This is a genomic window from Pseudomonas sp. NFACC46-3, from assembly GCF_900114515.1.
In the GTDB taxonomy this organism is placed as follows: Bacteria; Pseudomonadota; Gammaproteobacteria; order Pseudomonadales; family Pseudomonadaceae; genus Aquipseudomonas; species Aquipseudomonas fluorescens_Q.
The window spans coordinates 1-46203 of the sequence record NZ_FOTH01000039.1 but is presented as its reverse complement, the minus strand read 5'-3'; the positions used below and the strand labels follow the sequence as shown (position 1 = coordinate 46203).

At 59.9% G+C, this 46203-nt stretch carries 40 protein-coding genes; 25 read left to right on the top strand and 15 right to left on the bottom strand.

Features of this window, described 5'->3' with window-relative positions:
* Positions 1-432: 432 nt before the first annotated feature.
* Complete coding sequence (gene yjiA / locus BM300_RS26375) at positions 433-1401, top strand: GTPase (RefSeq protein ID WP_092150641.1); 969 nt, start codon at positions 433-435, stop codon at positions 1399-1401.
* 140 nt (positions 1402-1541) lie between these two features.
* On the opposite strand, the gene BM300_RS26370 is transcribed toward yjiA, so the two are convergent.
* The 3 genes from BM300_RS26370 to BM300_RS26360 form a co-directional block, all read right to left on the bottom strand.
* Complete coding sequence (locus tag BM300_RS26370) at positions 1542-2072, bottom strand: hypothetical protein (protein ID WP_092150638.1); 531 nt, start codon at positions 2070-2072, stop codon at positions 1542-1544.
* 229 nt (positions 2073-2301) lie between these two features.
* A complete protein-coding gene (gene glyA, locus BM300_RS26365) occupies positions 2302-3555 on the bottom strand; it encodes a serine hydroxymethyltransferase (RefSeq protein WP_072347783.1) in 1254 nt (417 codons plus the stop codon).
* 195 nt (positions 3556-3750) lie between these two features.
* Positions 3751-7599 carry a sensor domain-containing protein gene (locus BM300_RS26360; RefSeq protein WP_092464416.1) on the bottom strand — a complete coding sequence of 1283 codons (3849 nt, stop codon included), beginning with the start codon at positions 7597-7599 and terminating at the stop codon, positions 3751-3753.
* A gap of 271 nt (positions 7600-7870) precedes the next feature.
* Between BM300_RS26360 and ettA the strand changes: the two genes are divergently transcribed.
* On the top strand, positions 7871-9535 hold the full coding sequence (gene ettA / locus BM300_RS26355) for an energy-dependent translational throttle protein EttA (RefSeq protein ID WP_030140297.1): 1665 nt from the start codon (positions 7871-7873) through the stop codon (positions 9533-9535).
* Between the two features lie 56 nt (positions 9536-9591).
* Here ettA and BM300_RS26350 read toward each other — a convergent pair whose 3' ends face one another.
* The 7 genes from BM300_RS26350 to BM300_RS26330 all read right to left on the bottom strand — a co-directional run bounded on the left by BM300_RS26350 (position 9592) and on the right by BM300_RS26330 (position 16908).
* The gene (locus BM300_RS26350) at positions 9592-12675 is read right to left on the bottom strand and encodes a type 2 lanthipeptide synthetase LanM family protein (protein WP_092464413.1); all 3084 of its coding nucleotides are present in this window, start codon (positions 12673-12675) and stop codon (positions 9592-9594) included.
* Between the two features lie 84 nt (positions 12676-12759).
* Positions 12760-12921 carry a hypothetical protein gene (locus BM300_RS31115; protein WP_170862107.1) on the bottom strand — a complete coding sequence of 54 codons (162 nt, stop codon included), beginning with the start codon at positions 12919-12921 and terminating at the stop codon, positions 12760-12762.
* Positions 12922-13079: 158 nt separating this feature from the next.
* Complete coding sequence (locus tag BM300_RS31110; protein ID WP_170845994.1) at positions 13080-13220, bottom strand: hypothetical protein; 141 nt, start codon at positions 13218-13220, stop codon at positions 13080-13082.
* Between the two features lie 233 nt (positions 13221-13453).
* Positions 13454-13945, bottom strand: coding sequence for a GreA/GreB family elongation factor (locus tag BM300_RS26345; protein WP_092150626.1), 492 nt, complete (start codon positions 13943-13945; stop codon positions 13454-13456).
* Positions 13946-14015: 70 nt separating this feature from the next.
* Positions 14016-14372: a hypothetical protein gene (locus BM300_RS26340; RefSeq protein WP_092150623.1), complete on the bottom strand. Its 357-nt coding sequence runs from the start codon at positions 14370-14372 to the stop codon at positions 14016-14018.
* Between the two features lie 104 nt (positions 14373-14476).
* On the bottom strand, positions 14477-16330 hold the full coding sequence (locus BM300_RS26335) for an Lnb N-terminal periplasmic domain-containing protein (protein WP_092150620.1): 1854 nt from the start codon (positions 16328-16330) through the stop codon (positions 14477-14479).
* An 89-nt stretch (positions 16331-16419) separates the two neighbouring features.
* Positions 16420-16908: a DUF3015 domain-containing protein gene (locus BM300_RS26330; protein ID WP_003185616.1), complete on the bottom strand. Its 489-nt coding sequence runs from the start codon at positions 16906-16908 to the stop codon at positions 16420-16422.
* Between the two features lie 274 nt (positions 16909-17182).
* Between BM300_RS26330 and BM300_RS26325 the strand changes: the two genes are divergently transcribed.
* From BM300_RS26325 to BM300_RS26310, 4 genes are all read left to right on the top strand, one after another.
* Positions 17183-19621: a Lon protease family protein gene (locus BM300_RS26325; RefSeq protein WP_063324297.1), complete on the top strand. Its 2439-nt coding sequence runs from the start codon at positions 17183-17185 to the stop codon at positions 19619-19621.
* Between the two features lie 318 nt (positions 19622-19939).
* Entirely contained in the window at positions 19940-20281 is a 342-nt protein-coding gene (locus BM300_RS26320) for a PA4575 family protein (protein WP_013694243.1), read from the top strand.
* Positions 20282-20413: 132 nt separating this feature from the next.
* Entirely contained in the window at positions 20414-20902 is a 489-nt protein-coding gene (locus BM300_RS26315) for a TIGR00645 family protein (RefSeq protein ID WP_003205748.1), read from the top strand.
* Between the two features lie 204 nt (positions 20903-21106).
* Complete coding sequence (locus tag BM300_RS26310) at positions 21107-21724, top strand: BamJ family beta-barrel-assembly machinery protein (protein ID WP_003205746.1); 618 nt, start codon at positions 21107-21109, stop codon at positions 21722-21724.
* Between the two features lie 132 nt (positions 21725-21856).
* Here the strand turns inward: BM300_RS26310 and BM300_RS26305 are convergent, their stop codons facing one another.
* From BM300_RS26305 to BM300_RS26295, 3 genes are all read right to left on the bottom strand, one after another.
* On the bottom strand, positions 21857-22114 hold the full coding sequence (locus tag BM300_RS26305) for a PA4570 family protein (protein ID WP_003205743.1): 258 nt from the start codon (positions 22112-22114) through the stop codon (positions 21857-21859).
* Between the two features lie 206 nt (positions 22115-22320).
* Positions 22321-22662, bottom strand: coding sequence for a zinc ribbon domain-containing protein YjdM (locus BM300_RS26300; RefSeq protein WP_072346141.1), 342 nt, complete (start codon positions 22660-22662; stop codon positions 22321-22323).
* Between the two features lie 191 nt (positions 22663-22853).
* Positions 22854-23822 carry a polyprenyl synthetase family protein gene (locus BM300_RS26295; protein ID WP_072346139.1) on the bottom strand — a complete coding sequence of 323 codons (969 nt, stop codon included), beginning with the start codon at positions 23820-23822 and terminating at the stop codon, positions 22854-22856.
* 239 nt (positions 23823-24061) lie between these two features.
* Between BM300_RS26295 and rplU the strand changes: the two genes are divergently transcribed.
* The 6 genes from rplU to BM300_RS26265 all read left to right on the top strand — a co-directional run bounded on the left by rplU (position 24062) and on the right by BM300_RS26265 (position 30052).
* Positions 24062-24376 (top strand): 50S ribosomal protein L21, encoded by a 315-nt coding sequence (gene rplU, locus BM300_RS26290; protein ID WP_003176051.1) that lies wholly within the window; start codon positions 24062-24064, stop codon positions 24374-24376.
* Between the two features lie 35 nt (positions 24377-24411).
* Positions 24412-24669 carry a 50S ribosomal protein L27 gene (rpmA, locus tag BM300_RS26285; protein ID WP_003205738.1) on the top strand — a complete coding sequence of 86 codons (258 nt, stop codon included), beginning with the start codon at positions 24412-24414 and terminating at the stop codon, positions 24667-24669.
* 190 nt (positions 24670-24859) lie between these two features.
* Positions 24860-26083, top strand: coding sequence for an Obg family GTPase CgtA (gene cgtA / locus BM300_RS26280; protein ID WP_060740551.1), 1224 nt, complete (start codon positions 24860-24862; stop codon positions 26081-26083).
* 268 nt (positions 26084-26351) lie between these two features.
* The gene (proB, locus tag BM300_RS26275) at positions 26352-27470 is read left to right on the top strand and encodes a glutamate 5-kinase (protein WP_018600988.1); all 1119 of its coding nucleotides are present in this window, start codon (positions 26352-26354) and stop codon (positions 27468-27470) included.
* A 9-nt stretch (positions 27471-27479) separates the two neighbouring features.
* Positions 27480-27935 (top strand): CreA family protein, encoded by a 456-nt coding sequence (locus BM300_RS26270; RefSeq protein WP_003205733.1) that lies wholly within the window; start codon positions 27480-27482, stop codon positions 27933-27935.
* Positions 27936-28015: 80 nt separating this feature from the next.
* Positions 28016-30052 carry a toxin-antitoxin system YwqK family antitoxin gene (locus BM300_RS26265; RefSeq protein WP_092464411.1) on the top strand — a complete coding sequence of 679 codons (2037 nt, stop codon included), beginning with the start codon at positions 28016-28018 and terminating at the stop codon, positions 30050-30052.
* Positions 30053-30222: 170 nt separating this feature from the next.
* Here the strand turns inward: BM300_RS26265 and rpsT are convergent, their stop codons facing one another.
* Positions 30223-30501: a 30S ribosomal protein S20 gene (rpsT, locus tag BM300_RS26260; RefSeq protein WP_003185593.1), complete on the bottom strand. Its 279-nt coding sequence runs from the start codon at positions 30499-30501 to the stop codon at positions 30223-30225.
* A gap of 254 nt (positions 30502-30755) precedes the next feature.
* Between rpsT and murJ the strand changes: the two genes are divergently transcribed.
* The 6 genes from murJ to ispH all read left to right on the top strand — a co-directional run bounded on the left by murJ (position 30756) and on the right by ispH (position 38198).
* The gene (murJ, locus tag BM300_RS26255) at positions 30756-32294 is read left to right on the top strand and encodes a murein biosynthesis integral membrane protein MurJ (RefSeq protein ID WP_092150614.1); all 1539 of its coding nucleotides are present in this window, start codon (positions 30756-30758) and stop codon (positions 32292-32294) included.
* A gap of 129 nt (positions 32295-32423) precedes the next feature.
* Positions 32424-33362: a bifunctional riboflavin kinase/FAD synthetase gene (ribF, locus tag BM300_RS26250; RefSeq protein ID WP_063324303.1), complete on the top strand. Its 939-nt coding sequence runs from the start codon at positions 32424-32426 to the stop codon at positions 33360-33362.
* Between the two features lie 13 nt (positions 33363-33375).
* On the top strand, positions 33376-36207 hold the full coding sequence (gene ileS / locus BM300_RS26245) for an isoleucine--tRNA ligase (protein WP_092348400.1): 2832 nt from the start codon (positions 33376-33378) through the stop codon (positions 36205-36207).
* On the top strand, positions 36200-36712 hold the full coding sequence (gene lspA, locus BM300_RS26240; protein ID WP_063324305.1) for a signal peptidase II: 513 nt from the start codon (positions 36200-36202) through the stop codon (positions 36710-36712). The genes ileS and lspA overlap by 8 nt, the downstream gene beginning before the upstream one ends.
* Positions 36705-37142 carry an FKBP-type peptidyl-prolyl cis-trans isomerase gene (gene fkpB, locus BM300_RS26235; RefSeq protein WP_063324306.1) on the top strand — a complete coding sequence of 146 codons (438 nt, stop codon included), beginning with the start codon at positions 36705-36707 and terminating at the stop codon, positions 37140-37142. The genes lspA and fkpB overlap by 8 nt, the downstream gene beginning before the upstream one ends.
* A gap of 108 nt (positions 37143-37250) precedes the next feature.
* Positions 37251-38198, top strand: coding sequence for a 4-hydroxy-3-methylbut-2-enyl diphosphate reductase (gene ispH / locus BM300_RS26230; protein WP_063324307.1), 948 nt, complete (start codon positions 37251-37253; stop codon positions 38196-38198).
* Here ispH and BM300_RS26225 read toward each other — a convergent pair.
* Positions 38175-38690 carry a GspH/FimT family pseudopilin gene (locus BM300_RS26225; RefSeq protein ID WP_092348404.1) on the bottom strand — a complete coding sequence of 172 codons (516 nt, stop codon included), beginning with the start codon at positions 38688-38690 and terminating at the stop codon, positions 38175-38177. The genes ispH and BM300_RS26225 overlap by 24 nt on opposite strands.
* Positions 38691-38950: 260 nt before the next feature.
* Here BM300_RS26225 and BM300_RS26220 point away from each other — a divergent pair, with 260 nt between their 5' ends.
* The 7 genes from BM300_RS26220 to thiO are packed head-to-tail and all read left to right on the top strand — an operon-like array spanning position 38951 to position 45740.
* Positions 38951-39424 carry a GspH/FimT family pseudopilin gene (locus tag BM300_RS26220; RefSeq protein ID WP_092348406.1) on the top strand — a complete coding sequence of 158 codons (474 nt, stop codon included), beginning with the start codon at positions 38951-38953 and terminating at the stop codon, positions 39422-39424.
* Positions 39421-39882 (top strand): type IV pilus modification protein PilV, encoded by a 462-nt coding sequence (gene pilV, locus BM300_RS26215; protein ID WP_072346127.1) that lies wholly within the window; start codon positions 39421-39423, stop codon positions 39880-39882. The genes BM300_RS26220 and pilV overlap by 4 nt, the downstream gene beginning before the upstream one ends.
* Positions 39879-40595 (top strand): PilW family protein, encoded by a 717-nt coding sequence (locus BM300_RS26210; protein WP_092348410.1) that lies wholly within the window; start codon positions 39879-39881, stop codon positions 40593-40595. Before pilV ends, BM300_RS26210 begins: the two co-directional genes overlap by 4 nt.
* A gap of 20 nt (positions 40596-40615) precedes the next feature.
* On the top strand, positions 40616-41086 hold the full coding sequence (locus BM300_RS26205; RefSeq protein ID WP_371856188.1) for a pilus assembly PilX family protein: 471 nt from the start codon (positions 40616-40618) through the stop codon (positions 41084-41086).
* Positions 41073-44171 carry a pilus assembly protein gene (locus tag BM300_RS26200; protein WP_092225287.1) on the top strand — a complete coding sequence of 1033 codons (3099 nt, stop codon included), beginning with the start codon at positions 41073-41075 and terminating at the stop codon, positions 44169-44171. Before BM300_RS26205 ends, BM300_RS26200 begins: the two co-directional genes overlap by 14 nt.
* 11 nt (positions 44172-44182) lie before the next feature.
* On the top strand, positions 44183-44584 hold the full coding sequence (locus BM300_RS26195) for a type IV pilin protein (RefSeq protein ID WP_092150593.1): 402 nt from the start codon (positions 44183-44185) through the stop codon (positions 44582-44584).
* A gap of 55 nt (positions 44585-44639) precedes the next feature.
* On the top strand, positions 44640-45740 hold the full coding sequence (thiO, locus tag BM300_RS26190; protein WP_092464409.1) for a glycine oxidase ThiO: 1101 nt from the start codon (positions 44640-44642) through the stop codon (positions 45738-45740).
* Positions 45741-46203: the final 463 nt, after the last annotated feature.

Below are 46203 nucleotides of genomic sequence, written 5' to 3'. Positions count from 1 at the left end.
TGGGCCCAAGTGCTGTTGAGTCAAACCCCATGTGGGAGTGAGCTTGCTCCCACAGTTGTTTTTGGGGGGGCTCAGAATTTGTATGCGCCACAAATCCCTTGTGGCGAGGGAGCTTGCTCCCGCTGGCGTGCGAAGCAGGCCCCGGCGGTTCTTCAGGCCGACTGTATCAGCCGGTTTTGCGACTGCTGCGCAGCCGAGCGGGAGCAAGCTCCCTCGCCACAGGGTAGTTGTCTGGCTTGATTGCGCTGTTGGTTACGGTGGCAAGGGTGGGTCCAAGTGCTGTTGAGTTGAGGTAGCCTCAAACCCATGTGGGAGCGGGCTTGCTCGCGATGGCGGTGGGTCAGTAGCATCGATGTCAACTGACCCGACGCCTTCGCGTGCAGGCTCGCTTCCACAAAACCGCTTCCCTTTCAGGCATCAAGGAGATTCAGTTTGTCCTCTCCCATCCCGGTCACCATCCTCAGCGGCTTCCTCGGCGCCGGCAAGACCACGCTGTTGCGCCATCTGCTCAAGGCCGAACACGGCCTGAAAATCGCCGTGATCGAGAACGAATTCAGCGATGCCGGTATCGACACCCAACTGCTGGGCGACGAGCCGGTGCAAGTCATGACCCTGGCCAACGGTTGCGTGTGCTGCACCATCCACACCGACCTGACCAAGGCCCTGTATCTGTTGCTCGAGCGGCTGGACAGCGGCGAGATTGCCTTCGATCGCCTGGTCATCGAGTGCACCGGACTGGCCGACCCAGCGCCGGTGGCCCAGACGTTTTTCATCGATGAGGACCTGCGCGAGCGTTACATCCTCGATGGGATCCTGACCCTGGTGGATGCTGCTCATGCCGATGTCCACCTGACCCAGGCCATCGCCCAGGCCCAGGTTGGATTTGCCGACCGCCTGCTCTTGAGCAAAACCGATCTGGTGGACGCAGCCCAGGTCCAAGCCCTTGGTGAACGCTTGGCGCGCATCAATCGGCGAGCGCCTATCAGGGTGGTGGAACATGGCAAGATCGACCTGGCCGAACTGCTCGATATCCGTGGCTTCAATCTCAATGCGGACCTGGGCGCAGGGTTCAGCTTGCGGCCGGTCGGCAAGGCAACCACGGGCGATCGGATCAGCAGCCTCGTGCTGCGCACTGACAAACCACTGGATATCGAAAAGCTCAGCGAGTTCATGAACCAGTTGCTGGAAGAGCACGGCAAGCAATTGTTGCGCTACAAAGGTGTGCTGAACATCGCCGGCGAACCCCGTCGACTGGTGTTCCAGGGCGTACTGAAACTGTACGGTTTCGATTGGGACACCGAATGGGCTCCGGATGAACCCCGGGAAAGCGTGATCGTATTCATCGCCGACGAACTGCCCGAAGAGAAAATCCGTGCAGGCTTCGATGCCATCCTGCTTTGATGTTCCGCTGCCTGTGGCTTTCAACTTGCCCAAGGTGAGTTGTTGAAGGAGAAGCTGCCCACCGTAGAGCCTTGTGGCGAGGGAATATCCTGCGCCACAAGAGCTATCTGGTTATTTGTCTTTTACGAGATTTACATGCCTTAGTGCAGGCTTAAGATAAAAGTTATCTTTGATTTTTCTTCGGTCTCGGCCAGATAGAGATACGGCGAGCCAGGCACTCTTAATCCCCCGACATATTTATGGGTTGCGGTCATGAGTGAGAGGGGAGTGTGCTGGGTGTTGATGTTTTTCCGAGTGATGATGTTGTGTTGTTGATCGACCAGGATGAAGCGCGTCGGGTTGGCAGTGTTTGGATGTACTGCACCAAGTACTTCAAGCCAACTCTTGCTAATCAGCCTGTTGTAGTATTCCCCGGGGTTTTTCAGGGTCAGGATGTAGCCATTGGGCGTAGGCCGGAAATGCAGCATCAATTGGGTAGAGGCCGTGGCCTGGGCTTCGGCGCGCATGCCGAGCAAATGCGAGTGATCATGGGTTTGCGGTTTGCCGGTAAAGAATCCGCCGCTGAATGAACTGACGGTCGCCATCGCAGGTTTACCATGCAGCGTTTCAAGTAGATTGACGTGGGCATCAAACATGCGAAGTGTTGCATGAAAAGATTTTTCACTGTCCATGTGATAATTGAATCCTGTGTTGAGTTAGTAAGTATGAGATGGAGCGAATGGGATCTTATTAGTTTTGTTGGGGGTGGGTGGTATTATCTGTATTGCAGAAAGTTAAGTGCGATAACAACCAGTGAATGGTGTAAGGATGAGCGGGTAAGTTGGCGTTAGCTTTTTAACAGCCCATAAAAAAGGCCCGCCTCGAAGAGGCGGGCCTTTTGGCTACGGTCTGACGGGCTGATTAAGCGCCGTACACCGGCAGCTTCTTGCAAATAGCCTTGACCTTCTCACGCACGGCGTCGATGACCGCTTCGTTGTTCAGGTCCGCCAGGATGTCGCAGATCCAGCCAGCCAGTTCCTTGCACTCGGCTTCCTTGAAACCGCGAGTGGTCACGGCCGGGGTACCGAAGCGCAGACCCGAGGTGACGAACGGCGAGCGTGGGTCGTTTGGCACCGAGTTCTTGTTGACGGTGATGAACGCCTTGCCCAGCGCCGCGTCGGCGTCTTTGCCGGAGATCTCTTGCTTGATCAGCGAGAGCAGGAACAGGTGGTTTTCAGTACCGCCGGACACCACGTCAAAGCCGCGCTCGATGAACACGCCGGCCATGGCCTTGGCATTCTTCACCACTTGTTGCTGGTAAGCCTTGAACTCAGGTTGCAGGGCTTCCTTGAAACAGATCGCCTTGGCCGCGATCACGTGCTCCAGCGGGCCACCCTGGGCGCCCGGGAAGACGGCGGAGTTCAGCTTCTTCTCGATGTCGGCATTGGCGCGCGCCAGGATCAGGCCGCCACGTGGACCGCGCAGGGTCTTGTGGGTGGTGGTGGTGACCACGTCGGCGAATGGCACCGGGTTCGGGTAGACGCCAGCGGCGACCAGGCCCGCTACGTGAGCCATGTCGACGAACAGGTAGGCACCGACCTTGTCGGCAATCTCGCGGAAACGCGGGAAGTCGAGGACCTGGGAGTAGGCGGAGAAACCGGCCACGATCATTTTCGGCTTGTGCTCGAGGGCCAAGCGCTCGACTTCGTCGTAGTCGATCAGGCCGTTGCCGTCGATGCCGTACTGGACGGCGTTGTACAGCTTGCCGGAGGAGGAAACGCTGGCACCGTGGGTCAGGTGACCGCCGTGGGCCAGGCTCATGCCCAGGATGGTGTCACCGGCCGACAGCAGCGCCAAGTACACGGCGGAGTTGGCTTGGGAGCCTGCGTGCGGCTGGACGTTGGCGTAATCGGCGCCGAACAGTTGCTTGGCGCGGTCGATGGCCAGTTGCTCGACCACGTCGACGTACTCGCAACCACCGTAGTAACGCTTGCCTGGGTAGCCTTCGGCGTACTTGTTGGTCAGTACCGAGCCTTGAGCTTCCATCACCGCGGGGCTGGTGTAGTTTTCCGAAGCGATCAGCTCAATGTGCTCTTCCTGGCGCTGAGCTTCTTGCTCCATGGCGGCAAAGAGATCGGCGTCGTACTTGGCAATAGTCAAATCACGGCTGAACATGGCGGTCCTCAAGGATCGGGGGCAGAAAAGGGGGGCATTCTAACCCAACCGGTTTTGGAAGGCATATGAAAGGAATTCAGCTTCAAGATGCAAGCGACAAGCTGCAAGTTAACGCGGACCGTTTCTGCCTTCAGCTTGCCGCTTGCCGCTTGCCGCTTGCCGCTTGAAGCTTGAAGCTTGAAGCTTGCAACTGCCTCAATCAATCATGAACAACGCATCATTGCTGAACTGCGCTTCGAACCGATTGGCCGGCATCGGCCGGCCGAACAGGTAGCCCTGGACTTCGTCGCAGCCGTGCTCGCGCAGGAAATCCAGCTGCTCGTGGGTCTCGACACCCTCGGCGATCACCGCCAGGTTGAGGCTGTGGGCCATGGCGATGATCGCCCGGGCGATCTGCGCATCCTGCTCGCCGGACGGCAGGCCGTCGACGAAGGTGCGGTCGATCTTCAGCACGTCGATGGGGAATTGCTTGAGGTAGTTGAGCGACGAATAACCGGTGCCGAAGTCATCGACGGCGATGCTCAGGCCCAGGTTTTTCAGCCCGGCCAGGATTTGCATCGCCTCGCTGACTTCGCGCATCAGGATACTTTCCGTCAGTTCCAGCTCCAGGCAGGCCGGCGGCAGGCCGGTGCTGCGCAGGATATTGGCGATGCGCGTGCCCAACTGGCCGTCGGAGAACTGCCGGGCCGAAATGTTGACCGAGACCTTCGGCACCCGGACCTTGGCCTGGTGCCATGTCCTGAGCTGCCGACAGGCCTCGGTGATGACCCAGTCGCCGACGTCCACCACCAAGCCGAGTTCTTCGAGTACCGGGATGAAATCCCCTGGCGGCACCAATCCGCGTCGCGAATGGCGCCAGCGCAGCAGGGCTTCGGCACCGGTCAAACGTTTGCCATCGCCGCTGAACTGCGGCTGGTAATACAGCACGAACTCGTTCTGTTCCAGGGCGTGGCGCAGGTCGCTTTCCAGCTCCAGGCGCTCCAGGGCGCTGGCGTTCATGTCGGCCTGATAGAACTGGAAGTTGTTCTTGCCCCGCTCCTTGGCGTGATACATGGCTGTGTCGGCGTTCTTCATCAATTGGCTCAGTTCGTTGCCGTCCTGGGGGCTCAGGGCGATACCGATACTGGCGGTGACGAAGAACTCCCGGCCTTCGAGCACGAAGGGCCGGACCAGGCTGGCGAGGATCTGCTCGGCTACGTTGATTGCCCGGTTCAGCGCCATTTCGCGGCTGGCGCGCGGTTGCAGCAGCAGGGTGAATTCATCGCCACCCATGCGTGCCACAGTGTCGTCGTCGGCGACGCAGCCGAGCAGGCGCGTGGCCATTTCCTTGAGCATCCGATCGCCGGCGGCATGGCCCAGGGAGTCGTTGATCGGCTTGAAACGGTCCAGGTCGAGGAACATCAGCACGACCCAGGTCTTCTGCCGGTCGGCCGATTGCAGTGCGGTGTGCAGGCGATCCTGGAACAGCGTGCGGTTGGGCAGGTGAGTCAGGGCGTCGTAATAGGCCAGGCGATGAATGCGCTGCTCGCTGGCCTTGCGCTCGCTGATGTCGCTGAAGAAGCACACATAGCTGGCCAGGTCACCTTCGTCATCCAGCACGGCCGTAATGCCGACCCACGCTGGGTAATGCTCGCCATTGCGGCGCTTGAGCCAGACTTCGCCTTCCCAGGTGCTATGCTGTTGCAGCTGCTTGAGCACGTAGCGCAAGTGGGCTTCCTGCTGTTCGTCCACGGTCAGCATGTTGGGCAACTGGTCCAGCACTTGCGACACGGCATAACCGCTGACGCGACTGAAGGCTTCGTTGGCCTGGACAATGTAGCCGGCCGGGTCGGTGATCAGGATCGCCGAGGTCGAGTGTTCGAAGACCGTAGCGGCCATGCGCAGGTCTTTTTCAGCGCGACGCTGCTGGCTGATGTCGCGACCGACGCCGAGCACGCCTTCGAACGCGCCGTGTTCATCCCACACCAGTACCAGCCGCAGCTCGATGGGAATCTTGCGCCCATCGGCACGCAGGCAGTCGAACAGGAACAACTGGGTCTGCATCTGGTTGCGTAGCTCGGCCAGTTGATCGGGCTTGTCGAGGGCCTTGCTGACCCGGTCCATCAGGCTGTAGATGCCGGTCAGTTGTTGCGGATTGGCGATGATCGATTGCCAGCCGTTCTGGAAGATCCAGTCGGCGGTGTAGCCCAGCACCGCTTGCACCGACGGGCTGACGTAGTTGAGCGAAAGCTTGTTGTCGGTGGAGAAAATCACGTCGCTGATGCTTTCGGCGAGCATCCGGTAGCGTTGTTCGCTGTCACGCAGCGATTCACTGGCCTCGATCTGCTCGGTGACGTCCTTGGCCACGCCGATGATTCGTGTCACCTGGTTATCCCGGTCCCGGGCCAGGGCCTGCTCGCGGATGTCGAAGCAGCGCCATTTGCCATTGCGGTGGCGAAAGCGCAGTTGGCATTGCAACAATTGCGTGTACCCGCCCCGCCGCTGTGCCTGGCGCAGGCTGTGGTAGTGATCGGCATCGTCGCTGTGCAGCAGGATTTCCCAGAAGTACTCGCCCATCTGGTGCAGTTCGGTGCGGTCGTACCCCAGGGTCTGGCCCAGGTGGTGGTTGCTGAAGATCATCCGCTGACTGATGACGTCCTGCACATAGAGATGATCCGGCACGGTGCGCACCACGTCGGACCAGAAACCCTCGCGTTCGAGCAGCGAGAGCTCGATCAGCTTGCGGCTGGTGATGTCGCTGATGCTCAGGATGACCGCGTTATGGTCTTGCTGTTTTTCCGGCAGGCGCAGCACCAGCCACAGGTGCTGGTCGCGGCCATGGGCGTCCTGGAGCTTGATTTCCAGCTCCAGTTGCTTGTGTTGATCGAGCAGCGCCTCGAGCAGCTTCGAGCCGACGGGGTTGTTGTCCTGCGTACCCTTGCCGACCAGCAGTTGCCAGGCCTGATCGCAGGAATCGACATTGAGCAGTTTCAATGCCATCTGGTTGACTTCGGTGACGTGAACTTCCTGGCGCAATTGCTCGAGTTGATGGGAGGTTTTTGTCCATGCGCGCAATTGATCGCCCGTGTGCAGGCCGGCCCGCTCAAAAAAAGCCTTGAGCCCCGACAGGTCGAGCACGCACAAGGCCACGCCAGTGCCTTCGAAAATATCCTGGTAGCGCCGCCGACCTTCATGCAACTGCCGCTGACGTCGGCGCATGTTCAAGAGCGCAATCACCGGCAACAACGAAAACGCCAGGCCCAGCAGGCATTTGCCGATGAAGGCCGGCAACAGTTGTTCGATTACCTGGCGACGGTCGAACAGCCCCCGCAGTTGCCAGTCGCTGCTGCTCAAGGGCACGGTCAGTACGGTGTTCTCCAGGTCATCCGGGGACAAATGGGTAGGGCTGCTCGAGGGCAGGCTTTCGTCGCGGCTGATGATCTGCTGGTTGAGACGGTTTTCTACCAGCCACAGCGGGCGCAGCCCCATATCGGCCTGCTTGGTCAGGGTGGAGAAAAAGTTCGGGCTCAGGCGCAGGGCCCAGTAGCCACGGCTGCTACCGCTGGCCTGGTGCAACAATAGGTGCACCACGGAGCCGTCTTCGGCATTGCTGAAATAATGGGCCTGGGCCCGGCTGCGCCGCACCAGTTCGCCCAGGTAGTCGGCGTCGTGGCTGTCGGCGTCGCTGTCACTGAGCACTCGGCCGGAGGGGCTCAGCAGGACCAGGCTGCGCAATTCGGGGAGCGATTGCTGGAGTTTGCGCACCAGGGCCCGCTGTTCGTCGCCCGTTTGGGGTTGTTCGACGATCGGTAGCAGGTTGAGGGCGATTTGCGCGTTCAGGGCCATGTTCAGGCTGACCTGCGCGGCGAGATCGGCGGTGTAGTCGATGGTGTATTGGCGTTGTTGCTGTTGGGTTTCGCGCAGTTGGTCGAGCAATTGCCAGAACAGCAAGCCGAGCAGCAGCAACACCAGCGTGGCCAGTGCGCTCTTCAATGTCCCGCGCAGGGGCGAGCCGGACACGACTGCGGGTGCGCGAGGGGACAGGGGCGGAGTGACGTTGGACAAGCTGTAATCCTGCAGTTTGCTGGACTGGCGCGACGTGCACTATAAGCCGGACGCCCGAAGGGCGGCTAGCATGCCTTGACTTGTGGCAAAGTGCCAGCCCTTGGCGGCTGGACCTTGACCGACGGTTGAGGTAGCTTTGCCGGTCAAACAAGAGCGTTCCAGCTCCAGATTCCCAGGCTCTATCCGCGCGCAGGCATTGATGACCGTCAAGTGCCGGTGCCGCGCATGGCCTGGCTCGTTCTTTTCACCTGTCACTGACGCTAGGTTCACCATGGCTCAATACGTCTTCACCATGCATCGGCTGAGCAAAGTTGTTCCGCCGAAGCGGGAAATCCTGAAAAATATTTCACTGTCCTTCTTCCCCGGCGCCAAGATCGGCGTACTGGGTCTCAACGGTTCGGGTAAGTCCACCCTGTTGAAAATCATGGCCGGCGTCGATAACGAATTCGACGGCGAAGCCCGCCCGATGCCGGACCTGAACATCGGCTACCTGCCCCAGGAGCCTCAGCTGGATCCGACCAAGACCGTCCGTGAAGTGGTCGAGGAAGCGGTCAGTGTGATCAAGGACGCCCAGGCGCGCCTCGACGAGGTCTATGCCGCCTACGCCGATCCGGATGCCGACTTCGACAAGCTGGCCGCCGAACAGGCCAAGCTCGAAGCGATCCTGCAGGCCAGCGACGGCCACAACCTGGATCGCCAGCTGGAAGTCGCCGCCGATGCGCTGCGCCTGCCGGCCTGGGACGCGAAGGTCGAACACCTGTCTGGTGGTGAGAAGCGCCGCGTGGCCCTGTGCCGCCTGTTGCTGTCGGCCCCCGACATGCTGCTGCTCGATGAACCGACCAACCACCTGGACGCCGATTCCGTCGCCTGGCTCGAACACTTCCTGCACGACTTCCCAGGCACCGTGGTTGCGATCACGCACGACCGTTATTTCCTGGACAACGTCGCCGGCTGGATCCTCGAACTCGACCGTGGCGCAGGCATTCCATACGAGGGCAACTATTCGGGCTGGCTGGAAGCCAAGTCCGATCGTCTGGCCCAGGAATCCAAGCAGCAGTCGGCCCATGAAAAAGCCATGAAGGAAGAACTGGAGTGGGTGCGCAAAGGCGCCAAGGCCCGCCAGTCCAAATCCAAGGCGCGTCTGCAACGCTTCGAGGAAATGCAATCCCAGGAATTCCAGAAGCGCAGCGAAACCAACGAGATCTACATCCCGGCCGGTCCGCGCCTGGGTGACAAGGTCATCGAGTTCAAGAACGTCACCAAGGGCTACGGCGATCGCGTGCTGATCGACAACCTGTCGTTCTCCATGCCCAAGGGCGCCATTGTCGGCGTGATCGGCGGTAACGGTGCGGGTAAATCCACGCTGTTCCGCATGCTGATGGGCAAGGAAACGCCGGATTCGGGCAGCATCGAAATCGGTGAAACCGTGCAACTGGCCTGCGTCGACCAGAGCCGCGAAGACCTGGACGGCAGCAAGACCGTGTTCCAGCAGATCTCCGACGGTTCCGACCAGATCCGCATCGGCAACTACGAAATCCCGTCGCGCACTTATGTGGGCCGTTTCAACTTCAAGGGCGGCGACCAGCAGAAGTTCGTCAAGGACCTGTCCGGTGGTGAGCGCGGTCGCTTGCACCTGGCGTTGACCTTGAAGGAGGGCGGCAACGTCCTGCTGCTCGACGAACCGTCCAACGACCTCGACGTCGAAACCTTGCGTTCCCTGGAAGAAGCCTTGCTGGACTTCCCGGGCGCCGCCATTGTGATCTCCCACGATCGGTGGTTCCTCGACCGCGTGGCGACCCACATCCTGGCATACGAAGACGATTCGCAAGCGGTGTTCTTCGAAGGCAACTACACCGAGTACGAAGCCGATCGCAAGAAACGCCTCGGCGAAGCGGCCGCCCAGCCGCACCGCGTACGGCACAAGAAACTGGCCTGATTCGGTCGGTTGCATGAAAAAAACGGAGCCTTCGAAGGCTCCGTTTTTCATGGGGGTTACGCTGGCATCGCGAACTCAAGGGTGAGAATGTTGGGGATTGTCGGGTCCATCTCGTACAGCAAGGCATAACCCGCCCCCGTGATTCCAGTCAACAGGCTGACGTCGGGTACCCGATCGTTGTCGAGCCATGGTCCCTCGAAAAACTGCCGGGCGATTTCGTCGAGTGTCTTTCTGACCCTGCTCATGCCTTCGGGATTATCCGAATGCCGATACAGGTCATGCAGACAGATCAGATTGCCGAAATCGCCGTGGCACAGGTTAAAGCCCTCGCCGAAACCGTGCTGCCAGAGATTGTTCTCGCATCGCTGTATATCGTCGAGCACGGTCTGCCTGGCCGCGTCGTCCAGGGCGTCCCCCATCGATGCCATGAGCTGTCGCCTGGCGATAAGGATACCGCCGTCGCCGTGGCACCACTTGGACGTATGGTCCGCCGGGCCGAGGTTTCGCAGGTCCAGCCAGAAACCGTCCCGGCTCAGGCGGTTTTCGCCTTCGAGCACCTGGATGGCCAAGGGCACCAGGGTCGCATCGCCGGTCACGTCATAGGCTTTGCACAGGGCATGGATGACCCCCGAGAGGCCGTGGGACAAGCCTGTCAAAATGACCGAGCGATCATCACGCCGCAGCAGTTGGCCATCTTCAATCAGGACTTGATCCTTGATGTAGCCAACCATGCGTTGGATGGCTGGCAGCACGTCCTCCTGTGCAGACAATGCATGGATATTGGCCAGCAGGGTCACAGCCCCACAACAGCCTCCGAGGAAGTCGAAATCATAGTCTTCAGGAGGGACTTCAATCAGTTGGGTCAGCAGGCCGGCGATTTTTTCATCGTGTTTCGGATCTCCCGTTATTTGCCGACGATTGATCAGCAGATAGAGATAAGCCCCCAGCCCGTGATAGGCACTGACGGTCAAATCGGTTTTGAAAAAGCCAAAGCGTTGTTCCAGGGAGTACAGGACCTGATCCATGCGCGACAGAAAGTGCGGTTCGCCGCTCACCTTGAACAGGCCCAGATAAAACAAGCCAATCCCGGCGATACCGGAGTACAGCCCGTGATCCATGGGCGACGGGTATTTTCTCTGGGTCGTGGGGTGCAGGTGAAAAGACAACCAACTGACGTCCGTTGATGTTCCTATGATAGCGAGCTCCTCGATACGGGAGCTGATGCTCAATATTCCGTCGAGTAGGCCCGATGGGGGAGCGCTCTCAAGGTTCGCAAGCCTCTGTCTGGCGCGCAGTGGCAGTTGTCCATTAGGCTCAGGAAACAAACAAATTTCGAGCAATGTGCGTTGTAACGCTTTGTCTGCATGGGACAGGCTGGCCAGTTTCTGTAAGCAGCTCTTTATTGGTGGCTCTATGGGCGTCATTCCTATCGTTTCACCTTGGGCGCTCGTCAAGTAGTTGGCGTTGAGAGGCATGGTGAAACATGGGATGCTGGATCGTTGCAGGTCCGCTATTTCATAACGGGGAATACCTTTTGCTGCATAGGGTTCCTTCAGATCTTTCCATAAAGTTGCCAGTAGAAGTTCCCTGTCCAGCATATTTTGCATAAAGCGTGGGTGGCGGCTTAGTCCGATGAAATCGGCATAGCGCTGGGAATTCTTGAGCAATACGCGGGTTGATAATTCGCCTGCAGATTGTTCGAGTATCTGCATGATCATCTGTTGATAAATCATCAACTGGCCATAGGCATAGTCAAAGCCATGGAGGAGTTCAGCTTTATAGGGTTCAAATCCCTTATGCCCGCCTTGCAGGTGTGGCAGGTGTTTTTGCAGTGGCTGGTGTTCGAATTGTGTTTTGCGCAGATGGTAGAAGCCATCTTCGAAAACCAGGGAATGGCGGGTGGAAGTGAATCGCTCTTGCCGAGTCAGACCGCTTTGGTCGTAATTGGATTTTTGAGAGAAGGGTAAAAAACCGGTGGAATATACCGACTGTTGGGTCAACTTGAAGGCATTGAACAACGCGCAGTCGGCAGGTAAGTCGTGTAGCAGCTCGCTGGTAGAGGCGGTGAATAAACATTCAAGGTCAATCATGACCGGGCTGCTTCCACACGCAATGATATTTTCGTAGTGAAAGTCGATGCCATTCAATGCGTGGATGAGGGCCATTTGTGCGCCCATTTTTGTATAGAACAGCGCAACGTCTGCTTCGCTGTCGCAAGGCAGATTGTCGATCTTTTCTACCCAGCTATGCTGCTCGCAGCTGAGGATCCTGGGTGCATGTATAGAAAAACAATCCGCGCCTGACCACTCATGCAATTGCCCAAGGAGACGATTGAAAAACAACGCCTCCCGGCTCGCTCTTGGTTTGTAAACCAACGAGGTCGTACCAATTTTAACCTCGCAGACCGTTTCACCACGACCATGGGGATCACCTAGACCAAGTTCGATCGCGTCGATTTTCCGGGACGGGATCGAAAACGTCTTCTCCAGCAATTCAGTATCGTCGGCGAAGTCGCGAATGACCCCATAAAGGTACTGGGTGGTGTCTTCCAGTAGATCCAGTAGCAGGCCCGCCAACACCGGGTAGGACTCAAACAATTTCAGCAGTGGCAATGTGCGCAGATGCTCATTGAAAGCTGTTAAATCGAGGTCCTCACCGGCTGCAATCCGCGTATTCAAATAGTGAACCAGGCTTTGTTCTGATGTGCGTTCTACCCGGCCCAGAACATAGCGCTCCAGGCTTGCAAACAAGGCCCGGTCATCGATGTGCAATGATGCAGCGGCGTAGCGCGGATCGCCTTTGAACGTATCCATGAAATAAAGAAAAAAACGGTAGCCAAACCAATAAAAATTGTTTTTGCCGATTGAGATAGTGTTCGTCTCGGTGTCAAGGCTGTCGAGCTGGGTAAGTTTTGCCTCCAAGGCGTTTAAGACGGTTTCGCCATCGATGGGCAAGGGTTGGTTATTGGCAGGTTCCTTGATGTACGCAGACAGCTGCGCCCTGTCTAATCCGAAGTGATTCAGCAAGGCCTGATCATCAACATGCAGGCGAGTCAGGTTGTTTTCAAAAAGGGCGATATCGCGACCGGAAGAGAATCTGTGCTGACCTCGCTGATTCAACTTCAAGGAGTTAATTAACATGCCGTGTCTCCTGACATGGATAGAGCAGGCGGTGCCTGCTCTATGTTTTATTGATTGCCTGTTTTGACGATCAGTTGAGCGGGATTAGCAGCCCAGTGTCGAGCACTCGAGATTGGTGCACGTTCCGAAAGTGTTGCACTCCAATGACGTTATCAGCATCCGCCCATTGCTCTTGTTGGCAGGCGCTTGATAAGCGTTGAACTCGAGATAGAAGTCACCGGACATGTTCAGGATTTTTTCGCTCATGATATTTCCTCATCAGTTATTGAATATCGCGTACAGCGGCCTGCGGCCAATCGGATGCCAATCACTGTATCCGAACTGTAGGATTTCAAATGAAGTTGTCTATGAATGGGATTAGGGATATCAAAGTCGCCCTGTGCAGGTCGACCTTGAAAGTGGGATTAGCACAAAATGGCGGTGCACTCTGCGGTGCCACATTCGACAATGGTCAGCGCTGCTGACTCAATGCCGCGACTGACGAGTTGGTAGGACTTGAAGTCACCATCGAAGTCACCGGACATTGCCAGTATGTGTTCGCTCATCATGTTTCTCCTCTGTTGTTACGCACCTGTTTTGGTGCGGGAAAAACAATAGCACGCTGCCGATTAAGCACAAACTTGTCGTTATGACCTTATGTTGCAGTTACATGTTGCTACAGGTATGTGGTTACTGTTGCGACGCTCTAGCGCTAGAGGCTTTATTGCTCTTGTTCGAGTCTGCAGGAAAGGTTTAAGTGTTTTCTCATGGTACTAACAAGTGCTGCTCGCTCAGTTCGTTAATCAAGCGCTATTGCAATGACTTCAATGGCGAGATTGCCCATCGGTCGCTCCCAGATCACCTCATCCCCAACCTTCGCCCCCAGCAACGCTCGCCCCAGCGGCGAACCCCAGTTGATCAGTCCACTGGCCGCATCAGCTTGGTCTTCACCCACCAATTGGACCCGCTGCTCGTGATCATGCTCATCGACGAAGGTCACCCAATGCCCGATCCGCACCTGATCCGTTGATGTCGGCACGACGACCTGGGCGCTTTGCAAGCGCTGATTGAAATAGCGCAGGTCCCGTTCAATGTCGGCGATGCGCTGTTTGTCTGCCTGGTCGCCTTTGGCTGCGTGCTGGCCATGCAGTGCCTGCAACTGGGCGACGCGGGCCTGCAACTGGGCAAACCCGGACGGTGTCACGTAATTGGGCTGGGCACTGACCTGGCGTTCGACCGGTTGATCGGCCTGGGCTGCGGCGGTGTCTTCGTTGACGAAAGCGCGACTCATGGTGTTCTCCTCTATTGGAGTTTGGGCCATGGTCGCAGGCTTTTGGTTTCGATGAATGTCTGTGCGCGACTTACGGCGAGCGATAAGCCCGGGCGGCATCCTGGTCTTTCTGCTGTTGCCAGGCCCGTTCACGTTCATCCCAGTGACGTTCGCGATAGGCGTCACGCTCCTCGCTTTCGCGCATGGCCTGACACTGACGGAAACCATCGCTCCAGCCTTCGGCGTAGCGCGGGTCCTTGAGATAGCGCGGCACGTCTTTCCTGAACTGGCCGGTGATCACCCCGGCGGCTTGCCGGCCGCTGCTGCAACCGTCGTCGTAGCCGTCGGCGAACGCTGGTGGATAACCCCGGGCGATCAGGTCTTCGTGGGTGGTTTCACAGCCACCGAGCAACATCAACATACTCAGGACCACTGCTGTGCGCTTCATTTCTGCTTTCCTGCCGAATCCCGCTCATACAATAAGTCTAGAAGTGGATTCGTCAGTAAGGCGTGAAAGCGTGGTGATTAATCCGTTCGTTGCGCAGGCCATGGTCAGTAGTGATACCACTTCACCTCAAGCATCACCTCGTTCTCCGGCGAGGCCAATTGGCTGAACTCCCGCTGGGCACTCAGGCGCAGGCCGAGGTTTCGGGACAGCTCCCATTGCTGGTTCAAGCTCAGGCTGCGGCGCACTTCGCCGTTGACGAAATAATCACCCTTGGCTTCCAGGCTCAGGTTGCCCAGTGGATTTTTCCACAGCACACCGCTATTGAAACCGGCGGCCGGGGCGATGAACTGGGCGAAGTCATTGTTGTGCTCGACCCGCACCGTGCCCAGGGCAAAGCCCAGCACCTCGTCCCCCAGCGCCCAGGTGCCACCTGCGCCGCCGTTGACGTGGCTGACCAGGGTTTCGTCGTCGTGTTTGCCTGGCACCCGCTCCAGGCCGCCGGTGACCTGCCAGGACAGCGGTTGCAGCAGCTCGTTGCGTGGGGTCAGGGAGCGAATGGTCGCCAGGTCCAGTTGTTGCACCTGCCAGTCATTGCCTTCGTACTGGCGCAGTTTCAATTGCAGGATTTCGATCTGTGCGCCCAAGGGGAAGCTCTCGGCGTTGTCGTTGAGATCGTGATAGGCCATGCGCAAGCCATACTCGCCGAACGCCCGGTCGCCCCGCGTGCCGAGGCCAGCCTGCCAGGTGCGCGATTGGTGACCGTCCTCGGGCAGGCCCGGTTGCGGGATATCGAGCTCCGGCGCAGGGTTTTGGTTGATCGCCCGCAACAGTTCGAAACTGCGCTGGGCGCGTTGTGGGTCGCGCTCCTGGCCGTTGGCGCGATAGCGCTCCAGGCGATAGGCCGCATCGATGATCAGCGCCTGGCGTTCGCGCGGCAACGCCTTGAAGCCGGGGGCTTGCAGTTGCTGCTGGTCGGCGCTGGCTTTGAGTACCCATTGCTGTTCTTCGTCGCTGAGCGGTTCGGCGCGGCTGAGCAGTTCCCGTTCACGGGACGGTCGATACTGGATGCTTTCCACCAGGCCGGCTTCTTTCACGGCCTTGACGGTGTCGGTGGGAATCGCAGTCAGCGGGAATTGTTCGGTCAGGCGCAGGCTGGGGCGAGCCACTTGCAGCAATTCGAGCAGGCGATAGGAGCAGTTTTCGTCGAAGAAAAAATAGTCGAACTGAATCTGCTTGAGTTCCCAGACGTGCTCGACCATGCGCTCGGTTTCCGCCTGGCTCAGGTTCAGGCGGTATTCCCACAGGTCGCGGTTCTCCAGGCTACGGTACTCGGAGAGTTTTTCCTGGTACGGCACCAGGGCAAACAGGCCGGGATAGCCGCCCATCAGGCCCTTCCAGGCATAGAGGATGCTGTTGTCCGAGCCTTCGATGTAGGCGCCGAAATTGATCGCATAGCTGAGCAGGGCGGTCTTGTCGCTTTGCACATCGGCCTGGTCGATGCGCAGCAGGGTGTGACCGAACATCGAGGACGGGCTGTTCAGATACGCGGCGGGGAAGATCATCACCGCGCTGTGGGGCGAGACGTCCTTGAACCATTGGTTGAAGTCGCTGCAGTCAACAGCCGGCAGATCCGTCAGATTGAGCTGGGCCTTGAGCCAGCGCGTTCGCGCCGGGTACACGCACTGGGCATGCTGCTGGCCGGCGCTGGCCGGGCCGTACAGGGCTTTTAGCGTGGCACTCAGTTCGCGCTCGGGATGTTCGTTGCCATCGGGCGCGAGGAAGAATTGCTTGTCGCTGATATAGCTGCGCCAACCGCCGAGCTTGGCGGTTTCGTAGTGGCCCAGGGAAATCCAGAAGCGGTCATTGGCCAGTTGCTGCAAACGTTGAGGGTCGACATGAGGCGCGGCGGACAGCGGGGCGCACACACAGAGCGCTAGCCAGGCAAGGCGTTTGAGCATAGTCGGCTACTTGGAAAGGCGAAAAAACAAAGACCGAAGGGGCCCCGAAAAGAAAACCCGCTCCCCGAGAGGAGCGAGTGGTGTCGAGCTTAAGCTTGAGTGGCGTACTTGGCCAGGCGAGGATCGCTTTTCAGCACGGCCAGAGTGTTGGTATGCACATCTTCCGCCGTCACGTCAGCCTTGCTGAAGATCTGCTGGAAGTGCTCGTGGGTAACGGCGGAGAAGTGTGCGCGATCTTCCGGCGCCACGCCCAGTACCACGGCATAGGTGGTCAGCGCTTCGCCCTGACCCTTGGCCATGTCTTCGGACAGCTCGTTCATCATGCCATTCATGGCCAGCCAGGACTTGCCGCCGTAAGTCAGTGCCGCGTTGGTCGAGCAACCGTTGGTGCCGGATGTCATGCCGAAGGTAGCGTTACCGGAAGTGCCGTTGGTGGTGGATGCCAGGAAGTGTGCCGGAGTGCCACGCTGACCTTCGAACAGCATGTTGCCCCAGCCGCAATCCGGGCCGCCCGGCGCCTGAGCCATGGCGTTGATGGATACAGCGGTGAAGAGAGTACCGAGAAGAATCCGTTTCATAGCTATGTTCTCTTTATGTGCATACCGATGGACAGGGTCTGGCCCCTACAGCTGCCAGTGGGCCGGTTATTGTTCCAGCCGCGCAGTTTGGAGTTTAGGCACGATCTGAGGGTTCCGTGACATTTTGCAAAAACATCACTGGAAGATCGCCTGTCTACCGGGCCCGACCGCGGTTTCCCCTTTGACTATGCTTTGGGCAGAGGCGCTCCTTGCCAGTCAGGTACAGGCGGCGCCAGAATGCCGCTATCTGCCCCGCCTGATGTAAGGAAGCCCGATGCCTGATCCTGTTGCTGCCAGCTTGCGTCTAGCGCCCGAAGCGCTGACCCGTCCGTTTTCCGCTGAACAGTTCAGCTTCTCTACCACCAATGATCTGGAGCCCTTCCGCGGTGTGCTTGGCCAGGAACGTGCGGTCGAAGCCTTGCAGTTCGGCGTGGCCATGCCGCGCCCCGGTTACAACGTATTCGTCATGGGTGAGCCCGGCACTGGCCGGTTTTCGTTCGTCAAACGCTACCTCAAGGCCGAAGGCAAGCGCCTGCAGACCCCGGCGGACTGGGTCTACGTCAACAACTTCGATGAGCCCCGCGAACCCCGTGCCCTGGAACTGCCGTCAGGTACGGCCGGTGCTTTCATCGCCGACATCAACGGCCTGATCGACAACTTGCTGGCGACGTTCCCGGCGGTATTCGAGCACCCGTCCTACCAGCAGAAGAAAAGTGCCATCGACCGCGCCTTCAATCAGCGCTATGACCGCGCCTTGGATGTGATCGAGCGCCTGGCGCTGGAGAAGGATGTCGCGCTGTACCGTGACAGCAGCAACATCGCCTTCACGCCAATGAGCGAAGGCAAGGCCCTGGATGAAGCTGAATTCGCCCAGTTGCCGGAAGCCGAGCGCGAGCGTTTCCATGAGGACATCTCGGGCCTGGAAGAGCGTTTGAACGAAGAGCTTGCCAGCCTGCCACAGTGGAAGCGCGAGTCCAGCAACCAGTTGCGCCAGCTCAACGAAGAAACCATCACCCTGGCCCTGCAACCGTTGCTGGCACCACTGTCGGAGAAATACGCAGAGAACGCTGCGGTCTGCGGCTACCTGCAGGCCATGCAGGTCTATCTGCTCAAGACTGTGGTCGAGCAATTGGTGGATGACAGCAAGACCGACGCCATCGCCCGCAAGCTGCTGGAGGAACAGTACGCGCCGAGCCTGGTGGTCGGGCATCCGTTCAGTGGCGGCGCGCCGGTGGTGTTCGAGCCGCACCCGACCTACGACAACCTGTTTGGTCGCATCGAATACAGCACCGACCAGGGCGCGCTCTACACCACGTACCGGCAGTTGCGTCCGGGCGCCTTGCACCGGGCCAACGGCGGTTTCCTGATTCTCGAAGCGGAAAAAATGCTCGGTGAGCCGTTCGTGTGGGATGCGCTCAAGCGCGCCCTGCAATCGCGCAAGCTGAAAATGGAATCGCCGCTGGGGGAACTGGGGCGCGTGGCCACCGTGACCCTGACGCCGCAGCACATTCCGCTGCAGGTCAAGGTCGTGATCATCGGCGCCCGCCAGCTCTACTACGCTTTGCAGGACCTGGATCCGGATTTCCAGGAAATGTTTCGCGTGCTGGTGGATTTCGACGAAGACATCCCGATGGGCGACGAGAGCCTGGAGCAGTTCGCCCAGTTGCTCAAGACCCGCACTTCGGAGGAGGGCATGGCGCCGCTGACTGCCGACGCGGTGGCGCGCCTGGCGACCTACAGTGCGCGTCTGGCCGAACACCAGGGGCGCTTGTCGGCGCGTATCGGTGATCTGTTCCAACTGGTCAGCGAGGCGGATTTCATTCGCCAACTGGCCGGTGACGAGATGACCGACGCCGGTCATATCGAGCGCGCCCTCAAGGCCAAGGCCACCCGTACCGGGCGTGTCTCGGCGCGAATCCTCGACGACATGCTCGCGGGGATCATCCTGATCGACACCGCCGGTGCGGCCGTGGGCAAATGCAACGGGCTGACAGTACTCGAGGTCGGCGACTCTGCGTTTGGTGTACCCGCGCGGATTTCCGCCACGGTGTACCCGGGCGGCAGCGGCATCGTCGACATCGAGCGGGAGGTCAACCTCGGCCAGCCGATCCACTCCAAGGGCGTGATGATTCTTACCGGCTACCTGGGCAGTCGTTATGCCCAGGAATTCCCGCTGGCGATCTCGGCCAGCATTGCGCTGGAGCAGTCCTACGGTTACGTGGACGGCGACAGCGCGTCCCTGGGCGAGGCGTGTACGCTGATCTCGGCCCTGTCGAAGACGCCGCTCAAGCAGTGCTTCGCCATTACCGGCTCGATCAACCAGTTCGGTGAAGTGCAGGCGGTGGGCGGGGTCAACGAGAAGATCGAAGGCTTCTTCCGCCTCTGTGAAGCCCGCGGGTTGACCGGTGAGCAGGGGGCCATCATTCCCCAGGCCAACGTCGCGACCTTGATGCTCGACGAGAAAGTGCTGGCCGCCGTGCGCGCTGGGCAGTTCCACGTCTATGCGGTGCGCCAGGCCGACGAAGCCCTGAGCCTGTTGGTGGGCGAGCCTGCTGGCGAGCCGGACGAAAACGGCGAGTTCCCCGAGGGCAGCGTCAATGCCCGGGTGGTGGAGCGGCTGCGGGTGATCGCGGAAATGATCAGCGAAGACGACATCAAGGAAGCGGAAAAGGAATTGGCACAGCAGGCATTGACGGAGGCCAAGCCGGCTTGATGTTTTCCTGACCGCAGCAAGACCTCCTGTGGGAGCGAGCTTGCTCGCGATTGCGGAGTTTCAGTCACGGTTTTCCCGACTGTCACACCGCAATCGCGAGCAAGCTCGCTCCCACACTGTTTTGTGGGTTATTTCTAAAAAAACGCCACCACTTTGGCGTCAATATTCACACTGTGACCGCTCGGCGTATTCTGGTCTCGAAAGTCCTTGCGACCGGAACTTTTCTTCTATCCTCAGCTCAAGGATAACGAGAGTCATCATCGGATCGAAACAGCCTCCTCCCGGGGCTGAATACCGGATCTACCGAGGGGCGCCGCCATGTCGCGCAACCTTTGCCTCACTCGTCAATGCCTGGGCCTTGTCACCCGTATCGAATGCGCCATCCGCCCCCTGGCGGGAGATACCGGTATGTGGACCTTGCTCTTCGCCGCCGGAATGGCCGGTGAACAACCTTCTGCCATCAAGGCCCAAGGGCCATTTCCCGGCCCGACTGCCGCCGAATCCATCCTCGATACCATTGTGCAAAGCCTGACGCTGCACGGCTACGAGCTGGCCGATGACCCGCAGATATGGTCCCTGCACATGCAAGCCCAACTGCGTGAAATCAATGGAGGCCGTTGTCGCAACGTCGGCGGCTTCGAGTTTCGTCCGCTGCATTGAAGGCCATCACCGCACGGGCATCGGCAGTAAAATTTTGACACAAGAGCAGGGACCTGGGACGGTCCCGGCGTTTGTGGGGCCGGTCGTGGCTGATATACTCGCCGCGATTTTTCAGCCCTGGTGTGAGATTCAATGGAACGCTTTATCGAAAACGCAATGTACGCCTCCCGTTGGCTGCTGGCGCCGATCTACTTCGGGTTGTCCCTGGGCTTGCTGGCCCTGGCGCTGAAGTTCTTCCAGGAAGTCTTTCACGTCATCCCCAACGTGTTTTCCATGGCCGAGTCGGACCTGATCCTGGTGCTGCTGTCGTTGATCGACATGGCGCTGGTGGGCGGGCTACTGGTGATGGTGATGATTTCCGGCTACGAGAACTTCGTCTCGCAGTTGGACATCGGCGACGACAAGGAAAAGCTCAACTGGCTGGGCACCATGGACTCTTCATCGCTGAAGATGAAAGTCGCGGCCTCGATCGTGGCCATTTCCTCCATCCACCTGCTGCGCATTTTCATGGACGCCAAGAACGTCGATCCCGAGCATCTGATGTGGTACGTGATCATTCACATGACTTTCGTGGTCTCGGCATTCGCCATGGGCTACCTGGACAAACTGACCAAGCACTGAGGTCGGTTCACCACGCTGACACAACGCCCGCCTGTAGAATTGCAGGCGGGCGTTGTCGTTTCGGGCGGCTTGCTTTGACGTAGGGGGCTCGTCACCCGCGGTGGCATCTGTGCTAGTCTGCTCGCCCTTTTGGTTCCGGGCGCTCCGGGAGGCGCTGTGTCACGCACGGCAACTCTCGAGCCGTCCGCACAGCGGAGCAGCATCATGTCCGAAGTTAACCTGTCCACCGACGAAACCCGCGTCAGCTACGGCATTGGCCGTCAGTTGGGCGACCAACTGCGCGACAACCCGCCACCGGGCGTGAGCCTGGACGCCATCCTGGCCGGCCTGACCGACGCGTTCGCCGGCAAGCCAAGCCGCGTGGGCCAGGACGAGATGTCCGCCAGCTTCAAGGTCATTCGTGAAATCATGCAAGCCGAAGCCGCTGCCAAGGCTGAAGCTGCCGCTGGCGAAGGCCGTGCGTTCCTGGCCGAAAACGCCAAGCGTGAAGGCATCACCACCCTGGCTTCCGGCCTGCAATTCGAAGTGCTGACCCAAGGTGAAGGCGCCAAGCCGACCCGTGAAGACCAGGTGCGTACCCATTACCACGGCACCCTGATCGACGGCACTGTGTTCGACAGCTCCTACGATCGTGGCCAGCCAGCCGAATTCCCGGTTGGCGGCGTGATCCCAGGCTGGACCGAAGCCCTGCAACTGATGAACGCCGGCAGCAAATGGCGCCTGTACGTGCCGAGCGAACTGGCTTACGGCGCTCAAGGCGTTGGCAGCATTCCACCGCACAGCGTGCTGGTGTTTGACGTCGAGTTGTTGGACGTACTGTAAGACCCTGCCTGGTTTAACGCCGGGCAAATAGGTGGGAGCGGGCTTGCTCGCGAATGCGGACTGTCAGTCGACATTATCGTTGACTGACCCACCGCTTTCGCGAGCAAGCCCGCTCCCACATGACCTCTGCGTTCATCCGTGGAACCTGCCACTGAAATCACCTGTCGGGCGCAATGCCCGGGCGTAGCAGAACAGGAACAGATTGCGCACCAGTTCCTTGAGCACCAACGGCTCACTGGAATTGAGGCTGTTGAGGTCCAGGTCCCCCTGGTCCTGCAGCTCGTTCAAGGCTTCTTCTTCAAGCACCGCACAGACTTCCCCGGTTTCCCGATGCAGGATCCTGAGATAGGGATGTGGGCGGTCCAGCCAGGCATCGATCAAATAAGTCATGGTTCTCATCTCCTTGATGGGTTTCGATGAGAATAATTCTTATTCGCTAAATAGCAAGGCTCTATTGGCGTTGCGATTGTTTTTCTGACGGTGGGTTATGGCAGCTCAGAACGCCTGGCAGTTGGCTAACGTCCGAGAAATGGGGGCGAAGCGGAGAGGGCGAGGCTCCATCCCACACGCGGGGTATGGGATGGAATACAGCAGTATCAGACTTTTCTTACGAACTCGGACTTGAGTTTCATCGGGCCGATGCCGTCGATCTTGCAGTCGATGTCGTGGTCACCCTCGCACAGGCGGATGTTCTTGACCTTGGTGCCGACCTTGACCACCAGCGACGTGCCCTTGACCTTGAGGTCCTTGATCACGGTGATGGTGTCGCCGTCCTGCAGGACGTTGCCGACCGAATCTTTCTTCACGGTATCGTCGGACGCTGTTTCAGCTTCGCCGCTGGCGGACCATTCGTGGGCACACTCCGGGCAGACCAGTTGAGTACCGTCTTCGTAGGTGTATTCGGAATTGCATTTCGGGCAGGGAGGCAACGTGCTCACTAAGGTTCCTTGGGTATCAGGAGGGCAAAAGGGCGCACATTATATAGGGTTTTGTGGCTGGAATGGGAGTTCGCGGTCCTGTGGCGAGGGAGCTTGCTCCCGCTCGGTTGCGTAGCGACCGTGGATACTTTTGAAGGGGCTGCTGCGCAGCCCAGCGGGAGCAAGCTCCCTCGCCACAGGAAAACCTTGTATCAGTGGGTACGGGCCACCGCAAACTCGCTCAGTTCCACCAGCGCATCGCGGTATTCGCTGGCCGGCAGGGCGTCGAGGCATTTGATCGCGCGGGCAACGTAGTCCCGGGCCAGTTTCGCGGTGTACTCCAGCGAACCGGATGCTTCGACCGCGACACGGATGCTTTCCAGGTCTTCGATCCCGCCTTTCTGGATCGCCTGGCGAACCAGTGCTGCCTGTTCAGGCGTGCCCTCGCGCATGGTGTAGATCAGCGGCAGGGTCGGCTTGCCTTCGGCCAGGTCGTCGCCGACGTTCTTGCCCAGGGTCTCGGCATCGCCCTTGTAGTCGAGCAGGTCGTCCACCAGTTGGAAGGCCACGCCCAAGTGGTCGCCGAAGGTGCGCAGCGCTTCGCTCTGCTCGGCGCTGGCACCGGCCAGGGCGGCGGCGCTGTGGGTCGAGGCTTCGAAGAGCATCGCGGTCTTGCCGCGGATGACTTCCATGTAGGTTTCTTCGGTGGTGCTGGCATCGCGTACCTTGGACAGCTGCAGCACTTCGCCCTCGGCGATGATGCGCGTAGCCTGGGACAGGATCTTCATCACCGGCATCGAGCCCAGCTCGACCATCATTTCGAATGAGCGCGAATAGAGGAAGTCGCCCACCAATACGCTGGGGGCGTTACCCCACATGGCGTTGGCGGTCGAACGGCCACGGCGCATGCCGGACATGTCGACCACGTCGTCGTGGAGCAGGGTCGCGGTGTGCAGGAATTCGATGGTGGCGGCCAGCAGGCGCATGTCATCGCCTTCGCGACCCAGGGCCTTGCCGCACAGCAGCACCAATAAAGGACGCAGGCGTTTACCGCCGGCCGAAGTGATGTAGTCGCCGATTTTCGATACCAGAGGCACGCGGGAAGTCAGCTGCTTCTTGATGATGCCGTCGACGGCGCTAAAATCGTCCGCCACCGCGCGGTAGAAAGCTTGGGGTTGCATCAGCGACAGGTGCTCCAGAAGGGTTGCGCGGCATGCTAGGACCCACGTCCGCAGGTGTCAAGGCGCGATAGACGGCTACTTGCAAGGCTCTCGCGGCTTGCGTACAATCGCGCACCCTGAACTTCCTGGGCAGCACCTGCCTTACGCAATTGCATCCGGGCCTTCCAGCCCATGCAGCCATGCCAGCCAATACCTCTTCTTATAAAGCGCTGGGTGAGCAGGATTATCGGAGAAATACCATGTCGTACGCAGTAATTGTTACTGGTGGCAAGCAATACAAGGTCGCCCCAGGTGAATACCTGAAGATCGAAAAACTGGAAATCGCTACCGGCGAATCCGTGACTTTTGATCGCGTTCTGTTGGTCGCCAATGGCGATGACGTGAATATCGGCGCTCCAGTCGTTGCTGGCGCTACCGTTGTGGCTGAAGTGATCTCCCAAGGTCGTCACGATAAAGTCCGCATCATCAAGTTCCGTCGCCGTAAGCACCACATGAAGCGTATGGGCCACCGCCAGTGGTACACCGAGATCAAAATCACCGGTATTCAGGCTTAATTTCAGCCTAATTCCTCACTAGGAGAATTGAACTCATGGCACACAAAAAAGCTGGTGGTAGTACCCGTAACGGTCGCGACTCAGAAGCCAAACGCCTTGGCGTGAAGATGTATGGCGGCCAGGCTATCAAAGCAGGCAACATCATCGTGCGTCAGCGCGGCACCCAATTCCACGCTGGCTACGGCGTGGGCATGGGTAAGGATCACACCCTCTTCGCTAAAGTCGAAGGCGTGATCAAGTTCGAAGTAAAAGGCGCCTTCGGTCGTCGTTACGTAAGCGTTATCGCAGCTTAATTGCGAGACCGCTGGAAAAGCCCTGTCTTGCGACGGGGCTTTTTCGTTTGTGGGGTGAGTCTCTTGCAAAACTGTTTGTATGGGCTGTCGGCGCTGCGGTTGGGGCGTGTCATCAGGTCGCTGCGCTCATTTTTGCAAGAGTCTTATGTCTTGTTTTTTTGGCTCGTCCGTATGGCGAGAGGCGTGTGTCATGAAGTTTGTTGATGAAGTATCGATTCGAGTAAAGGCCGGCGACGGCGGCAATGGTTGCATGAGTTTCCGTCGGGAAAAGTTCATTGAAAATGGTGGCCCTAACGGCGGTGATGGGGGCGATGGTGGCTCGATCTACATGCTCGCCGACGAAAACCTCAACACCCTGGTGGACTACCGTTACACCCGGCACTTCGATGCCGAGCGTGGCTCCAACGGCGGCAGCACTGACTGCACCGGCAAGAAGGGCGAAGACCTGATCCTGCGCGTGCCAGTCGGCACCACGGTGATCGATTCGGCCACCCAGGAAGTGATTGGCGACCTGACCAAGGCTGGCCAGCGTCTGCTGGTCGCCCATGGCGGCTGGCACGGCCTGGGCAACACCCGTTTCAAATCCAGTACCAACCGTGCGCCGCGCCAGACCACGCCAGGCAAGCCAGGCGAGCAGCGTGACCTGAAGCTGGAAATGAAAGTGTTGGCCGATGTGGGTCTGCTGGGTTTGCCGAACGCCGGTAAAAGTACCTTCATTCGCTCGGTGTCGGCGGCCAAGCCGAAAGTGGCCGATTACCCGTTCACCACCCTGGTGCCGAACCTGGGCGTGGTCAGCGTCGACCGCTGGAAGAGTTTTGTAATCGCCGACATTCCAGGGTTGATCGAAGGGGCTTCCGAGGGCGCGGGCCTGGGGATTCGTTTTCTCAAGCACTTGTCCCGTACCCGTCTGTTGTTGCACCTCGTGGACATGGCGCCGCTGGATGAAACCGATGCTGCCGATGCTGCTGAAGTCATCGTCAACGAGCTGACCAAGTTCAGCCCGGCCCTGGCCGAGCGCGACCGTTGGCTAGTGTTGAACAAGTGCGACCAGATCCTTGAAGAAGAGCATGAGGAGCGGGTCAAGGAAATCGTCGATCGTCTGGAGTGGGAAGGTCCGGTCTACGTGATCTCGGCCATCGCCAAAGAGGGCACCGAGCGCCTGTGTCACGACATCATGCGTTATCTGGAAGATCGCGCCGACCGCCTGGCCAATGACCCGGCGTACAAGGAAGAGCTCGCCGAGCTCGACCAGCGCATCGAAGACGAGGCCCGTGCCCAGTTGCAGGCGCTGGACGACCAGCGTGCCCTGCGTCGCAGTGGTGTCAAGTCGGTCCATGACATTGGTGACGACGATTGGGACGAAGAAGATGTGGATGACGAAGACGGTCCGGAAATCATCTACGTTCGCGACTGATGCTGCTCAGTTGAAGTCAAGGCCTGTGGGGGCTAGCTTGCTTGCGATAGCGGTGTGACAGCCGGTATCAATAATTGCTGGCCCCATGCAATCGCGAGCAAGCTCGCTCCCACAGGTTCAAGTGTTTCGGCGCGGTGTTATCATCGCAGCCAGCCGGTTTCCAAGGCGCCGCTCATTCGAGCGGCGTTTTGGTATCTGTAAAACGCAAATACGAATAATCCCATGGGCGGCGCTGGGTCGCGCCGTTCGCTGGCAAAGGTTGAAGATGATGCGGAGCAAGGTGACGGGTGCGCAGCGCTGGGTCGTGAAGATCGGCAGCGCACTGCTGACGGCGGATGGCAAGGGCCTGGATCGCCAGGCAATGGCGGTGTGGGTCGAGCAGATGGTGGCCTTGCATGAGGCTGGCGTCGAGCTGGTATTGGTCTCTTCCGGGGCTGTAGCCGCCGGTATGAGCCGCCTGGGCTGGACGTCGCGACCCAGCGCGATGCATGAGCTGCAGGCTGCCGCCGCCATCGGCCAGATGGGCCTGGTGCAGGCTTGGGAATCAAGCTTCGCCGAGCACGGTCGCCATACGGCGCAGATCCTGCTGACCCACGATGACTTGTCCGACCGCAAGCGCTACCTCAATGCCCGCAGCACCTTGCGCGCGCTGGTGGAGCTGAAAGTCATCCCGGTGATCAACGAGAACGACACGGTGGTCACCGACGAGATCCGTTTCGGCGATAACGACACCCTGGCCGCGCTGGTGGCGAACCTGGTGGAGGCGGATCTGTTGGTGATCCTCACGGATCGCGACGGCATGTTCGATGCCGATCCGCGCAACAATCCCGACGCCAAGCTGATCTACGAAGCCCGTGCCGACGATCCGGCGCTGGACGCGGTGGCGGGTGGCACGGGTGGTGCGCTGGGTCGTGGTGGCATGCAGACCAAACTGCGCGCTGCGCGTCTGGCGGCGCGGTCCGGGGCCCATACCATCATCGTCGGTGGTCGGTTGGAGCGGGTGCTGGATCGCCTGAAAGCGGGCGAGCGCATCGGCACTCTGCTGTCCCCTGAGCGCGGTATGCTGGCAGCGCGCAAGCAATGGTTGGCCGGGCACCTGCAAACCCGTGGCACGCTGGTGCTGGACGCTGGCGCCGTGACGGCCCTGTCCCAAGGCAACAAAAGCCTGCTGCCGGTGGGTGTGAAGTTGGTACAAGGCAGTTTCCGTCGGGGTGAAATGGTCGTGTGCGTGGCTCCGGATGGTCGCGAGATCGCCCGTGGCCTGGCCAACTACAGCGCCCTGGAAGCACAGAAAATCATCGGTCAGTCGTCTGATGCGATTGTCGGTCTGTTGGGTTACATGGCGGAGCCCGAGTTGGTTCACCGTGACAACCTGATCCTCGTCTAAGGAAAAATCATGGGTTTGGCAAAAGGCTTGATCGGTTTGCTGCTGGCTGTGCCGCTGCTGGCTTCGGCCGAAGAAATTGGCCAAGTGTCGACGGTGTTCAAGTTTGTCGGGCCGAACGATCGGATCGTGGTCGAGGCGTTCGACGATCCCAAGGTGGATGGCGTGACCTGTTACCTGTCGCGGGCCAAGACCGGCGGCGTGAAGGGTGGCCTGGGCCTGGCGGAGGATCGCGCCGAGGCGTCCATCGCCTGCCGCCAGGTCGGGCCTATCAGCTTCAAGGGTGAGCTCAAGGACGGCGAAGAGGTGTTCCGTGAGCGCACTTCGCTGGTGTTCAAGACCATGCAAGTGGTGCGATTCCTCGACAAGAAACGCAATACGCTGGTGTACCTGGTCTACAGCGATCGCGTGATCGAGGGCAGCCCGCAGAACGCGGTGACGGCTATTCCGATCTTGCCTTGGCGTTAAGTAGCGAATGACGGGCGAGCTGATCGGCTCGCTTTTTTATCTCCATGGATGTGTTGTGCTTTTGGCGCGAAGGGATTCGTATGCGTGCGTTTTTGCTGCTGTTTGTATTGGGTTGTTCGGTGTCCGTCGGGGCTTTGGCCGAGCCGTTTTATAGCGAAAAAAACCTGGCCCATCCGCTGATAAAAACTTCCCAGGAGAGTGGGGCGACGCTGGCATTTATCCGCGAAGCCGAGGGTGTCGTAGGCTACTCATGCCTGTGTGATTCGCCGGATGGCGTCCCGCAAGTGCTCGACAGGTATGGCGATGCGAGTGTCGAGTCGGTGTTCTACGCCAGCCTCGACAGTGATCTCCAGACGTTGGTCGTGCTGTCACGGGCAAAGGGGCGGTACGCTCTTCAGGGTTATCGGTTCGTGCCGTCCACCGGCGGGTATCGCCGGCTCGAGACATTGCAGCCGGTATTGGATCGTATCGCCGCTGATCGCAAGGTCCTCACTGCTGCGCTGGTCCAGAAGGAGCTGGGCAAGTTGCCGCCCTACGATTACAGCGCCGTGTTGCCCAAGACCGGTATCGCCGAGTTCGACACGCTGGAGCCTGCGGGTGGCACGCTGGTGGGGTACTTCGGCGTCGACGGTGTCCCGGCGTCAGTGGGGCAACCGCCAGAGGACCCTCATCGCGACACCTACAAAAAGACTTTCCAGCAGCGCGAAGGACGCTGGCTCACGCTGACTTATGCGCGCGTGCCGCCTCAGGACGAGGATGTGGGCTCTGCCTATCGTGTCAGCAGGATGGCCTGGGAAACCGATCCGGCGGTGTACCAGGGCTCCGAGGATGGGGCCTGGGCAGTCTTGGGTAATGGGCGGCTCTGGGCGCTGGGTGCTTATATCCAGGGCAAGAGGTCGGGCCAGTGGGCGGAGTTCGACGAGTCGGGCTACGCGTCCACCGGCGCCTATGTGGATGGACTGCGCCAGGGGCCGTGGGTCGTCAGTGATGGGGGTGCGGTTTCCAAGGGCATGATCGTCGACGATTTCTATGAGGGGCGCTGGACGATCGAGGCGCGTGACGATGAGGAGCAGATGTCCGGCTTCGATACTTACAAACATGGTGATCTCGACGGGCCTTCCGAGCGCGTGCGTCATGCTGAGGTTGTCCAGCGCGGCGATTTCGTGGCAGGGCAGCAGCACGGAGACTGGATAATGCCCTGGGGTGAGGGGCGTTATGCGCAGGGCGTCCGGGAAGGCCGTTGGACCTTGAGAATGGACGGCGGTGGTGTCCAGGTTGTGGATTTTGTTGCCGACAAGAAGCACGGCGAATTGCGCGAAGTGGATGCCGCAGGTGTGTTGCGGCTCGTCGAGCATTACCGCGCGGGTGTCCTGGATGGATTGAGAGAAACCTACGCGGCCAATGGCAAGCTCACCTATTCGGCCAGCTATGCCAACGGCCAGATCGAGGGGCGGGCGCTGACCTACACCGATGACGGTGCCGTGCTGCTTTCGGATATCTCGTGGCGCCATGGTTCGCGAGAGGGCGCCTTGCGTCTCTATCACCCCAATGGTCAGCCCGATACGGTGGCAACGTACGAGGGGGATGAGCCCATTGGTAACGTGCAGTCATTTGATGCGACTGGGGTGTTGATAGCGGACAGGAACTATTGCCACGTGCCTGATGGGAAATACACCCGTATCAAGCTTTGCGGCAAGCAGCGCGGGGCTTTCAATAACGGGCATTTCGACTCGGAGAGTGATTACCTGTTCGGTAATGAGCAAAGTGCCCGCCACACCCGGGAGGGGCGCAAGGTCCGGGAGGTGCTGCTGGGGCCTGATGATCGCGTGACTCACAACGAGTACTACCCCGATAGCCAGTTGAAGTACTCTGAAGCCAAGCAGGGCTTTCGCCTGATAACGGTCGAGGGGCGCGAATACAAGGACTACTCGTACGCCAGGCGCGAAGGTGAGACGGTCTACTACTACCCGACGGGTGTGGTTGAGCGCCGCATGAACTTCAAGGATGACAAGATAGTGGGTTGTTACACTGGATACGACGAGGCGGGTGTGCAGAATTTCCCGCCGCCTGGTGGTTGTCCTCCGCCCAAGCCGGTGGTTTTCAGTTTTGGGGAATAGTGCAGGGCTTTAGTGGAGGTGTCTGTTTTCACTGACGCCATCGCGAGCCTGCTCGCGATGTGGTGGTGCATTCAGTATCAAGGCAGGCTGATTCACTGCTCCCGCAAGGGGGGTAAATTGCGGGCAATAAAAAACCGACCCTGAGGTCGGTTTTTTAACGAGCGCGTCGCTTAGGCAGCAGCGGCAACGTTCAGGGCCTTTACGTGGCCATTCAAGCGGCTCTTATGGCGAGCAGCCTTGTTCTTGTGGATGATGCCTTTATCGGCCATGCGGTCGATAACTGGCACAGCCAGAACGTAAGCAGCTTGAGCTTTTTCAGCGTCTTTTGCGTCGATGGCCTTAACTACGTTCTTGATGTAGGTACGGACCATGGAACGCAGGCTGGCGTTGTGGCTGCGACGCTTCTCAGCCTGTTTTGCACGTTTTTTGGCGGAAGGTGTGTTGGCCACCGTCGAGCTCCTCGAAAGACTTTTTAGGAAATAGCAAACAAAATAGGCCGCGAATCATGCCGATGAGTTGAGGTCTTGTCAAGGGCGGGTGACGCGTTCCGCTGAATGGCAGGTGCAACGCACCGAAGGATTTCTTTCCGGCGTGCGACCTGTAAACTCGCGGGCTTTGGCTCTGCACTGTTTAGCGGCGCGGAGTATCGCACAAGTGGGCGCGTTGTTCGCCTGCTGTTTATCGACAGGCAAATACTCTTTTCATGAATCTGCTCAAATCGTTGGCTGCCGTCAGCTCTATCACGATGCTTTCCCGTGTCCTGGGGTTCGTTCGCGACACACTGATCGCACGGATATTCGGTGCCGGAATGGCCACCGACGCCTTCTTCATCGCCTTCAAGTTGCCCAACCTGCTGCGGCGGATCTTCGCCGAAGGGGCGTTCTCCCAGGCCTTCGTGCCGATCCTGGCGGAATATAAAAGCCAGAAGGGCGACGAAGCGACCCGCACATTCATTGCCTACGTCACCGGCCTGCTGACGTTGGTGCTGGCGCTGGTCACGGCGGCCGGCATGCTCGCCGCGCCATGGGTAATCTGGGCCACGGCCCCGGGCTTCACTGATACGCCAGAAAAATTCCAGCTCACCTCCGACCTGCTGCGGGTGACCTTTCCTTATATATTGCTGATTTCCCTGTCGTCCCTGGCCGGGGCGATCCTCAATACCTGGAACCGTTTTTCCGTGCCGGCCTTTGTGCCGACCCTGCTCAACGTCAGCATGATCGTGTTCGCGGTGTTCCTGACGCCGTACTTCGATCCACCGGTGATGGCCCTCGGCTGGGCAGTGCTGGTGGGTGGCCTGGCGCAATTGCTCTATCAACTGCCGCACCTGAAAAAGATCGGCATGTTGGTCCTGCCACGGCTGAACCTGCGCGACAGCGGCGTGTGGCGGGTGATGAAGCAGATGTTGCCGGCGATCCTCGGGGTGTCGGTGAGCCAGATTTCCCTGATCATCAATACCATCTTTGCCTCGTTCCTGGTGGCCGGCTCGGTGTCGTGGATGTATTACGCCGACCGCTTGATGGAGCTGCCGTCCGGCGTGCTGGGTGTGGCCCTGGGTACGATCCTGTTGCCGACCCTGGCCAAGACCTACGCCAGTCAGGACCGCCAGGAATATTCGCGCATCCTCGACTGGGGCTTGCGCTTGTGTTTCGTGCTGGTCCTGCCTTGTTCCCTGGCCCTGGGGATCCTGGCCGAGCCGTTGACCGTTTCGCTGTTCCAGTACGGCCAGTTCAATGCCTTCGACGCCTTGATGACCCAGCGTGCGCTGATTGCTTACTCAGTGGGCCTGCTCGGGATTATCGTGATCAAGGTGCTGGCGCCGGGGTTCTATGCCCAGCAGAACATTCGCACGCCAGTGAAAATCGCCATTTTCACGCTGGTGATGACCCAATTGTTCAACCTGTTGCTCATCGGCCCGTTGGCTCACGCCGGCCTGGCCCTGGCGATCAGCGCTGGCGCGTGCCTCAACGCCGGGTTGCTGTTTTATCAACTGCGCAAGCAAAAGATGTATCAGCCGCAGCCGGGCTGGGGCAAGTTCGGCCTCAAGCTGCTGGTGGCCGTGGCGGTGATGTCGGCGGTTTTGCTGGGGGCGATGCATTTCATGCCGGCTTGGGGCGAAGGGCAGATGCTCGCGCGTTTCCTGCGCCTGGGAGCGCTGGTGGTTGCTGGCGTGGTGGCGTATTTCGGCATGTTGCTGCTGATGGGGTTCCGTCTGCGGGACTTCAACCGCAAGGCCTTGAGCTGAGGGCCAGCCCTCGATAATCCCGGGGCGGGCAGTGGTTTTGTCGGTTCGATCACTTTGGGGTGCGGTGTTGCCTGTCGTCGGCCGCCGGGTGTGGTTATAATCGGCCACTTTATGAGCAAGAAGCGCGTTATGCAGCTGGTTCGAGGCCTCCACAACCTGCGCCCCCAACATCGGGGCTGTGTCGCCACTATTGGCAACTTTGACGGTGTTCACCGTGGCCACCAGGCTATCCTGGCGCGGCTGCGCGAGCGTGCGCTGGAATTGGGTATGCCGAGCTGCGTGGTGATCTTCGAGCCGCAGCCCAGGGAGTTTTTCGCCCCGGACACCGCCCCGGCCCGTCTGGCCCGGTTGCGGGATAAACTGCAATTGCTGGCCGCCGAAGGCGTCGACCGGGTCCTGTGCCTGGCCTTCAACCAGCGCCTGAGCAAGCTCAGCGCCGCCGAGTTCGTCGACACGATCCTGGTGGACGGTCTGGGCGTAAAGCATCTGGAAGTCGGCGATGATTTCCGGTTCGGCTGTGACCGCTCGGGGGATTTCGACTACCTGCAACAGGCCGGTATCGTCCAAGGCTTCACCGTCGAAGCGGCGCAGACGGTCGAGATCGATGGCCTGCGCGTCAGCAGCACCCAGGTTCGCAATGCCCTGGCGGCTGCCGACTTCGAATTGGCCGAGCGCTTGCTCGGACGGCCGTACCGGATTGCCGGACGGATCCTGCACGGGCAGAAGCTGGCGCGCCAATTGGGCACGCCGACGGCCAACGTGCAACTCAAGCGTCGTCGTGTGCCGCTGACCGGGGTGTTCCTGGTGAGCGTCCAGATCGACGGCAAGACCTGGCCCGGTGTCGCCAATATCGGCGTACGGCCCACGGTCCAAGGGGATGGCAAGGCCCACCTCGAAGTACATGTTCTGGATTTTGCCGGCGATCTGTATGACCGGCGTTTGACGGTGGTTTTCCACCAAAAGCTGCGTGAAGAGCAGCGTTTTGCCTCTCTGGAGGCGCTCAAGACGGCGATCCATGCAGATATCGCCGCCGCCCGTGCCCTTGTCGCAACCAGCGCCAATCGCTAATGAAGAGCCTTAAATGACCGACTATAAAGCCACGCTAAACCTTCCGGACACCGCCTTCCCAATGAAGGCCGGCCTGCCTCAGCGCGAACCACAGATTCTGCAGCGTTGGGACAGCATTGGCCTGTACGGAAAGTTGCGCGAAATTGGCAAGGATCGTCCGAAGTTCGTCCTGCACGACGGTCCTCCGTACGCCAACGGCACCATTCACATCGGTCACGCGCTGAACAAGATTCTCAAGGACATGATCATCCGCTCCAAGACCCTGTCGGGTTTTGATGCGCCTTATGTCCCGGGCTGGGATTGCCACGGCCTGCCGATCGAGCACAAGGTGGAAGTGACCCACGGCAAGAACCTGGGCGCGGACAAGACCCGCGAGCTGTGCCGTGCCTACGCCACCGAGCAGATCGAAGGGCAGAAGTCCGAATTCATCCGCCTCGGCGTGCTGGGCGACTTCGCCAACCCGTACAAGACCATGGATTTCAAGAACGAAGCCGGCGAAATCCGTGCCCTGGCGAAAATCGTCGAGGGCGGCTTCGTGTTCAAGGGCCTCAAGCCAGTGAACTGGTGCTTCGATTGCGGTTCGGCCCTGGCCGAGGCGGAAGTCGAGTACGAGAACAAGAAGTCCTCGACCATCGACGTCGCGTTCCCGATCGCCGATGAAGACAAGCTCGCCGCCGCGTTCGGCCTGGGCAAGCTGGCCAAGCCGGCCGCGATCGTGATCTGGACCACCACCCCGTGGACCATCCCGGCCAACCAGGCGCTGAACGTCCACCCGGAATTCAACTACGCCCTGGTCGATGTCGGCGACAAGCTGCTGGTGCTGGCCGAAGAACTGGTCGAATCCTGCCTGGCCCGCTACAACCTCGAAGGCTCGGTGGTCGCCACCGCCCCGGGTTCGGCACTGGAACTGATCAATTTCCGTCACCCGTTCTATGACCGCCTGTCGCCGGTGTACCTGGCCGACTACGTGGAACTGGGCGCTGGCACTGGCGTGGTCCACTCCGCACCGGCCTATGGCGTCGACGACTTCGTGACCTGCAAGAAATACGGCATGGTCAACGACGACATCCTCAATCCGGTGCAGAGCAATGGCGTGTACGTGCCGTTGCTGGAGTTCTTTGGCGGCCAGTTCATCTGGAAAGCCAACCCGGCCATCGTCGACAAACTGACCGAAGTCGGCGCGCTGCTGCACACCACCGTCATCGAACACAGCTACATGCACTGCTGGCGCCACAAGACCCCGCTGATCTACCGCGCCACCGCGCAGTGGTTCATCGGCATGGACAAGCAGCCCACCACTGGCGACACCCTGCGCCAGCGTTCGCTCAAGGCCATCGAAGAGACCCAGTTCGTGCCCGCCTGGGGCCAGGCGCGCCTGCACTCGATGATCGCCAATCGTCCAGACTGGTGCATCTCCCGCCAACGCAACTGGGGCGTGCCGATCCCGTTCTTCCTGAACAAGGAAAGCGGTGAGCTGCACCCGCGCACCGTTGAACTGATGGAAGCCGTGGCCAAGCGCGTCGAAGTCGAAGGCATCGAAGCCTGGTTCAAGATGGATGCCGCCGAGCTGCTGGGTGACGAAGCGCCGCTGTACGACAAGATCAGCGACACCCTGGACGTCTGGTTCGACTCCGGCACCACCCATTGGCACGTGCTGCGCGGTTCGCACCCGATGGGCCACGAGACCGGCCCGCGTGCCGACCTGTACCTGGAAGGTTCGGACCAGCACCGTGGCTGGTTCCACTCCTCGTTGCTGACCGGTTGCGCCATCGACAACCACGCGCCGTATCGCGAACTGCTGACCCACGGCTTCACCGTCGACGAGTCCGGTCGCAAGATGTCCAAGTCCCTGGGCAACGTGATCGCGCCCCAGAAGGTCAACGACACCCTGGGTGCCGACATCATGCGCCTGTGGGTGGCGTCCACCGACTATTCCGGCGAGATGGCCGTGTCCGAGCAGATCCTGCAGCGCAGCGCGGACGCCTACCGGCGGATCCGTAACACCGCGCGCTTCCTGCTTTCCAACCTGACCGGTTTCAACCCGGCCACCGACCTGCTGCCGGCCGAAGAAATGCTCGCGCTGGACCGTTGGGCCGTGGACCGTACCCTGTTGCTGCAACGCGAATTGCAGGAGCATTACGGCGAATACCGCTTCTGGAACGTCTACTCCAAGATCCACAACTTCTGCGTGCAGGAGCTCGGTGGTTTCTACCTCGACATCATCAAGGACCGCCAGTACACCACCGGCGCCAACAGCAAGGCCCGTCGTTCGTGCCAGACCGCGCTGTTCCACATCAGCGAGGCGCTGGTGCGCTGGATCGCACCGATCCTGGCATTCACCGCCGACGAGCTGTGGCAATACCTGCCGGGCGAGCGTAACGAATCGGTGATGCTCAACACCTGGTATGAAGGCCTCACCGAGTTGCCCCAGGGCTTCGAGCTGGACCGTGCCTATTGGGACCGGATCATGGCGGTCAAGGCAGCGGTCAACAAGGAAATGGAAATCCAGCGCGCGGCCAAGGCCGTCGGTGGCAACCTGCAAGCCGAGGTGACCCTCTACGCCGAAGAGGCCCTGGACGTCGACCTGGCCAAACTGGGCAACGAACTGCGCTTCGTGCTGATCACCTCTACCGCTAGCGTCGCGCCTTTCGTGCAGGCGCCGGCCGATGCGGTGACCACTGAGGTCAGCGGTTTGAAGCTCAAGATCGTCAAGTCGAACCACACCAAGTGCGCCCGTTGCTGGCACTGCCGCGAAGACGTCGGCGTGAACCCGGAGCATCCAGAGATCTGCGGTCGTTGTGTCGACAACATCAGCGGCAGCGGTGAGGTTCGTCATTATGCCTAACACGGCGGGCCGTTTCGGACGGCTGGGCTGGCTGTGGTTGAGCGTGCTGGTACTGGTCATCGACCAGGCCAGCAAGTTCTACTTCGAAAGCTCGTTGACCCTGTACCAGCAGATCGTGGTCATCCCTGACTACTTCAGCTGGACCCTGGCCTACAACACTGGCGCAGCGTTCAGCTTCCTGGCCGACAGCTCGGGCTGGCAGCGCTGGCTGTTCGCCCTGATCGCTGTCGTGGTCAGCGCTGTGCTCGTGGTCTGGCTCAAACGCCTGGGCCGCGACGAGACCTGGCTGGCCGTGGCACTGGCGTTGGTGCTCGGTGGCGCACTGGGCAATCTTTACGACCGGATTGCTCTGGGCCATGTGATCGATTTCATCCTGGTGCATTGGCAGAACCGCTGGTATTTCCCGGCGTTCAACTTTGCCGACAGTGCCATCAGCGTGGGCGCGGTGATGCTCGCCCTGGACATGTTCAAGAGCAAGAAAACCGGAGAAGCCGTCCATGACTGAGCAGCGTATCGCTCAAAACACTGAAGTGAAGCTTCACTTCGCCCTGTACCTGGAAAACGGTGACACCGTCGACAGCACCTTCGACAAGGCGCCGGCGGTGTTCAAGGTCGGTGATGGCAACCTGCTGCCAGGCTTCGAAGCAGCGATCTTCGGCTTCAAGGCCGGCGACAAGCGCACCGTGGTCGTACCGCCAGAAAACGCCTTTGGTCAGCCCAACCCGCAAAACGTGCAGACCATGCCACGCTCCCAGTTCCAGGACATGGAACTGTCCCAGGGCTTGCTGGTGATCTTCAACGACGCGGCCAATACCGAGCTGCCAGGCGTGGTGAAGGCGTTCGATGACGCCCAGGTGACCGTGGATTTCAACCATCCATTGGCCGGCAAGACCTTGAACTTCGAAGTGGAAATCCTTGAGGTCAAGGCGGTTTAACATTTGACGGGCGGCTTCTGCTGCCACCCGATCCAGTGTGGGAGCGAGCTCGTTCCCACACTGGATTGCACTGATTCAATTTCTTGCGCGCAAGACACGAGGCACAGCATGCAAATCAAACTCGCCAACCCCCGTGGCTTCTGCGCCGGTGTGGACCGGGCGATCGAAATCGTCAATCGCGCCCTGGAAGTCTTCGGACCGCCGATCTACGTGCGCCACGAAGTGGTCCACAACAAATTCGTCGTCGAAGACCTGCGCAGCCGTGGGGCGATTTTCGTCGAGGAACTGGACCAGGTGCCCGACGACGTCATCGTGATCTTCAGCGCCCACGGGGTTTCCCAAGCAGTACGCACCGAAGCCGCCGGCCGTGGCCTGAAGGTCTTTGACGCGACGTGCCCATTGGTGACCAAGGTGCACATCGAAGTGGCGCGCTACAGCCGTGATGGTCGTGAATGCATCCTGATCGGTCATGAAGGCCATCCGGAAGTCGAAGGCACCATGGGCCAATACGATGCCAGCAACGGCGGTGCGATCTACCTGGTCGAAGACGAGGAGGACGTTGCGGCCCTGCAGGTTCGCAACCCTGAGAGCCTGGCTTTTGTCACCCAGACCACTTTGTCCATGGACGATACCAGCCGTGTGATCGATGCCCTGCGCTCGCGCTTTCCGGCCATTGGTGGTCCGCGCAAGGACGACATCTGCTACGCCACTCAGAACCGTCAGGATGCCGTCAAGCAACTGGCGAACGAGTGCGACGTGGTGCTGGTGGTCGGCAGCCCGAACAGCTCCAACTCCAACCGCTTGCGTGAACTGGCCGAACGCATGAACACCCCGGCCTACCTGATCGACGGTGCCGAGGACATGCAGCGCAGTTGGTTCGATGGGGTCGAGCGCATCGGCATCACCGCTGGCGCTTCCGCGCCGGAAGTATTGGTGCGCGGTGTGATCCAGCAATTGCAGGCCTGGGGTGCTACCGGGGCCGATGAGTTGGCCGGTCGCGAGGAGAACATCACTTTCTCCATGCCCAAGGAACTACGCGTTCGCTCCCTGCTTTAAGCCTTTTCCGCACAATGCCTGCTCGGCTTTCTCGCTGCGCAGGCTGATGCGTCCGCTACGCGCCAGCACCACCTGATGGTGACTGACCGGCTCGCGTTTGGCGCAGACATGCAGTGTGCCGGCCTGGAATGCGTCGCTGGGCAGTAACGCTTGCCCTTGGCTGCCGAACCTCACCGAACGCTTCACCGGCCGGTTGCCTATCACTCGCGCGCGACCGCTGCGCTCCATCAGCAAGGTCTTCTCCTTATCGTCCAGGGTGATGCGCCAACCTCGGCCCCAATCGTTGTCTATCCCTCTGATCACGACGGTCCGGCTGCGCGTGATGGCTTCGCTGCGGGCAATGCGCAAACCACTGGCCAGCAACTGCGCGGCGTCTTTGCGCTCGGTGGCTTCGACCAGCGCTATATAGCTTGCGCTGGCCCACGGCAGAACAATTGCCGCAATCGCCAGTCCCATGAGCAGTTCGATGAGGCTGAAGCCCTGTTGGTGCATGACATCTCCTCCCTGGAGAATATGAAGCGGATTCAGGTTTTATAGCCCATTGTGGCGAGGGGATTTATCCCCGTTGGGCTGCGCAGCGGCCCCAGACCAACCTCCGCAGGGTGTCAGGTGGGATCGTAATCAGCTCCATTGGGGCTGCTGCGCAGCCCAGCGGGGATAAATCCCCTCACCACAGGGCAGTATTGGGCACACGGCAGTGGTTTGTTCTAGCGTGTAGAGGCAGGTATAGCCGACGGCAACGGAGGGCACCGATGGATCTTCGTACAAAAGGTTTCACGCTGATCGAGGTGCTGGTGGCCCTTGGCGTGCTTCTGATCCTGATTACCATGGCGGTGCCGTCATTCACCGGCTCGCTGCAGAGCACCAAGGCCGACACTGAGGTTGATGACTTGCGCCGGGCGCTGAACTTTGCCCGGATGGAGGCGATCGATCGGGGTACCACCACTCGAATTCGCCCCACGGTCGACGGCGCGGCCTGGAGCAGCGAACTCACGGTGTACGACAGTACTGGCTCGTCGCCCACTGTATTGCGGGTTGTTCCAGCGATGAGCAGCGGCGCGACTCTGACGCTAACCTCAGAGGTGAGCAATATTGATTTCAACAACCTCGGTGGGTTGTCGGCCCCGGCCACACCGGTGAGTTTCAATTATGTAAGGGGGGCGCAGAGCCGGACGCTGAATGTTTGCCTCAATGGACGAATCGTATTGGGTGGAAGTTGCGGATGAAGGGTTGCAGTAACAGGGCGCAGGCAGGCATGACGCTGATCGAAGTGCTGGTGGCGGTGCTGATCCTCGGTGTGGGTTTGCTGGGGGCGGCGATGATCCAGCTCAATGCCCTCAAGTACACCGACAGTTCGCGCATGACCAGCCAGGCCAGTTTCATTGCCTACGACCTGCTGGACCGCATTCGCGCCAACTCCGGCGCCGACTACACCATCACACCGCCCAGCTCGCCGAACCTCAACGTGGCCCGGGACCAGGACCTCTACGATTTCAAGACCAACATCGTTGCCTTCGGCGGCGCCACAGCCACGGGCACCATTGCGCTGAACCAGCGGGTCTACACCATCACCATTTCCTGGGACGACGCCCGGGCCGCCAACACCACCGACGCGGCCGAGGCGCGACGCAGCTTTGTACTCACCAGCCGGGTCGCCGTCGATCCGGTGGGGACGCCGCCATGAACCGGCATTGCCGGGGATTCGGCCTGATTGAGTTGATGATCGCGCTGGTGCTCAGCCTGATCGTCGTGCTGGGCGTCGTGCAGATTTTCATTGCCGCCAAAAATACCTACGTCAGCCAGAATGCCGCCGCGGTGATTCAGGAGGATGCGCGGTTTGCCTTGAGCAAAATGGTCCAGGAAATTCGCATGGTGGGCATGTTCGGTTGCGTGGGGACCATCATCGATGCCTCAACGGATAACAGTTTCGCTGCCAGCCAGACCACTTCAATCCGTTGGGATAACGCCAACCGGAGGTTGACCCTGGTCACCGCGGACATTGGGAATGGCGGTAGCGCGCCGACCTGGACCGTCGTCTCCGATTGCCGTACCTCGGCGACGGCCTACTCGAACGCGCGGGTGCCGGCGACGGGGCAGTTGGCCTTCCCGATCCGTCGGCTGGTCTACAGCTTCAACAACAACCAATTGCTGTTGGGCAGCGGCACCGCCAATCCGCCGACCCTGTCGGTGCTGGTAGACAACGTTCGGGCATTCGACGTGACGTTTGGCGTGGCTGCCAGCGCCACGGACATCGCCGCGTCAAGCTACACCGGCAACCCGGCAGACCCGGCACTGATCCGCAGCGTGCGCCTGAGCCTGACGCTCTTTGATCCAAGGAACACGGTACGCGAGCAGACCTTCAATGTAGTTGCCGCCTTGCGCAACCGGCTTCTATGAGGGGGCGATCGATGAGTTCGATGGATCTCAAGCATCGCCAGCATGGCATGGCACTGCTGGTCAGCCTGGTGTTCCTGTTGCTGCTGACGCTGATCGGCCTGTCGTCGATGCAGAGCGCCACGCTCCAGGAAAAGATGACCAGCAGCGTCATGCAACGCAACCAGTCCTTCCAGATCGCCGAGGCTGCGTTGAGGATGGGTGAGAGTGCGGTGCAGGTCGAGACCTATTCACTGGCGGTCTGTACCACCGCGACTCAATGCGCGCCGCCGGCCGAGTCGGCGACCATCACGGCGGCGGGGCGCAATTCGTCGTCGGGAGTGCTCTGGGTTGCCGCTGCCGGCGGGTTTTATGGCGTGCAGAACATCGGTACTACGCTTGCTGCGGTCAACGTGCCGGTCAATACCTCGGCGACGTTGTACCGGATCACGGCGGTGGCGGTGGTGGGCAATAACCAGCGCAGCGTGGTGGAGAGCATTTATGCGAAGTACTAAGGTGCGCCGCAATTGGAGGCAGGCGCTGTGGGGCGCGTTGCTCAGCCTTTACCTGGCGGCCCCGGCCTATGCGTTCACGCCCTCGGATTCGCCGCTGTTGAGTGCGGCTGCGGTTACGCCGAACGTGATGCTGCTGATCGATGATTCGGGGAGCATGAACAACATTATCTGGGCGGCGGGGTTTGATCCGGCGGCGACGCAGACGCGCACTTATGCCTGCAGCGCCAGTAACAACTGTAACGACAGGTATGAGCTGGACCTGGAGGATTCGAACATCCTGTTGGTGGGTCTGTTGCGTGGCGGCTGCTCGTCTGGGTGGTACGGTTTTTATCGGCCCAGCGTTGGCCGGGTGTGCCTTCGGTTGCCAGACCCTGTGGGAGGCGGCAATACCCGTTATACCGGTAAGTACCTGGCGTATCTGGTAACCCTGGCCAACGGATCGAGCCGGGATTTCACCACCGGCACGATTCCCAACGATTATCGAATCAACGTGGCACGGGATGTCTCCAACGACCTGGTCGCCAGCAACCGCGCCTTGCGCATTGGCCTCGCCACGTTCAACCCGCCCAACAGCAGTAACTCTGGCCCGGGTGGCTACATCGCCCGCGCCATCAGCGACCTGTCACCGGTTAGTGGCAGCGTGACCCAGACCCAGGCCAACACCAACTACAGCGCCCTGATCAATGCCATCAACGCCCTGGGCGCCGTCGCGAATACGCCGTTGGCCGAAAGCTACTACGAAGTCACCCGTTACTTCAGGGGCATGGCGCCGTACTACAACAGCACACCGACCACCTACACCAGCCCGATCCAGTACCGTTGCCAGAAAAATTTCGGCGTGGTGATCACCGACGGGTTGCCCACCTATGACCGGACGTTCCCCACCAACGACCCGCAGGGCTTGGCCCGGCTGCCGAACTGGGATGGTATCAACAACGATGGCGCCGATCTCAGTGGTAACGGCGAGGGCGACACGCTTTACCTGGACGACATCGCCAAGTTCGCCTTCGACATCGACATGCGCTCCACCGGCACCGACGCCACCGGCCAGAGCTGGAACGCCACGGATTTTCCCCGGCAGTACCTCAATACCTACACCGTGGGTTTTGCCGTCACCAATCCGATGCTGTCCGACGCCGCCCGTTACGGCGCGGGTAAGTATTATCCGGCGACCGACAGCGAAGGCCTCAACTCAGCGTTGGCCTCCGCCCTGAGCGACATTACCTCCAAGGCTGGATCCGGGGGCGCCGGCACGACCAATGCCGCCACGTTGTCCAGCACCTCCAGTTACTACCAGACCACGTATGACCCCAAGGATTGGCGCGGCACCATCCGCGCGTTCGGCTTCACCTCGGCAGGCACGGTCAACAGGGCTGCGGTGCAATGGACCACCGACACGGCCATCGTGCCCGGCGCCACGGCGCCGATTTATCAGTCGTGGAATACCGCGACCAATGCGCCTGTGACCCTGGCTTACGCTAACCTTTCACCTGCCCAGCAAAGCAGCCTCAGCCAGAACCTGCCTACGGGAATCACCGGCAACGATCTGGTGGAGTGGAGCAAGGGCGTCAATAAAACCGGCTTGAAGGTGCGCAATGTGTTGCTGGGGGACATCATCAACTCGCCGTTGGTGCTGGCCTCACCCAATGAACAGACCGCCGCGGATTTGCTCAACGACACCAGCTACAGCACGTATCTGACGACCAAGGCGGCGAACATGAATACCAGCCTGGTGGTGAACGCCAACGACGGTTTTTTCAGCGTCATCAACAGTGCGAACGGTACGCGACGATATGCCTATATGCCGTCGAGCGTGCTGCCATCGCTGCAGAACATTGCCGACACCAACTACGTCAATGGCGTGAGCCACAAGTTTTTGGTGGATGGGCAGGTCGGCGTATTCGATACGCAATCGGGGAGTGTCTGGAAGACGGTGGCCCTGGGCGGCACTGGTGCTGGGGGCAAGACGTTCTATGCGGTTCAGCTGTTCGATGCGACGGCGGGCAATGTGTTGCGGGCATTGTGGGAAATCAGTGCGCCAACCGTTGCCAACACCGCCAACGCTTTCAATGACCTGGGCTACGCCTACGCCCGCCCCGAAGTCGCCCGCCTGGCGGATGGGCGCTGGGCGGCGTTCATCTCCAACGGCTACGGCAGCAATAGCGGTGTCGCGGCGCTGTACGTGGTGGATATCCGTGACGGCTCGTTGATCAGGAAAATCGTCATCAACAGCAGCGAGACCGGTAATGGCTTGTCGTCGGTCAAGCTGCGGGTCAACTCCCAGAACGTGGTGCAGGCCGCGTACGGGGGCGACTTGAGAGGGCGGCTGTGGAAGTTCGACCTCAGCGGCACTTCCCCGACTGCTTGGGGTGTGGCATTTGCCGGCCAGCCATTGTTCACCACCTCCGGTGGCGCGACTCAGCCGATCACCGTTCAACCGCTGCTGGCGGACAACCCGCAGGGCGGTACCCAGGTGTTTTTCGGCACCGGCAAGTTCAACGAAACGGCGGATAAACTCAACAAGGACCTGCAAGGGTTCTATTCGATATGGGACGCCACCGGCGGTGCCGGGCAAATCACCGTGTCGAACCTGCAAGCCCAGTCGATCACGGGGGTGTTCTCGGGCAGCACGGGGCAGTTCGTGACGACCAGCCAGACCGACGTGGCTTACCCGACGAAAAAGGGTTGGTACCTGCCGTTGGTGTACAACAATGCGCTGACCGGGGAGCGGGTGATCAACCCGGCCAATCTGGTGAGCGGCCGCGTGGTCTTTACCACGGCCGCCGTGGACACTACCGACCCTTGTGCCAGCTTCGGTACCGGCAAACTGATCGAATTGGATGCGTTCAACGGTAAGATGCTCAACTATGCGGTGCTCGATACCAACGGCGATGGCACGATCAACAGCTCCGACACGATTTCCAGCGGGGTGGTCTTCACGGGGGGAATCCCGACCTTGAGCGCCGTCGTCAGCGCCAGCGGGGCCACCAACATGATCGTCAACGACTCCAGCGGCAACATCACCGAACTGCTGGAAAAATCCGTGGGCGGCAGCCGCCGCATCATGTGGCGACAAATACAATGAAGAGGCAAGGCATGCGCAGATCCAACCGAGGTTTCACCTTGATCGAAATCATGATCGTGATTGCGATCATCGGTATCGTGATCACCGTCGGCTATCCGAGCCTGACCGAATACATGAAGAAGGGCCGACGGGCTGAAATTGCCGGGCTGTTATCGGAGCAGGCGCAAATTCTCGAGCGCTACTACTCGAAGAACAACCGCTACACCGATGCGACTGGCCTGAGCAGCGGCAACGATTTCTATACCATTACCCAGACTTTGACGGATCAGAGCTTCATCCTGACGGCTGTGCGCAGGAGCGGCTCGTCCATGGCCACGGATAAATGCGGTGACTTCAGAATCACCAATACCGGCGCACGAACTGTGGAAAACACCGCCGCCGGGATGACCGCCAAGGATTGCTGGGGCCGCTGAGTTTCTTTTTTCGGGCGCAGCCTTGCGCCCTCTGTCTTATGAGTCGAATCAGAACATGACCAGGCAACAGCAAGTGGTGATTGTCGGCGGCGGAGTCATTGGCCTGCTGACGGCGTTCAATCTGGCGTCCGAAGGGCAGCGTGTGGTGTTGCTGGACCGTTCCAGTCTCGGCCAGGAGTCGTCCTGGGCCGGCGGCGGTATCGTGTCGCCGTTGTATCCCTGGCGCTATAGCCCAGCAGTCACGGCGCTGGCCCATTGGTCACAGGATTTTTATCCACAGCTGGGCGAGCGTTTATTCGCGGCGACCGGGATTGATCCGCAAGTGCATGTCACCGGTCTGTATTGGCTGGACCTGGACGATCAGGATGAGGCGCTGGCCTGGGCTGAGCGGGAAGGGCGCCCGCTGCGAGCTGTGGATATCTCCGCTGTTCATGATGCCGTGCCGGTACTGGGTCCTGGTTTTTCCCGGGCGATCTACATGGCCGATGTGGCCAACGTGCGTAATCCTCGCTTGGTGAAATCCCTCAAGGCGGCCTTGCTGGCGCTGCCCAACGTCGAGGTTCATGAGCACTGTGAGGTCAGTGGGTTCATTCGCGAGGGGGCGACTGTTATCGGGGTGGACAGTTCGGCGGGCCCGATACGTGGCGACCAGGTGGTGCTGGCTGCAGGTGCCTGGAGCGGTGAGTTGCTCAAGACGCTGGGGCTGAAGTTGCCGGTCGAGCCGGTCAAGGGCCAGATGATTTTGTACAAGTGTGCGTCGGATTTTCTGTCGAGCATGGTGTTGGCCAAGGGGCGTTATGCGATTCCCCGTCGCGATGGGCATATCCTGGTTGGCAGTACGCTGGAGCGTGAGGGCTTCGACAAGACGCCGACCGATGCTGCCCTGGACAGCCTGAAGGCTTCGGCGCAGCAGTTGATTCCGGCGCTGGCGGGGGCTGAGGTGGTTGGGCATTGGGCTGGGCTGCGGCCGGGGTCGCCGGAGGGTATTCCCTATATCGGCGAAGTGCCGGGGGTTGGCGGTTTGTGGTTGAACTGTGGGCATTATCGCAATGGGTTGGTGTTGGCGCCGGCTTCGTGTCGGTTGTTTACGGACCTGATGTTGGGGCGGGAGGCGGTGATTGATCCTGCGCCTTATGCGCCGGCGGGGCGGTTGTAAGGTTCGGCTTTGGCTTGGGGATTTTGTTGGCCGAGTACATATCCATTCCTGCGGTAACGGCCACTTAGGGTTCCGCCCTTACGGCGTCTCACTTTTGAAAAGCGCAAAAGTAAGCAAAACGCTTTAGCCCCACCACTCGGTGCCTCGCTAGGGCTCGGCATGCCCGAACGTAGGCATTGCTCCGTGGGCCGCCGCGAAGGGCCATCCATGGCCCAGCGCGGCTACCTCGGCATCCATGCCGAGGTGCCCACTGCGCAATACCTACGTTCGGCCATCGTGGTTAATGGGGCGCCGAGATCAACGTCCACCGCGAGGCGGCCTTATAGCCGACCTGTCTCTTTTGTCGTACTCCGTCCCAATTGTGGGGTCGAGCTTCTTGCTCGCGAAGAGGCCGGTACATACGACATCCTGTTGACTGTGGTCGCACCTTCATAGCCTCAGCCTGTTCGCGATAGCGGTAATT

What these genes read in the sequence shown, in the direction of transcription:
- BM300_RS26370 (WP_092150638.1), bottom strand. Translation starts at nt 2,072, where the DNA reads ATGGACAGTGAAAAATCTTTTCATGCAACACTTCGCATGTTTGATGCC.
- glyA (WP_072347783.1), bottom strand. Translation starts at nt 3,555, where the DNA reads ATGTTCAGCCGTGATTTGACTATTGCCAAGTACGACGCCGATCTCTTT.
- ettA (WP_030140297.1), top strand. Translation starts at nt 7,871, where the DNA reads ATGGCTCAATACGTCTTCACCATGCATCGGCTGAGCAAAGTTGTTCCG.
- BM300_RS26350 (WP_092464413.1), bottom strand. Translation starts at nt 12,675, where the DNA reads ATGTTAATTAACTCCTTGAAGTTGAATCAGCGAGGTCAGCACAGATTC.
- BM300_RS31115 (WP_170862107.1), bottom strand. Translation starts at nt 12,921, where the DNA reads ATGAGCGAAAAAATCCTGAACATGTCCGGTGACTTCTATCTCGAGTTC.
- BM300_RS31110 (WP_170845994.1), bottom strand. Translation starts at nt 13,220, where the DNA reads ATGAGCGAACACATACTGGCAATGTCCGGTGACTTCGATGGTGACTTC.
- BM300_RS26345 (WP_092150626.1), bottom strand. Translation starts at nt 13,945, where the DNA reads ATGAGTCGCGCTTTCGTCAACGAAGACACCGCCGCAGCCCAGGCCGAT.
- BM300_RS26340 (WP_092150623.1), bottom strand. Translation starts at nt 14,372, where the DNA reads ATGAAGCGCACAGCAGTGGTCCTGAGTATGTTGATGTTGCTCGGTGGC.
- BM300_RS26335 (WP_092150620.1), bottom strand. Translation starts at nt 16,330, where the DNA reads ATGCTCAAACGCCTTGCCTGGCTAGCGCTCTGTGTGTGCGCCCCGCTG.
- BM300_RS26330 (WP_003185616.1), bottom strand. Translation starts at nt 16,908, where the DNA reads ATGAAACGGATTCTTCTCGGTACTCTCTTCACCGCTGTATCCATCAAC.
- BM300_RS26325 (WP_063324297.1), top strand. Translation starts at nt 17,183, where the DNA reads ATGCCTGATCCTGTTGCTGCCAGCTTGCGTCTAGCGCCCGAAGCGCTG.
- BM300_RS26320 (WP_013694243.1), top strand. Translation starts at nt 19,940, where the DNA reads ATGTCGCGCAACCTTTGCCTCACTCGTCAATGCCTGGGCCTTGTCACC.
- BM300_RS26315 (WP_003205748.1), top strand. Translation starts at nt 20,414, where the DNA reads ATGGAACGCTTTATCGAAAACGCAATGTACGCCTCCCGTTGGCTGCTG.
- BM300_RS26310 (WP_003205746.1), top strand. Translation starts at nt 21,107, where the DNA reads ATGTCCGAAGTTAACCTGTCCACCGACGAAACCCGCGTCAGCTACGGC.
- BM300_RS26305 (WP_003205743.1), bottom strand. Translation starts at nt 22,114, where the DNA reads ATGACTTATTTGATCGATGCCTGGCTGGACCGCCCACATCCCTATCTC.
- BM300_RS26295 (WP_072346139.1), bottom strand. Translation starts at nt 23,822, where the DNA reads ATGCAACCCCAAGCTTTCTACCGCGCGGTGGCGGACGATTTTAGCGCC.
- rplU (WP_003176051.1), top strand. Translation starts at nt 24,062, where the DNA reads ATGTCGTACGCAGTAATTGTTACTGGTGGCAAGCAATACAAGGTCGCC.
- rpmA (WP_003205738.1), top strand. Translation starts at nt 24,412, where the DNA reads ATGGCACACAAAAAAGCTGGTGGTAGTACCCGTAACGGTCGCGACTCA.
- cgtA (WP_060740551.1), top strand. Translation starts at nt 24,860, where the DNA reads ATGAAGTTTGTTGATGAAGTATCGATTCGAGTAAAGGCCGGCGACGGC.
- proB (WP_018600988.1), top strand. Translation starts at nt 26,352, where the DNA reads ATGCGGAGCAAGGTGACGGGTGCGCAGCGCTGGGTCGTGAAGATCGGC.
- BM300_RS26270 (WP_003205733.1), top strand. Translation starts at nt 27,480, where the DNA reads ATGGGTTTGGCAAAAGGCTTGATCGGTTTGCTGCTGGCTGTGCCGCTG.
- BM300_RS26265 (WP_092464411.1), top strand. Translation starts at nt 28,016, where the DNA reads ATGCGTGCGTTTTTGCTGCTGTTTGTATTGGGTTGTTCGGTGTCCGTC.
- murJ (WP_092150614.1), top strand. Translation starts at nt 30,756, where the DNA reads ATGAATCTGCTCAAATCGTTGGCTGCCGTCAGCTCTATCACGATGCTT.
- ribF (WP_063324303.1), top strand. Translation starts at nt 32,424, where the DNA reads ATGCAGCTGGTTCGAGGCCTCCACAACCTGCGCCCCCAACATCGGGGC.
- ileS (WP_092348400.1), top strand. Translation starts at nt 33,376, where the DNA reads ATGACCGACTATAAAGCCACGCTAAACCTTCCGGACACCGCCTTCCCA.
- lspA (WP_063324305.1), top strand. Translation starts at nt 36,200, where the DNA reads ATGCCTAACACGGCGGGCCGTTTCGGACGGCTGGGCTGGCTGTGGTTG.
- fkpB (WP_063324306.1), top strand. Translation starts at nt 36,705, where the DNA reads ATGACTGAGCAGCGTATCGCTCAAAACACTGAAGTGAAGCTTCACTTC.
- ispH (WP_063324307.1), top strand. Translation starts at nt 37,251, where the DNA reads ATGCAAATCAAACTCGCCAACCCCCGTGGCTTCTGCGCCGGTGTGGAC.
- BM300_RS26225 (WP_092348404.1), bottom strand. Translation starts at nt 38,690, where the DNA reads ATGCACCAACAGGGCTTCAGCCTCATCGAACTGCTCATGGGACTGGCG.
- BM300_RS26220 (WP_092348406.1), top strand. Translation starts at nt 38,951, where the DNA reads ATGGATCTTCGTACAAAAGGTTTCACGCTGATCGAGGTGCTGGTGGCC.
- pilV (WP_072346127.1), top strand. Translation starts at nt 39,421, where the DNA reads ATGAAGGGTTGCAGTAACAGGGCGCAGGCAGGCATGACGCTGATCGAA.
- BM300_RS26210 (WP_092348410.1), top strand. Translation starts at nt 39,879, where the DNA reads ATGAACCGGCATTGCCGGGGATTCGGCCTGATTGAGTTGATGATCGCG.
- BM300_RS26205 (WP_371856188.1), top strand. Translation starts at nt 40,616, where the DNA reads ATGGATCTCAAGCATCGCCAGCATGGCATGGCACTGCTGGTCAGCCTG.
- BM300_RS26200 (WP_092225287.1), top strand. Translation starts at nt 41,073, where the DNA reads ATGCGAAGTACTAAGGTGCGCCGCAATTGGAGGCAGGCGCTGTGGGGC.
- BM300_RS26195 (WP_092150593.1), top strand. Translation starts at nt 44,183, where the DNA reads ATGCGCAGATCCAACCGAGGTTTCACCTTGATCGAAATCATGATCGTG.
- thiO (WP_092464409.1), top strand. Translation starts at nt 44,640, where the DNA reads ATGACCAGGCAACAGCAAGTGGTGATTGTCGGCGGCGGAGTCATTGGC.